Below are 57358 nucleotides of genomic sequence, written 5' to 3' on the forward strand. Positions count from 1 at the left end.
GTCAGTGCAACGAGGCCAGTTTGCCTTGTTCATGGCGGATGCGTCAGCCGTGGGAGACGGCGATCACAGCCGCGCGCACGGGCCGGACGCGGAAGATCACATGTCCTTCACGCCGTCTCCGCACACGTTCGCACAGAGTCGCCGGTTTCCGGGAGCGCTTCCAGAGAGCTGACGGGTCGTCAGATCAGCGCTACCGTGGGCCGTATGGAGACCACCCAGACCCCTTCGACCGCCTCCGACTTTCCCAGGATCATCTCGGTGGACGACCACACCGTGGAGCCCCCGGGCGTCTGGCGGGACCGCCTCCCGTCGAGGTACCGGGACACCGGGCCCCGCATAGTCCGCGCGCCGCTGAAGGAGATGACCTTCCTCGGCGGCCGGTTCGCCCCGGTGATGGGCGCGCCGGGTGACGACGGACCGGTCGGGGACTGGTGGGTGTACGAGGACCTCCACCGGCCGCTCACCCGCCTCGACACCGCCGTCGGATACGACAGGGACGAGATACGCCTGGAGGTCATCACGTACGAGCAGATGCGGCCCGGCTCGTACGACGTCCCGCAACGGCTCGCCGACATGGACGTCAACCACGTCCAGTCCGCGCTGTGCTTCCCCACCTTCCCGCGCTTTTGCGGGCAGACGTTCACCGAGGCCAAGGACCGTGAACTGGGGCTGCTCTCGGTGCGGGCCTACAACGACTGGATGGTGGAGGAGTGGTGCGGTCCGGCGGCCGCCGGGCGTCTCGTCCCGCTCACCCTCATCCCCCTGTGGGACCCGGCGCTCGCGGCGGACGAGGTGCGCCGCAACGCCGACCGCGGTGTGCGCGCGGTGGCCTTCTCCGAGATCCCGCCCCACCTGGGCCTGCCCTCCGTGCACACCGACGACTGGGACCCCTTCCTCGCGGCCTGCGACGAGACCGGCACCGTCATCGCCATGCACATCGGCTCCAGCAGCAGGATGCCGTCGACCTCGGCCGACGCCCCGCCCGCCGTCGGTTCCACCATCACCTTCGCCAACTGCTGCTTCTCGATGGTGGACTGGCTGATGAGCGGCAAGTTCGAGCGCTTCCCGAACCTGCGGGTGATGTACGCCGAGGGCCAGATCGGCTGGATCCCCTACATCCTCGAACGCGCCGACGTGGTCTGGGAGGAGAACCGGGGCTGGGGCGGCGTGGCGGACAAGGTCCACCGCCCGCCGTCCGAGCTCTTCGCCGGCCATGTGTACGGCTGCTTCTTCGACGACGCCTTCGGGCTCAGGAACCTCGACTCCATCGGCGTCGCGAACGTCCTGTACGAGACCGACTACCCGCACTCCGACTCCACCTGGCCGAAGTCCCGCGAGGTCGGCGAGGCCCAGATGGGCCACCTCGACCCGGACGTGGTCGAGCGGATCGTACGGGGCAACGCGATCGAGCTGCTGGGGCTGACGCAGGACGGGCTGTGGGCGGGTCCGGGCGGTGCCCGTTGAACGGGGACGGGCCCCGGGCGCACGGCGCCGCGGACCGGTCCCTGCGCTACGGCATCCAGCTCCCGGTGCAGTCGCAGAGCACCCTCTACGCCGAGGGGTGGGAGGCCGGGGCCGGTCCCGCGGAGCTCGCCGGGATCGCCCGTGCCGCCGACCGCTCAGGCTTCGCGTACGTCGCGTGCTGCGACCACGTCGCCGTCCCGCGCCGGCTCGCGGACGCCATGAGCACGGTCTGGTACGACCCGGTGGCCACGCTCGCCTTCCTGGCGGGTGTGACCGAGCGGGTACGGCTGCTCAGCCATGTCGCGGTCGTCGGGCTGCGGCACCCGCTGGTCACGGCCAAGCAGTACGCCACCCTCGACCACCTCAGCGGCGGACGGCTGATCCTCGGGGTCGGCGCCGGGCACGTGCGGGAGGAGTTCGAGGCGGTGGGGGCCGACTTCCGGCACCGGGGTGCCGTGCTGGACGAGTCGATCGACGCGCTGCGGGCCGCGCTGGGGCAGGATGAGTTCCCCGAGCACCACGGGAAGCTGTACGACTTCTCGGGGCTCGGCCAGCGGCCCCGGCCGGCGCAGTGGAGCGTGCCCCTGTGGGTCGGCGGCTCCTCGCCCGCCGCCGTGCGCAGGGCCGCGCTGAAGGCGGACGGCTGGCTGCCGCAGGGCGACCCGCGCGAACGGCTGCCCGGACAGATCGCCACGCTGCGGCGGCTGCGCGAGGAGGCGGGCGTCCGCGAACCGCTCACCGTCGGTGCCATCACCGAGCCCCTGTACGTGGGTGAGCCCGGCTGGGAGGTCGGGCGGCGCACCCTCAGCGGGCCGCCCGAGGCCCTCGCCGAGTCGCTGCGGGCGTACCGCGCGATGGGGGTGGACCAGATCCAGGTGCGGTTCCGGTCGCGCGGGAGCGGCGAACTCGTCGATCAGATGGCCGCGTTCGGCGCCGAGGTGGCGCCCCTTCTCGGCTGAACCGCCGGGGCCGCCCCTCCGGTCGGGCGGGCGGCGCGGATTGTCGGACACGACCCAGGGAGACGGACATGGGCAAGCTGGACGGACGCGTCGTCCTCATCACCGGTGCGGCGCGCGGGCAGGGCGAGCAGGAGGCGCGGCTCTTCGTGCGGGAGGGCGCCGGGGTCGTCGTCGCGGACGTGCTCGACGACCAGGGGGAGGCGCTGGCCAAGGAGATCGGCGCACGCTATGTCCACCTCGACGTGCGCGAGGAGGACGACTGGCGTGCTGCGGTCGCTCACGCCAAGGAGGCGTACGGGCGGATCGACGGGCTGGTCAACAACGCCGGCATCCTGCGCTTCAACGAGCTGGTCGACACCCCGCTGGAGGAGTTCCAGCAGGTCGTGCAGGTCAACCAGGTGGGGGTCTTCCTCGGGATCAGGACGGTCGCGCCGGAGATCGCGAGCGCGGGCGGGGGCACGATCGTCAACACCGCCTCCTACGCGGGCCTCACCGGGATGGCGTGCGTGGGCGCCTACGCCGCGACCAAGCACGCCATCGTGGGTCTGACGCGGGTGGCCGCCCTGGAGCTGGCGGCCAAGAAGATCCGGGTCAACGCGGTCTGCCCGGGTGCCATCGACACGGCGATGAGCAACCCCGCCCAGCTCGACCCGGACGCCGAGCCCGCCGACAGCGCTGCGACCTCCCGGGCGCTGGACGAGCTGTACCGCAAGCTCGTGCCGCTCGGCCGGATCGGTCGGCCGGAGGAGGTGGCCCGCCTCGCCCTCTTCCTCACCGGCGAGGACTCCTCGTACATCACGGGCCAGCCGTTCGTGATCGACGGCGGCTGGCTGGCGGGCGTCAGCGTCATCTGACGAGCCGTCAGCTATTGACGCCTCGGGGGCCCGGTGCGACAGTCGGCGGACAGTAGATCTGACGGAATGTCAGATACGGATGTGGGGACGGTGAACCTCCTTGGAATTCGGGCTCTTTGTACAGGGATACGTCGGCAAGCGCGCCGAGACCGACCCGCTCGCGGAGCACAAGGCGCTGATGGAGGAGACCGAGTACGTCATCCAGGCGGACAAGTCGGGCTTCAAGTACGCCTGGGCGTCCGAGCACCACTTCCTGGAGGAGTACTCGCACCTCTCGGCCAACGACGTCTACCTCGGGTACCTGGCGCACGCGACCGAGCGGATCCACCTCGGGTCGGGCATCTTCAATCCGCTCGCCCAGGTCAATCACCCGGTGAAGGTCGCCGAGAAGGTCGCCATGCTCGACCACCTCACCGGCAACCGCTTCGAGTTCGGCAGCGGCCGGGGCGCCGGGAGCCACGAGATCCTCGGCTTCATCCCCGGCGTCACCGACATGAACTACACCAAGGAGATCTGGGAGGAGACCATCGCCGAGTTCCCGAAGATGTGGCTCCAGGACGAGTACCCCGGATTCCAGGGCAAGCACTGGCAGCTCCCGCCGCGCAAGATCCTGCCCAAGCCGTACGGGAAGTCGCACCCCGCCATGTGGTACGCCGCCGGCTCGCCGCCCTCGTACGCGATGGCCGCCCGCAAGGGGCTGGGCGTGCTCGGCTTCAGCGTGCAGAAGGTCTCCGACATGGAATGGGTCCTGGAGCAGTACAAGACGGCCGTCGTCGAGGCGGAACCCGTCGGGGACTTCGTCAACGACAACGTGATGGTGACGACCACCGCGATCTGCGCGCCCACGCACGACGAGGCCATCCGGATCGCCGTCAGCGGCGGCCTGCACTACCTGCCCTCCCTCGTCTTCCGCTACCACGACACCTTCCCGCGCCCCGAGGGCTTCCCCGTCTGGCCCGAGACCCTCCCCGAGTACAACGAGGAGTTCATCGAGCTGCTGATCGCCGAGGAACTGCTGATCTGCGGCGACCCGGACGAGGTGCTCACCCAGTGCAAGCGGTGGGAGCAGGCGGGCGCCGACCAGCTCTCCTTCGGCCTGCCGGTCGGGGTCTCGCGCGAGTACACCCTCCAGACCATCGAGCTGATCGGCCGGCACGTGATTCCCGAGATCGACACGGACCCGGTGCACCGGACCACCCGGTTCCGCCAGGCTTCCTGAAGGGGGTCGGCCATGCTCGACCACGTCATCAGGGACGCGACCGTCGTGGACGGCACGGGCGCGCCCGGCCGCAGGGCCGACGTCGGGATCCGGGACGGCCGGATCGCCGTGATCGGCACGGTGACCGAGCCGACCCGGACGAGCGAGGACGCCACGGGTCTCGTCCTCGCCCCCGGCTTCGTCGACCCGCACACGCACTACGACGCCCAGCTCTTCTGGGACCCGTACGCGACCCCGTCCCTGAACCACGGCGTCACCACGGTCGCGGGCGGCAACTGCGGCTTCACCCTCGCCCCGCTCAACCCCGAACGGCCCGAGGACGCCGACTACACACGGCGGATGATGTCCAGGGTCGAGGGCATGTCCCTGGTCGCCCTGGAGGAGGGCGCGCCCTGGAACTGGCACACCTTCGGCGAGTACCTGGACGCCCTGGAGGGGCGGATCGCCGTCAACGCCGGGTTCATGGTGGGCCACTGCGCGCTGCGGCGGTACGTGATGGGCGCCGACGCGGTGGGCGGCCGGCCGACCGGGGACCAACTGGCGGACATGCTCACGCTGTTCCACGAGGCGATGGACGCCGGCGCCTGGGGCCTGTCCACCACCCAGTCCTCCACCCACTCCGACGGCGACGGGCAACCGGTCGCCTCCCGGCACGCGGGACCCGACGAACTGCTGGCGCTCAGCCGGGCGGTGGGGGAGCACGAGGGCACCCAGATCGAGGCGATCACCGCCGGATGCCTCGATCAGTTCAGCGACGCGGAGATCGACCTCTTCGCCGAGATGAGCGCGGTGGCAGGCCGTCCGCTGAACTGGAACGTGCTGACGATCGACGCCGCCGTGCCGGAACGGGTGCCGAGACAGCTGCTGGCGAGCGAACGGGCACGGAAGGCGGGCGGCCGGGTGGTGGCACTCACCATGCCGATCCTCACCCCGATGAACATGTCGCTGGGCACCTTCTGCGCGTTGAACCTGATCCCCGGCTGGGGACCGGTCCTCGCGCTGCCCGTGCCGGAGCGCATCGCGCGGCTGCGCGACGCGGACGTACGGGCCGAGATGCTGCGCCGGGCCGGCTCGAAGGAGGCCGGTGTCTTCCGGCGGCTCGCGCACTTCGGGCGGTACGTCATCGGCGACACCTACAGCGCGGCCAACGAGGGGCTCACCGGCCGGGTGGTCGGGGACATCGCGGCCGAGCGCGGCCAGGAGCCCTTCGAGTGCCTGGTCGAGATCTGCGCCGCCGACGAACTGCGGACCGTGCTGTGGCCCATGCCCTCCGACAACGACCCCGACTCCTGGTCACTGCGCGCCGAGACCTGGCGGCACCCGGACGTGCTGCTCGGCGGCTCGGACGCGGGCGCCCATCTGGACCGCATGTGCGGGGCCCCCTACACGACCCGGTTCCTCGGGGACTGTCTGCGCGGGCGGAAGCTGGTGACGCTGGAGCGGGCCGTGCGGATGCTCACGGACGACCCGGCCCGGCTCTTCGGACTCCGCGAGCGCGGTCGTGTCACCGAGGGCTTCCACGCGGACCTCGTGCTCTTCGACCCCGAGCGGATCGACGCCGGCAAGGCCACCCTGGTGCACGACCTGCCGGGTGACAGCCCGCGGCTGGACTCGAAGGCGATCGGCGTGCGGGCGGTGTGGGTCAACGGGGTCGAGACGATCCGCGACGACACGGTGACCGGCGCCGTCCCCGGGAAGGTGCTCCGCTCCGGGCGGGACACGAGGACGGTGAGCACCCGGTGAGCGGCGCCATCGGGAGCGGCCCGGGGGCCGAGGCGCAGCGGCTGTTCATCGGCGGCTCGTGGGTCGCGCCCGACGACGGGCACTACGCGGTGACCGACCCGGCGACCGAGGGGCTCGTCGGGTGGGCGCCGGAGGCATCCCGGGACCAGGTGCGGGCGGCGGCGGCCGCCGCCCGCGAGGCCTTCGGGCCCTGGTCCCGGACGCCCCCGCAGGAGCGCGCCGCGGTGCTCGGCCGGGCGGCCGACGTCATCCAGCGCCGTTTCCTCCCGTACGCCGAACTCGCCGCGGCCGAGAGCGGTGCCACGACGGCGACCGCGCGCGGGATGCAGGTGGGAGTGGGCGCCGCCCGCTTCCGGCGCTACGCCCGGGTCGAGTCCGCCGAGCAGCCGCTGCCGCCGCAGATCAACGAGGCGGGGCCGTTCGGCCGGGCGGCCGTGATGGGCGCCCTGGCCGTGCGCCAGCCCGTCGGCGTGGTCACCTGCATCACCTCGTACAACAACCCCTGGGCCAATCCGGCGGGCAAGGTGGCCCCCGCGCTCGCCATGGGGAACACGGTGGTCGTGAAGCCCGCCCCGCAGGATCCGCTGTCCGTGTACCGGATGGCGGAGGCGCTGGAGGAGGCGGGCGTGCCACCGGGGGTGCTCAACGTGGTGAGCGGTTCGCGGGCGGAGGCCGGGGAGGCGGCCGTGGACTGCGAGGACGTGGACATGGTCAGCTTCACCGGCTCGACCGCCGTCGGCCGGCGTATCGCCGAGGTGTGCGGACGCGGGATGAAGCGGCAGCTGATGGAACTGGGCGGGAAGGGGGCGGCCCTCGTCTTCGACGACGCCGACCTCGGCTCGGCGGTGTCCGGGATCGGCACCACGTACTCGTTCTACAGCGGACAGATCTGTACGGCGCCGACCCGGGTGCTCGCGCAGCGCGGTGTGTACGACCGGCTGGTCGGTGAACTCGCCGCGTTCGCGGGCCGGTTGACGGTCGGGGATCCGCGGGAGCCGGGGACGGTGGTCGGGCCGGTCATCTCGGCGGCCCACCGGGACCGGGTCGAGGCGTACGTCGAACTCGGCCGGAAGGAGGGCGCCCGGGTGGTCGCGGGGGGCGAACGGCCGCCGTGCGACCGGGGTTTCTACGTCGCGCCCACGCTTCTCGCGGACTGCACCGCGGACATGCGCGTGGTCCGCGAGGAGATCTTCGGGCCCGTCGTCGTGGTCGTGCCCTTCGACGACGAGGAGGAGGGGATCGCGCTCGCCAACGACAGCGACTACGGGCTGATCGACTACGTCTGGTCGGGCGACGTGGCCCGCGCCTTCCGGGTCGCCCGGCGGCTCAGGGCGGGCGGGGTAGGGATCAACACCGTGGGCCGCAACATGGAGGCGCCCTTCGGAGGGTTCAAGAAGAGCGGTGTCGGGCGGGACGTGGGCTCCTACGCCCTGCACGCCTACAGCGAGGTGCAGGCCCTCGTGTGGCCGGGGTGACCCCTGGGCGGTGGAGGTGACGGTTAGGCTCCGTAGCACCGCTACCGCGAAAGGTAGCGTCGCTATCGCATGAGTGTTAGCGTTGCTCTCGTCGGGTTGCGAACACCGCTACCCCCGAAGGTCGAGGAGCAACGTCATGACCGAACGGACCGGCACCTCCCCGCGCGTCGCGGTCGTCACCGGCGGATCGCGCGGGATCGGCCGCGAGACCGCCGAGCGGCTGGCCGCCGACGGATACACCGTGGTGGTCAACTACGCGGGCAACGAGACAGAGGCCGGCAAGGCCGTCGCCGCGATCACCGACGCGGGCGGCGAGGCCCTCGCCCTGCGCGCGGACGTCGCCGACGAGACCGCGATGGCGTCCCTCTTCGACGCGGTGGAGGCACGCTTCGGCGGTGTCGACGTCGTCGTCCACGCCGCCGGGGTCATGACCCTGGCCCCGCTGGCCGACCTCGACCTCGACGCCCTGGACCGGATGCACCGCACCAACGTGCGCGGCACGTTCGTCGTCGGGCAGCAGGCGGTGCGCCGGCTGCGTACGGGCGGCGCCCTCATCAACTTCTCCAGCTCCGTGCTGGCGCTGGCCATCCCCGGTTACAGCGCTTACGCCGCCACCAAGGGCGCCGTCGAGGCCATGACCCTGATCGTCGCCCGCGAGATGCGCGGCCGGGACGTCACCGTCAACGTGGTGGCCCCCGGCCCCACCGCCACCGCGCTGTACCTGGACGGCAAGGACGAGGAGACCATCGCCCGAGCGGCGGCCCAGCCCCCGCTGGAGCGCCTCGGCACCCCCCAGGACATCGCCGGGGTCGTGTCCTTCCTCGCGGGCCCGGACGGCCGCTGGGTCGACGGGCAGGTGCTCCGCGCCAACGGCGGAATCATCTGATCCCCTCGGCCCACCCCGCCGGACCCACCCCCTCGCCTTCCAAGGAGTTCCGCCATGGACACCGATCCGCGCGCCGTCCCCGTCCCGCGCAGGACGATCCTCATCACCGGCGCCGGTTCGGGCTTCGGCGCACTGTCCGCCCGTGCCCTCGCCCGCGCCGGTCACACCGTGTACGCGGCGATGCGCGACACCGCCGGCCGCAACGCCGTGCGGGTCGCCGTCGCCGAGGAGTACGCCGCCACGTACGGGGTGGACCTCCGTACGGTCGAACTCGACGTCCTCTCCCAGGAGTCGGCCGACGCGGCGATCGCCGAGGTGCTGGCGCGGACCGGCACCCTGGACGTGCTGGTGCACAACGCCGGGCACATGGTGACCGGACCCGCGGAGGCCTTCACGGCCGAAGAACTGGCCGCTGTCTACGACACGAACGTGCTCGGCACCCAGCGGGTCAACCGGGCCGCGCTGCCGCACCTGCGCGCCCAGGGGCACGGCCTGCTCGTGTGGGTCGGCTCGACCTCCTCGCGCGGCGGCACCCCGCCGTACCTGGCGCCGTACTTCGCCGCCAAGGCCGCGATGGACGCGCTCGCCGTGTCGTACGCCGCCGAGCTGGCCCGCTTCGGCATCGAGACCAGCATCGTGGTGCCGGGCGCCTTCACCTCCGGCACCGACCACTTCGCGAACGGCGGCCGGCCGGCCGGGATCACGGTGATCCGGGCGTACGAGGAGCGCTACGCGGGCCTGACGGACCAGGTCGCCCAGCGCCTCGCGGCCCTGGCGCCCGCCGACGCGGACGCGTCCCTCGTCGCCGACGCCGTCGTCGAGGTCGTCGGCGCCCCGGACGGGAAGCGGCCCTTCCGGGTGCACGTGGACCCGGCCGACGACGGCTCGGAGGAGGTCAGCCGGGTCGCGGACCGCGTCCGGGCCGAGTTCCTGACCCGGATCGGCCTGGAGGACCTGCTGACGCCGCGCCCGGTCCCGCGCCCGCGTCCGGCCACGGGCCCGGCCCTGCGCGAGGGGGCCGCGTGACCTCCGCTACCGTCGCCCCCGTGAGTACGAAGGCACGGATTCTGGAGGTGGCGGCCGCCCTGGTCGCCCAGTCCCCGGACGGTGACGTCTCGACCCGGGCGGTGTGCGAGGCCGCCGGGGTCGGCGCCCCGGCGCTCTACCGCCACTTCGGGGACAAGGAGGGCCTGCTGACGGCGGTCGTCGACCACGGCTTCGACCAGTACCTGACGGCCAAGCGCCAACGCACCCCCGGCACGGATCCTGTCCGGGACCTGCGCGACGGCTGGGACACCCACACCGACTTCGCCCTGCGCAACCCCAACCTCTACCGGCTGATGAACTCCCCGGCGATGCGCACCCCGCCCGCCGCGGCCCTCGAGTCCCACCGCATCCTCACCGAGGACCTCCGGCGAGCGGCCGAGCAGGGCAAACTGCGCCTGGCCCCCGAACTGGCCGCACAGATGATCATGTCCGCCAACGTGGGTGTCTGCCTGATGCTGGTCTCCCGCCCGGCCACCTTCGACGACAGGACCCTGTCGCGCCGGGTACGGGACGCCGTGCACACCGCGGTCTTCGTACCGGAGGTGATGGCGGACACCGCCCCCGGCACCGGGACGCCCGGCACCGGGACGCCCGGCACCGGGACGCCCGGCACCGGGACGCCCGGCACCGGGACGCCCGGCACCGGGACGGCCGGCGAGTCGACGGCCGGTACCGGCGAGGCACCGGTCCCCGCCACCGCCACCCGCCTCGGCGCGCTCCTCCGGCAGACCCCCAGCGCGGCCTTCACCCCCGCCGAGTCCGCCCTGCTGGGGGAGTGGCTCGACCGGCTCTCCAACACGACGCCGAAACAGCCGTAGCGACGCTACTCGGGTGCCGGGCCCCCGCGGCCTGAGTACGGCGACGGATGCCCGCCGTTCCCCGCCCTCCGTAGCGTCGGCGACATGGCAGACACCCACACCACCCGAGCCCGGCGCACCCCCTGCGAGTGGGCCGTCCTGACCGTCCTCGCGTCGCTGGTACTCGCAACCGGCGCACTCGTCGCGACCTTCGGTCCGCTGCTCGCCGTCGCCTGCGACACCTGCCAGGACGGCGTGCGCACAACGGGCTCCACGGACGCGCTGGTCCTGCTCGCCCTGGCCGGCGTGCCGCTGGTCACTCTGGCGACGGTCGCCGGGATCTTCCTGTCCCGGGGCGGTGCGAAGGCGGCCGGGGTGGGACTGGGCGCGCTGATGGTCCTCATGGTGGTCCTGTCGGCCCTCGGTCACGCGTGAGCCCCGCCGGTCAGGCGCCCAGGAAGATCGGGTTGGTGAACGCGGCCAGTGCTCCGGGGACCGGGCCCGCCGCCGTCTCGTGCCGCAGTTCGGCCCGTACGTAGGCCGCGTACTGCGCCGTCGTCCGCCACTCCACCGTGCCCGAGCCGGAGACCGGCAGGACGTCACCGGTGAACAGGACCCCCTCGTCGGTGACGAAGCGGGCCGTGCAGCGCGGGGCGCCGGTGACCTCCAGGCGGACCGTGACCGGAGCGTCCGCCGCCACCTTCAACCGGCCGCCGATACCCGCGTGTTCACCGGCGGGGCCGGACACGGTGAACGCCAGCGCCACCGACTTGGACTGCGCCACGTAACTGCGGCCCGCGCGGATGCCCTCCTGGACGGCCTCCCGGGTCAGGTCGTCGGCGAGGACCACCGTCTGCGGCGTGCCGACCGCGTCCGGGTCCCGATGGGCGTCGCTGTTGCCCATCGCCGGGAGCCAGGCCCGCGACTCCGAACGGACGGACGAGACCAGCGCGTTGTCCCATTCGGCGAGGGCCACCTCGTCGTCCGGCGTGTACGGGCCGTTCCACACCTCGACCGCGTCCGCCTCCCCGAACCCGAACTTCCAGCCGCAGCCGATGCAGGTGGCGTGCGGATGCGCCGGGACGACCAGGCCGCCCGCGCGGCGGATCCGGCGCGCGAAACGGCCGAACCGGTTGTCGCGCGCGCGGTAGCGCCAGTCGACGAACGTGCCCGGGTCCGTGCCGAGCGCCACCACATGGCCGTTGCGCGTGGTGACCTCCTCACCGAGCATGATCAGCAGGTCGTCGCCCGCCTGGTCCGCCCAGTGCGGATGCGAGGAGTGCGTGTTGTGGTCCGAGCTGTTGATGAAGTCCAGGCCCGCCGCCCGGGCCAGTGCCGCGATCTCCGCCGGCGTGCGGCGGCCGTCCGAGTACCAGGAGTGCAGATGACAGTCGCCCCGGTACCAGGCTCGCCCGCGGCCCTTCGCGCGCGCCGGGGGGTACACCGGGGCCGGGGTCGTGGCCTGCTCCCCGTACGTGAGCGTGAGGGTGACCTCGTACGACAGGCCCCGCGGTGCCACCGTGTACGGGCCGAGCGCGACGTGCCAGGTGCCGGGGCGGATCCGGCCGGGGACGTATCCGGGGGTCGCGTCGTCCGCCCGGACGAAGAACTCCGTACGCGCCCCGCCCGACCAGCCGCGGAAGCCCTCGCCGCCCAGCTCCGTGCCGCGCTCGTCGAAGAGGCCGATGTCGAGCGCGTTGCCCGCCGCGCCCGCCGGGACCGACGGCCTCTCATAGGCGTACGCGACATGGATCTCCCGCACCCCGCGCGGGACCTCGAACGGGAGGTACACGAAGTCCGGCGCACCGACGGGCAGGGTGCCCGACACCGTCCGGGTCTCGGTACGGCCGGCCGCTCCGGCCCCGCTCGCGAAGGTCACGCTTCCCAACGTAAGCGCCGCGGCCGCTCCCGTCACGAACAGCGCGCTCCTGGCCATGCCGTCGTCCCGCTCGGCCGCGCACATGCTGCCGTTCCCAGGGTGTCGTCGCTGACACGGGTGGTGCGGAGGGTGTGCGGGTGTATCCCGTACGGCCCTGGTGGTCGACAGTGAACGATGCCGCAAGGGAAGGGGATCGACAGCTTTCGGCGAAGCGGCCGGTCGGCCCGGACGGGGAATCCGCCCGCCCGCGCCCTCCAGTGCCTGATCACGGCGATCGTATGCTCGAAGGATGACGACTTCCGCGACTCCCGGGACCGGGCCGACGGCGAACTCCATGCGGCGGGCGCTCAGGCGCGCGCGGGACGGCGTCGCGCTCGACGTCACCGAGGCGGCCGTACTGCTCCAGGCGCGCGGCGAGGATCTCGACGACCTCGCCGCGTCCGCCGCGCGGGTGCGTGACGCGGGCCTCGACGCCGCGGGCCGCCCCGGCGTCATCACGTACTCCAAGAGCGTGTTCGTGCCGCTCACCCGGCTGTGCCGGGACAAGTGCCACTACTGCACCTTCGTGACCGTCCCGGGCAAGCTGCGCCGGGCCGGGCACGGGATGTTCATGTCCCCGGACGAGGTCCTCGACATCGCCCGGCGCGGTGCCGAACTCGGCTGCAAGGAAGCCCTCATCACCCTCGGCGACAAGCCCGAGGACCGGTGGCCCGAGGCACGGGAGTGGCTGGACGCGCACGGGTACGACGACACGATCGCCTATGTGCGGGCCATCTCCATCCGCATCCTGGAGGAGACGGGACTGCTCCCGCACCTCAACCCGGGCGTCATGTCCTGGACCGACTTCCAGCGGCTCAAGCCCGTCGCGCCGAGCATGGGCATGATGCTGGAGACGACGGCCACCCGGCTGTGGAGCGAGCCCGGCGGACCTCACCACGGCTCGCCGGACAAGGAACCCGCCGTACGGCTGCGGGTGCTGGAGGACGCGGGCCGCTCCTCGGTCCCCTTCACCAGCGGGCTGCTGATCGGTATCGGCGAGACGTACGAGGAGCGCGCCGACTCCCTCTTCGCGCTCCGCCGCGTCTCCCGCGCCTACCACGGCATCCAGGAACTGATCATCCAGAACTTCCGCGCCAAGCCGGACACCGCGATGCGCGGGATGCCGGACGCGGAACTGGACGAGCTGGTCGCCGCGGTCGCCGTGGCCCGGCACATCATGGGACCGGCGGCCTGCCTCCAGGCGCCGCCCAACCTGGTGGACTCCGAGTACGGGCGGCTGATCGGCGCGGGGATCGACGACTGGGGCGGGGTGTCCCCGCTGACCATCGACCACGTCAACCCCGAGCGGCCGTGGCCGCGGATCGACCAGCTGGCCGAGCAGTCCCGCGCGGCCGGCTTCGAACTGCGCGAACGGCTCTGCGTGTACCCGGAGTTCGTGCGGCGCGGCGAACCCTGGCTGGACCCGCGGCTGCTGCCGCACGTACGGGCACTGGCCGACCCGGAGACGGGCCTGGCACTGCCGGACGCCGTCGTCGAGGGGCACCCCTGGCAGGAACCCGAGGAGGCGTTCACGGCGTCGGGGCGTACGGACCTGCACACGTCGATCGACACCGAGGGACGCACCGGCGACCGCCGCGAGGACTTCGACCTCGTCTACGGCGACTGGGAGGCGCTGCGGGAGGCGGCGGCCCCGGGCATGGTGCCGTCCCGCATCGACACCGACGTCCGGGCCGCGCTGGCGACGGCCGCCGACGACCCGACGCGGCTGACGGACGACGAGGCGCTCGCGCTGCTGCACGCGGACGGACCGGCCCTGGACGCCCTGTGCCGCATCGCGGACGACGTCCGCAGGTCCGCCGTCGGCGACGACGTCACGTACATCGTCACCCGGAACATCAACTTCACCAACGTCTGCTACACCGGCTGCCGCTTCTGCGCCTTCGCCCAGCGCCGTACGGACGCCGACGCCTACACCCTGTCCCTGGACCAGGTGGCCGACCGGGCCGCCCAGGCCTGGGACGTGGGGGCGGTCGAGGTCTGCATGCAGGGCGGCATCCATCCCGACCTGCCCGGCACCGCCTACTTCGACATCGCGAAGGCGGTCAAGGAGCGGGTCCCCGGCATGCATGTGCACGCCTTCTCGCCCATGGAGGTGGTGAACGGCGCGACCCGCACCGGGATGCCGGTGCGCGAATGGCTGACCGCGGCCAAGGAGGCGGGCCTCGACACCATCCCCGGCACCGCCGCGGAGATCCTGGACGACGAGGTCCGCTGGATCCTGACCAAGGGGAAGCTGCCCGCGGCTACCTGGATCGAGGTCGTCACGACCGCGCACGAGCTGGGCATCCGCTCGTCCTCGACGATGATGTACGGCCATGTGGACCAGCCCCGGCACTGGCTCGGCCACTTCCGCACCCTGTCCCGCATCCAGCAGCGGACCGGCGGTTTCACGGAGTTCGTGACGCTCCCCTTCATCCACACCAACGCACCGGTGTACCTGGCGGGCATCTCCCGGCCGGGCCCGACGGTCCGGGACAACCGCGCGGTGACCGCCATGGCCCGCCTCCTGCTCCACCCGCACATCCCCAACATCCAGACCAGCTGGGTGAAGCTGGGTGCCGAGGGCGCGGCGGAGATGCTCCGCTCCGGCGCCAACGACCTCGGCGGCACGCTGATGGAGGAGACCATCTCGCGGATGGCGGGGTCCTCGTACGGCTCGTACAAGTCCGTCAAGGACCTCGTCGCGGTCGCGGAGGCGGCGGGGCGCCCGGCGAAGCCGCGGACGACCCTGTACGGCGAGGTGCCCGAGGAGCGGCAGCGTGCGGCGGCGGCGTCGGACGGCCACCTGCCGGAACTGCTTCCCGTGCTGGAGTGAGGGACCCGGCGGTGGCGGCGGTGAGCGGCCCCCGGACCGGCGTACCGGGGGTCGGGCCTCCAGGGGCCGGGGCGTCCGGGGCCGGCGTCCGGGGTCGGCGTTGGGGGGCCATGGCTCGCAGTACGATGATCCGACCCTCGGTCGAGGGTCGGAAGCTTCGTCAGCCGGAAGCTTCATGAGCTGAGGAGTTGCGTGTCCGTGCCTGCCCGACGGCTTCCCTCCTGGGTCTGGGTCACCGGTCTGACCGCGGCGGCGCTCGTCGGCGTCACGGCCCTGGCCGCGCAGGCCGACCAGGGGGCACACCCGCTCGCCGCCGCCCCGAAGGCGAAGCCCTCGGCGTCGGCGAGCCCGCACCCCTCCGCCCCGCCCAGGAAGAGCGCACCGGTCGCGGTCCCCGACGGCTCGGGCACGGGCCGCCGCATCGTCTACTCCCTCGCTCAGCGCCGGGTGTGGCTCGTCGACGCGGCCGGCGCCGCCCGCCGCAGCTTCACGGTGTGGCCGGGCACGGTGAGCCCCGCGCCGGGCCGGTACGCGGTGTCGTCCACCGTCGCCTCGAAGACGGGGACCGACGGGACGAAGGTCGAGAACATCGTCTACTTCACCGTCAGTTCCGGCGTCTCGATCGCGTTCTCCAACGCCCAGGACGGCTCCTCGCCCAAGCCCTCGGCCGGGACCCGGACCGGGGCGATCCGGATGCACAGCGCCGACGGGGACGCGGTCTGGCAGTTCGGCACCAAGGGGACCGCCGTCTCGGTGGTCGAGTGACGGCTCCGCCCGTCGAGGCCGGACCCACGTCGATCCCGGCGGCTTGCGCCAGACTGGAGCCCGGTCCGGGCGGACGGTGACGGGGGGAACGGGCGGATGGTGCGGGGGCGGCCGTCGATGCAGGAGCTGATCCGGCAGCGCAGACGGCAGGGGTTCGTGGGGCGCGGCGCCGAACGGGCCGCGTTCCGGGAGAACCTCGAGCTGTCGCCGGAGGACGAGCGGCACCGGTTCCTGTTCCATGTGCACGGGAACGCCGGGGTCGGGAAGACCTTCCTTGTCCGGGAGCTGGAACAGCTCGCCCGGGAACGCGGGGCGCTGACCGCGTACGTCGACGAGGGCGCGGGCAGCGTGCCCGAGGCGATGGCGGCGGTCAGCGAGCGCTTCGCCCGGCAGGGGTACCGGTTCAAGGACCTCGACCGGCTCCTTGCCACCCATCGGGAACGCCGTCTCGAAGCCGAGGCGGCAGCGCTGGAGACGCCGGAACCCCCGGCGTCCCCGCCGTCGCCCGCGAGTCTGGCCGCCGCCCGCGCGAGCCTCGTCGGGCTCGGCCTGCTGCCCGGCGTCGGCGCCTTCGCGGGAGCCCTCGACCCGAACCAACTCGCCCACGGAGCGGACTGGTTGAGGACCGGGATCGGCGCCCGGCTGCGCAGCCAGGAGGACGTAAGGCTGGTCCAGTCACCGGAGCGGGTCCTCACCCCGGTCCTGCTCGACGAGCTGGCGTCCGTCGCCGCCGATGCCCCCTGGCTCGTCCTGCTCTTCGACACCTACGAGCGGACCGCGCCCTTCCTCGACGGCTGGCTGCACGAGGTGATGACGACCGACCGGCACGGCGCCCTCCCGGCGAACGTCGTGGTCGTCACCGCCGGACAGCGCCCCTTCGACACCGCCCGCTGGGGCGGCTTCGCCGACTTCGTCGCCGACGTACCGCTGGGGCCCTTCACGGAGGCCGAGGCGCGGTCCCTGCTCGCGGACAGGGGAGTGGTGGCCGAACCGGTCGTCGAGGAGGTGCTGAGGCTCACCGGCGGACTGCCGGTGCTGGTGTCCACCCTGGCCGCCGGACGTCCCACCGGGCCCGACGACGTGGGCGACCCCAGCGCGACGGCCGTGGAGCGCTTCCTGAAGTGGGAACAGGACCCCGTCCGCCGCGCCGCGGCCCTGGCCTGCGCCCTGCCGAGGAGGCTGGACGCCGATGTCTTCCGGGCCGCCGCGCACTGCCCCGAGGACGAGGCCGACGCGCTGTTCGGCTGGCTGCGCGGCCTCCCCTTCGTCAGCGACCGAGGGGACCGCGTCCAGTACCACGACGTCGTACGGGCCCCGATGCTGCGCCTGCAGCGGCTGCGCTCGCCCCGAGGGTGGGCGCGGCGGCACGCCCGGCTCGCGGAGACCTTCGGCCGGTGGCGGGCCGAGACCGAGACCGAGGACGGCCGGGAAGCCGGGGAGCTGTGGGCGGACGAGGGTTGGCGCGAGCTGCGGCTCGCGGAGACCTACCACCTGCTGTGCGCGAACGCCCGGACCGCGCTGCCCGCCGCGCTGCGGGACTTCGTGGACGCCTGCGACGGTGGTGACGTCTCCGCCCGGCGCTGGGCGCGCGTCCTCGCGGAGGCGGGCGAGGACGCGGACGCGGAGCCCGTACGGACGTGGGGGCGGGCCCTGTCGGAGGCGTTCGCCGACGGCGGGGTGGCCGCGGCGCTCGGGGCGCTGCTGGACCGCGGCGGGCTGGACGAACACCGGCAGGCGCTCGCCCGGGTGGTGCGGGGCAGCGCGCTGCGGCACGGCGGCGCGTACGAGGAGGCGCTGGCGGAGTACGACCGGGCCATCGCCCTCGATCCCGGCCTCGCGCGCGCCTACCGCGGCAGGGCCCTCGGCCGCAACGGCCTGGGCGACCACGAGAACGGCATCACCGACCTGGACCGGGCCGCCGCGCTCGCCCCGGACGACGCCGAGACGATCTCCGTACGCGGCGAGTACCACCGCATTCTCGGCCACGACGCCGACGCGATCGGCGATCTGGACCGGGCGATCGCACTCGACCCCTCGTACCACTTCGCCTGGGCGTCGAGGGGAGCGACCCGGCAGCGCCTCGGACAGCTCGCCGAAGCCCTCGCGGATCTGAACCGCGCGCTGGAACTCAAGCCCGACTACCCCTGGGCGCTGGGGCGCAGGGCCAGGGTGTGGCGGGGGCTGGGCGAGCCGGCCCGGCAGCTGGCCGACCTCGACCGGGGCCTGCGCCTGCTGCCCGACTGGGGGTGGGGGCTGTGCGAGCGCGGTGACGCGCTGCGCTCGGCCGGCCGGCACGAGGAGGCGATGGCCGACTACGACCGGGCCATCGGCATCGACGGCGAGCACGCGTCGGCGTACGCGAGCCGGGGCGTCTGTCACGTCGGTCTCGGCCGGCCCGCCGAGGCCCTCGCGGACCTGGACCGGGCCATCGCCCTGGTGCCGGAGTACGCCTGGGCACTGCGCCACCGGGCCGAGCTCCGCCTGGGGCTGGGCGATCCCGCCGCGGCCCTGTCCGACGCCGACCGGGCGAAGGCGCTGCGGCCCGACGAGGTACCGGTGCTGCTGTGCCGCGCCCGCGCCCTGATCGCCCTGCGACGCCACGACGAGGCCCGCCTCGACCTGGACCACGCCCTGGGACCCCGTGCCGGGGGCCTGCCGGACGGACCGGCCCTCGACGACCTGTCCCGCGTGCTCGACGACCTGCTGCACGTGCCCGGCGCCGACCGGGACCGCCTCGCGCCGCTCGTCGAAGGCGTCGCCGCGGCGCGGGCGGCCGGGTCCGCCCCGCGTCCCGAAGGACCGCGCCCCGAATGATCCGGGAGAAGCCGACCGAACGGCGTTCATAAGCGATCACTTGGTTTTCTCGGGTCACACTTCGCATACCGTTCCGCGCCCTGAACGGACCGTTCACCGTCGATTACAGTGCTGAGCTGTCGGACGTGCGGACGGTGCCTGGGGAGGTCTGGGTGGGTGCGACAGCCGGTGCCGTCTGGGGCCGTGCCGAACAGCAGGACTTCCGCAGCCGGGTCCGTGGAACCCTGCTGGGCACGGCTGTCGGCGACGCCCTGGGCACACCGCTCGACGGGCTCACCCTGGAGGAGATCCGTCAGGAGCACGGCGCCGAGGGGCTGAACGACCTCGCCGTCGGCCACGACCGCCGCGGCACCGTCACCCATCTCACCCAGCTCACGCTCTTCACCCTCGACGGCCTCGTCCGCGCGCAGGTGCGCCGCGACACCGGCGCCTGGCATCCGCCGACCGACCTGCACCGCGCGTACCGCCGCTGGGCGGCGACCCAGAGCGACTGGGGTCCGGACGAGCGCCGCACGGACGACGGCTGGCTGGCCCGCGAGGAGTGGCTGTACGCCCGGCGCGACCCCGCCAGGGCCTGTCTGACCGGCTTCGGCGACGAGACCATGGGCACGCTGGACGCGCCCAAGAACCCTGGTGAGCTGGGCCCCGAGGCCGCCGCGCGCTCCGCGCCCTTCGGACTGCTCGTCGGCTGGGAGCCGCAGTTGGTGGTGCAGCTCGCCGTCGAGTGCGCCGCGCAGACGCACGGGCACCCCACGGCGTATCTCGCGGCCGGCGCGTACGCGGTCATCGTCCACGCGCTGGCACGCGGCGAGAGCCTCGACGGCGCCGTGCAGCGGGCGCTCGCCATCCTGGCCGCGCGGCCGGGGCAGGAGGCCGTCAGTGACGCCCTGCAGCACGCGCTGGGGGCCGTCCGGCAGGGGATGCCGTCGCCGGCCCGGGTGGAGGAACTGGCGGGGGAGGGCTCGGCGGAGCGGCTGCTCGCGGTCGCCGTGTACTGCGCGCTGGTCGGGGAGGACATCCGGCACGGGCTGTGTCTGGCGGTGAACCACGGCGGGCGCTCCGCGGTGGCGGGGGCCCTGACCGGGGGTCTGCTGGGCGCGCTGCACGGTGAGACGGCCCTTCCGCCGGCCTGGCTGGCCGAGCTGGAGGGCCGTCCCACGATGCTGGTCCTCGCGGACGACTTCGCGATGGAGATGACGCAGGGGCCCGCGCTGCACGGGCCCGGAGCGTCGTCCCCCGGGTGGCTCGCCCGCTATCCGCGGGCCTGAGGGCCGTCCCCGGGCGTACGGAACGCCGTCCCCGGGGACGTACGGGAACGCCGTCCCCGGGGTCGGTCATCGAGCAGCGCGCGCGGGCGCCGGGAGGGGTGTCCTCAGACGCCCGACGGGCTGGCCGACGCCCCGTCCGTCTGGGCCGGGATCGCCACCGCGGCGGTCCCGTCCCCGTCGTCGTCCGTGTTGATCTTCTCGATGATCGCGTCCCGCTCCGGTGTGTCCTCGGGCTTGATCAGGCCGATGAGGATGTACAGGACGAGGGAGACGACCATCGGGAGGGAGACCTGGTACTCCAGCTTCACGTCCGTGCGCTGGGAGAAGTCCAGGTGGTAGTTGACGAAGAAGAACGCGAGCAGACCGCAGGCCCAGCTGGTGAGGGCCGCCGTCGGCCCGGACTTCCGGAACGGCCGCAGCAGTCCCAGGATGAACGGGATCGCGATCGGACCCATCAGACCGGCCACCCACTTGATGACCACCGTGATGATGTCCTTGAAGGTGGGCGAGTTGACCTGCGTGGCCACCGCCATCGACAGGCCGAGGAACGCGACGGTCGTGACGCGTCCGGCGATCAGTCCGGCCCGGGTGTCCCAGGCCCGCGCGGCCTTGGAGAGGACGGGCGCGACGTCCCGGGTGAACACGGCGGCGATGGCGTTGGCGTCCGAGGAGCACATGGCCATCGTGTGTGAGAAGAAGCCGACGACCACCAGGCCCAACAGCCCGTGCGGGAGCAGCTGTTCGGTCATCAGACCGTACGCGTCGGAGCCGTCCGGCTTCTTCGCCGTGACGAGCAGCGGCGACAGCCACATGGGGATGAAGAGGATCACCGGCCAGACGAACCACAGTCCCGCGGAGAGGAAGGCCGACTTCGTGGCCTGCTTCGCGCTGCCCGTCGCCATGTAGCGCTGGGCCTGGTTCCACATGCCGCCGTTGTACTCGAAGAGCTTGATGAAGAGGTACGCGATGAAGAAGACGGTCAGGTAGGGACCCGCGAAGCCGTTCGCGTGGCCGTGCAGCTTGGGCGAGTCCAGCGCCTTGGACAGACCCCCCTGGTCGGAGATCTTGTTCAGCGCGATGACCAGCATCGAGATCCCGGCCAGCAACTGGATGATGAACTGGCCGAGTTCGGTGAGCGCGTCGGCCCACAGCCCGCCGATCGTGCAGTACACGGCCGTGATGCCGCCGGTGATCAGGATGCCCTGGGTGAGCGTGACCCCGGTGAAGACGCTCAGCAGGGTGGCGATGGCCGCCCACTTCGCGCCGACGTCCACGATCTTCAGCAGGATGCCGGACCAGGCGAGTGCCTGCTGGGTCGAGATGTTGTAGCGGTCCTTGAGATATTCGAGCGGTGAGGCCACGTGCAGCCGGGACCGCAGGCGGTTCAGCCGGGGCGCGAAGAGTTTGGCGCCGAGCAGCACGCCGATGGCGATGGGCAGGGCCCAGGTGACGTAGGACGTGATGCCGTACGTGTACGCGATGCCGGCGTACCCGGTGAACATCACCGCGCTGTAGCCCGACATGTGGTGCGAGATGCCGGACAGCCACCACGGCATCTTGCCGCCCGCGGTGAAGAAGTCGCTGACGTCGTCCACGCGTTTGTGGGACCAGAAGCCGATCGCGGTCATGACGCCGAAGTACGCGACCAGGACGGCCCAGTCGAGACCGTTCATGTGCCCCCTCCAGGGGTCCGCCTTGTGAACCTGCAGATACCGGACGGCACTTCGCCAGTACGCATGGGTCCCCCCTGCTCGGGCGGAGCCGAGAGCCTGGGGAAGGGCGGCGCCCCCGTGCGGGTGCGGGGACTTCGGGGATTGAACCGCCGTTCGGAGGGGGCGGTCAAGACCCTTCGCGGTCACGCATATGAACGCAGATCAGAAAGCAGAACGATTTTGCCTCTACTTTACCCCCCGGGCTGTTGTCGTGTCCGTGACGGGGACCACACCATGAGCGGGCACTTCGCCAGCACATCGACAGGACGACCTAGGTGACGACGGGCGTACGGGATGCGGGTCCCGTACGGCTGGGAAGGGACGGCGGGACTGGTACGGCTAACGCATGATCTCGCCGGCGTTCACGAGCAGGGACTGCCCGGTGATCGCCCGCGCCCGGTCGGAGGCCAGGAACACCGCGGCGTCCGCGACGTCCCCGTCCGTGGCCAGCTCGGGCAGGGCCATCCGTTCGGTGAGCCGCTCGAGGACGTCCGCCTCCGGTACGCCCTCGGTGTACGCGGTGAACTGGACGTACGCCTCCACCGGCGGCCCCCACATCCATCCCGGCAGCACGGTGTTGACCCGGATCCGGTGCGGGCCGAGTTCCCGCGCCATGGAGTACATCGCGCTCGTCAGCGCACCCTTCGAGGCCGCGTACGCCGCCTGCCGCACCTGTGACGGGGCGGCCACCGACGACTGCGTCCCGATGATGACGACCGAGCCGCCGCACACCTTCAGCGCGGGCAGGCAGGCGCGGGTCATCCGCAGGGTGCCCAGCAGGTTCACGTCGATGACCGACTGCCAGGTGGCGAAATCCGCGTCCTGCAGACCGCCGAAGTAGCTGTCCCAGGCGGCGACATGGACGATCGCGTCGATCCGCCCGAACCGCCCCGTCGCCAGCGCGGCCAGCGCCTCGCACTGCGCCTCGTCCGTGATGTCCGTCGCCCGGTACGCGGTGTGCGCGCCGTCCGGGTCGAGGTCGGCCGCGGACTTGGCCAGATTGGCCTCTGTGCGCGCCCCCAGCACGGCGTTCCCCCCGTCGCGCACGACAGCGGCCGCGACCTGATGGCCGAGCCCGGCGCCGACCCCCGAAACGACCACCGTCTTCCCCGCGAGCTGTGACATCGCGGTCCTCCCCTCCCTCTTGCGGCTCGGTCCGCCCCGGGCCGGCGCGCCCCTTCGGTTCGTTCACCGCGGGCGCCGCGGCTCTGGCGCTTTGTCTGACGGGGCGTCAGAGTATGGGCGACCGGCGGAGGAAGGAAGGGGAACGACGTGAGTGAGGACACCCGCAGCGAGGTGTACGCGGAACTGGCCGCCCTCGGCCCGTACGGAGTGCGTCCGGGCCACGCGCTGATCACCATGGTCGAGCCGCACCCGGGTCACGAGTACGCGTACAACCGCTGGTACGAGGACGACCACTACTACGCCGGCGCGATGGCCATGCCCTGGATGTACGCGGGCCGCCGCTGGGTCGCCACCCGCGACCTCCAACTCCTGCGCGCGCCGGAGAAGTCGGCGGTCGCCCAGCCCGTCACCGCCGGCTGCTACCTGTCGACGTACTGGGTCACCGAGGGCCGCTACGACGACCACATGAAGTGGACCGTCGGGATCAACAAGCGTCTGAACCGCGACGGCCGGGTGTACCAGGACCGGACCCACGTCTTCACGGCCTTCCAGGACCACGAGGCGACGGTGTACCGGGACGGCGCCGCGGGCCCCCGCGACCTCCACGCCCTCGACCACCCCTACGCCGGGCTGGTCCTGGAGGTCATCGACTCCGAAGGGCCGGGGCAGCGGGCCGAGTTGCTGGAGTGGCTGCGCTCCCGCCACCTTCCCCGGCGGCTCGCGCACTCCCCGGCCGCCATGGTCACGGTCTTCCGCCCCACCCCGCTCCCCGGCGACCGCATGACGTACGTGAAACAGGTCGAGGGCGTCGACACCCGGCTGACCCTGCTGTGGTTCCTGGAGGCGGATCCACGGGAGTGCTGGGAGGGGCACTTCGCCGGTCACGAGACCGCGGTCGCCGAAGCCGGCCTGGGAAAGGTGGAGTTGGTGGCGCCCTTCATTCCCACGGTGCCGGGGACGGACCGGTACGTGGACCTCCTGCGCTGAACGGGGCGCACCCGCGGGTAAGTCCCCGGAAAAGGGCCGAGCCCCCTCGGCCGGGACGGCGGGCCAGTCGAGAGGGCTCTGTCTGTGGTGCGTATGCGGTTGGTCCGTGCAGTTGTGGGTGTCGGCGAAGATGTCGATGCATCAGGCGAGGTCGAAAGCCCCCCGGCTCACCTCTGCCACGAAGGTGTTCCACGAGTTCGCGGGGAACGCCAGCGTGGGACCCCCGGGGACCTTGGAGTCCCGGACGGCCATCGCCGCGAGAACCGGGGACTTGACCTCGACACATGCGCCGTTGCCGGTCGAGTACGAGGATTTGGTCCACGTGTCCGTGGCGCCTTGCTGGATTGCCATGATCGCTCCGATAGCCAGTCGTCGAGTTGCTGTCACCGCGCCGCGGATCCGCTACGGGACTCGCGGTGCGGTTTACGCCAACGTTGTTGCTTGATGGCGTGATCGACGCTACTCGCCAACATCCGCGAGCGAAGCGACTATTCACTCGACCGGGTGGCATGTTCCAGTGAGGTCTTCCGTCCTGGCGTAGGGGAGTGTATGATGCCCCACTTCTCCATCAGGGCTGTGCCCGGAGCGCAGGAACACGCCTCAGCGCGCGTACTCCTTGGCGATGTCGGCGATCAGCTGACGCGACTGCTCCACGTTCAGTGCCTGCGCCCGCAGGTGCTCGTACATCACGCTGTACTTCTGGACGTCGTTCGCCTTCTCCAGGTAGAGGTCGCTGGTGACACCCTCGATGTAGACGACGCTGGAGTCGGCCGCGTCGGGGAACTCCAGGATCGCGTACTGGCCGTTGAGGCCCGGGTGCGCGCCCATCTCGAACGGGATCACCTGCACCGTGACGTGCGGGAACTGGGACTGCTCCACCAGGTGCTCCAGCTGGTCGCGCATGAGGGAGCGGTTCCCCACCACCCGGCGCAGCGCGGACTCGTCGAGGACGGTCCACAGGCGCAGCGGGTTGTCCGGGGCGGAGATCCGTTCCTGCCGGCGCAGACGCACCTGGACGCGCTTGTCGATGTCGGCGGGCGCGGTCTCGGGCAGCGCGCCCGCGATCAGTGCCTCGGCGTACGGCCGGGTCTGGAGCAGGCCCGGGACGACCTGGGGGTCGTACACGCGCAGGCTCGCCGCGTCGGTCTCCAGACCGATGTAGACGCTGTACGGGATGTCGCCGAAGGAGTGCCACCAGCCTTGCTGGCGTGAGTCCTTGGCCATCTGCATCAGCGAGTCGACGATCCGGTGGTCCTCGACCTCGTAGACCCCGCACAGGTCGCGGACGTCACGCTGGCTGATGCTGCGCCGCCCGTTCTCCAGCCGGCTGATCTTCGACTGGGAGACCAGGAGACGCTCGGCGACCTCTTCGGCCGTCATGCCCTTGAGCTCGCGGAGCCGGCGCAGCTCCTGGCCCAGCCGGCGCCGCCGGACGGTGGGATTGACACTTGACGCCACGGGACGTGCACCTCCGGCTGCGGGCCTCTACTTTGCGTATCTGCTGTTGAGCAGATTGCCACCAAGGTGCTTTCTACCGCTGGGAAACAGCGGATATGCGCTGGGTACGGGCCAGTTCGGGGGTCCGGAGCGTACCGGGACGCCTCTCACGCACCCGCGCGTCCCGTCGGCGCATACCGCACGCATATGCCCTCCACCCGTGAAATGCGGCCGCGCGGGGCGGTGGAGCCGTGTCGTCGTCCGGACGTACGGCTCACCGCCCCGCGCGAGCCAGCGGCTCCCGAACCGGATCCTGGGGACTGCGGTGCGGCGCTGGGTGATGCCGGGATGGTGCTGGCGGTGCTGGGTACTGCGTGTGGTGCGTGACGACGGTGCCCGCCGGTGCGTGCCGTGGGACTGCGGCTCAGTGGACCACGGCGCGCGCCATGGAACCGTGGCGCGGTTGCATCGGAACACCGCGGGCGGGTTCCGGTGCGGACCTGACTCCGGCGGTGGCCGGACGGCCGGCCGGTGCCGGGCTGCGGCGCGGTTGTGCGACCGCACCGTTCTGAACGTCCATGACCGCGTGGGCCACGAGGCCGCCCATGGGGTCGTGTCTGATCAGGTCCCGCAGCCGGGAGCGGGACGAGCGTCCCTCATTACCCGGATACAGGTGCTTGCCGAGACCGACCGCATGGGCCAGCGCGGCGAGCGCCGCGGTCCGCGGGTCCGGCGGTACGCCGGTGCGGATCGCGCTGTCCAGCCGGGATCTGATCTCCCGGCTGATCTCCGTGTCCGTCGCTTGGTAGCGAGTCGTCGGAAGCACCCCGCACATCTGGCCGGCCACGGCATGGACCATGCCGCACCTCTCCAGATGCGAGAGGTAGGTCTGGCGAAGTCCCAGTCGGGGCCCGCCAATCCAGTTGACCGCGCGTACGGGTGCTCCGCGCCGGCGAAGCAGTTCCAACGCACAGTCCAGTGTTGGATCTCCAGTCGGCCGTGGTGCCACCACGGCGATACGATCCCCGTCTGGGGCTATCCGTCCGGCCAGCGCCAGCTCCACTAGCTGTGCTCCGGCCAGACCGAGGTCGAGCGACTGCGGCTGTGCGGTGGTACCCGTGGTCGGGTCCAACGCCAGCAGCAGAAGCTCCTCCGGAAGTGTTCTGCGGCTCCTGCCCATCCATGCCTCCCCGCGTGGATGAATGACAGGGTGACCCCTCTCACAATGGTCTGTCGAGAGTGCGTGACCGGTTCGTAGTGGAACCGGCAGGTATGTCGTTCTCGTCTACCGCAGGGGTTAAGCCCGCACACAGGACACTGGTACATGGTTCGGACAGCGATGTCCGGGCAGCGGGTCAAGGGTTTCACGGTTCGTTGGGCGCCCGGTGGGTGGCGCACGGAGGAGGCATCGGTGGCGGGCGAGTCCCCCGACAGGTCGAAGCAGCACGAGTCGTCGGCGTCGTCGGCAGAAGCGACGTCGGGGACCCCCGCGGCGGTTCCGGGGCCGGTGCGGTCCGCCGCGGCCGCGGCGGCGGACCCCCGTCTGGCGGTGGCCCGTGAGCGGGCCGCCACGGTGCGGGTGGACCAGGCCACGGCGGTGTTCTCGACGCGGGCCCTGGCGGAAGGTTCCGCCGGATCCGCGGAGAAGGTTCCCGCGGGCGGCGGGGAGAAGGTCTCCGGCGGGTCCGGAGAGAAGCCTTCCGGTGGGTCCGGAGAGAAGACCCCCGGTGCGTCCGGCGAGAAGGGTTCCGGCGGAGACGCCCGGCTGCGGGCCGCGGTGGCCGCGTGGGTGTCGAGCGCGGACGAGGAGGAGCCCAAGGTTCCGCAGGAGGCCGGGAGCGGGGCTGCGGGCGCCGAGGAGACGGAGGAGTCCACCTCGACGGCGAAGGGCGCGGAGGCGGCCGCGGAGGACTCGGGGACGGCCGACGAGGACGCGCGGGCGGAGGCCGGAGCCGGGGACAGGGCCGCCGGGGGTGCCCAGGACGCCGGGGACGCCGAGAATGCCGGGGACGCGACTGACGGAGCGTCGGCTGAGGAATCCGCGGACGACAACGATGCCGAGGCCGACGGCGACGCCGATGCCGCTGCCGAGGCTGGTGACGACGGCGAGGCCGCTGCCGAGGCTGATCACGCGGTCGCGGACGACGCCGGGGCGGACACGGATGTGGACGCCGACGCCGAGCCGAAGAAGGACGCCGAACCCTCGGACGCAGACCCCTCGGACGCCGAGCCCGTGGCCGCCGGCGAGGTGAAGGCCGCGGCCGGGACGAAGGCCGCCGACCTCGAGCCCGGGTCCGAGTCCGGGTCCGGGTCCGAGTCCGGTGAGGACTCCGGGACGGGCGAGGACTCCCGGTCCGGTGACGACCCGGTCGAGGACGAGAAGCCCGGCTCGAAGTCCGACGCCGGGGGATCGGCGGCCGCGGCCTCGAAGCCCCCCGTCGACCAGCCCACCGCCGTCTTCAAGACGCCGCGGCGCCCGGCCGTGGACCAGCCCACCACCATGCTCAAGCTGGGCGACGCGAAGCGGGACACGAAGCGGGACGCGAAGCCGTCCACGGACAAGCCCGCCTCCGAGCCCGCCGCCAGATCCACCGCAACGCCGACGGACAAGCCCGGACCGAAGCCGGGACCGAAGACCGGCGCGAAGCCCGAGGACGAGCCGAAGCCGAAGGCCGCGGCGGAGCCGAAGGCCGAGGCCGCGGCCGAACGCACCAGCAAATTCGTCGCCCTCAGGTCGCTGGACGGACAGGCACCGGCGAAGCCGCGGGTGACCCCCGCCGACGCCACCACCGCGATGCCCCAGGTCGGCCCCGAGCGCACCACCCAGCAGCCGCTTCCGCCGAAGCCGCCGCTGGACCTGCTCGCCGAGCTGACGAACACGCCGCCGCCCCCGCAGACCCCGGTACGGACACTCGCGCGCCGCGTGAAGATCTGGACGCCGCTGGTCCTGCTGCTCGTGGTGATCTTCGCGATCGCGCAGGCCGTACGTCCGCTGCCGAGCGTGGCTCTCGGACTCAGCGCCGACGCCACGTACACCTTCGAGGGCGGCACCCTCGACCTGCCCTGGCCGGGCCATGGACAGTCGGCCATAGAGGTCGAGGGCGTCGGAAGCCTCGGCACGGACGGCAAGCAGGCACCCGCCCCCATCGCGAGCGTCGCCAAGATCATGACGGCGTACGTGATCCTCCAGGAGCACCCTCTGAAGGGGAGCGAGGGAGGCGAGAAGATCACCGTCGACCAGCAGGCCGAGGACGAGTCGAAACTGCCGGACGAGTCGACGGCCGCCATGTCGAAGGGGCAGCAGTTCACGGAGCGCGAGATGCTCCAGATGCTGATGATCCCGTCCGGCAACAACGCGGCGCGGCTGCTCGCCCGTTGGGACTCCGACAGCAAGTCCTTCGTCGCCAAGATGAACGCCGCCGCCAAGAAGCTCGGCATGACGAACTCGACGTACACGGACCCGAGCGGTCTGCAGAAGACGACGGTGAGCACCGCGACCGACCAGCTCAAGCTCGCCAAGCGGGTCATGCAGAACGACGTGTTCCGCGGCATCGTCGGGATGGCCAGCGCCCAGATCCCCGGCCTCGACAGCAAGATCTACAACAACAACGACCTGCTGGTGAAGCAGGTCGGTGTGATCGGACTGAAGACCGGCTCGTCGACCCCCGCCGGTGGAAACCTGGTGTGGGCCGCCACCAAGACGGTGAACGGCAAGCAGCAGACGATCTACGGCGCGGTCCTCGGCCAGAACGCCGGGACCGGCAAGGTCTGGGACAGCCTCCAGCTCGCCCTCACCGACAGCCAGAAGCTGATCGACAAGGTGCAGAAGGGCCTGGTCTCCGCCACGGTGGTGAAGAAGGGCGACGTCGTCGGGTACGTGGACGACCAGCTCGGCGGCCGGACCCCGGTCGTCGCCACCAAGAACATGACGGCGGTCGGCTGGCCCGGTCTGAAGACGAAGCTGTCGATCGGCGAGGGCGACCAGGCGGTCCCGCACACGGGCAAGGCGGGCGAGACCGTCGGTGTGCTGACGGTCGGCGACGGTTCCAGCCACGCCGTCAAGATCCCCGTCGCGCTTCAGAGGGACCTCGCCGAGCCGGGCTTCGGCGCCCGGCTGACCCGTGTGAGCTGAACGGACGTACAGGTGAGCGATCGAGCGGACGCGCTGGTGGCGGCGTACGCCGCGAGCGCCCCGAAACACCACGCGAACGCGCGATGAGCACCGCGCGAACGTGCCGCACCCCGTCGGGGGCGTCCCACCCGGGCGCTCCCCGGCGGGGTGCGTGCTAGCGTCGCGAGATCGGGGCAGGTCGCGGGCCGCGGGCCCCGGGGCGAGCGCGAGGAAACGGGACACAGGAGTGCCTTGTAGTGGCGACAGCGGAGCCGACACACGCCGACGACGCCGATCCGGGCCCCAGGGCGGGCTCGCGAATACGGCTACCCGCACGTTCCGCCGAGGCCGACGGACCGGACGGCGCCGCCGGATCTGACGGACCTCACGGCGCTCACGGTCCTCACGGTCCTCACGGACCTGACGGTGCCGAGGAGGAGCCCGGCACCCGTACCGCCCGGCTGAAGGGCTTCGTGCACCGGCACCCCGTCGCGGTCGTCACGGCGCTGGCCGGACTGCTCCACCTCGCATGGTTCTTCTCGTTCGCGAACAGTGGCGGGGATCTCGCGGCGCAGGACGCGTGGGCCGAGTTCGTCGGACGGCACCCGGACTCCGCGTACAACCTCGCCTGGTACGGCGGTATGCACCCGGTGTCGTACAGCGTGGTGTCGCCGTATCTGATGTCCGTGCTCGGCGTCCGGACCACGATGATGATCGCGGGGACGCTCTCCGCCGGGCTGCTGACGATGATCCTGATCCGCAGCCGTGCGGTGCGCGAGCCGCTGTGGCCCGCGCTCGCGGGAGTCTTCGCGCTGCTGTGCAACGCGGCGTCGGGCCGCGTCACGTACGGCCTGGGCATGGTGTTCGCGCTCGCCGCGGCCGCCGTCGTCTTCTGCTGGCCCTACCGCTGGCGCCACAAACGCTGGGCGAAGGCCCTGTGCGCGGCGCCGCTCGCCGCCCTCGCCACCGCCGCGTCGCCGGTGGCCGGGCTGTTCGTCGGCCTGGTCGCGGCGGCCCTCTTCCTCCAGAAGCGGCGCCCGGGGGCGTACGCGCTCGGGATCGCGCCGACGCTCGTCGTGGCCGCCTCGGCGTGGCTGTTCCCCTTCTCCGGGACCCAGCCGATGTCCATCGGGTCGGCCTCGCTGCCGTTCATCTACTCCGTGCTGGTCTTCGCGCTCGTGCCCAAGGAGTGGAAGACGGTACGGATCACGGCGGCGGTGTACGGCCTCGGTGTCCTCCTCGTCTGGCTGATCAGCTCGCAGATCGGCTCCAACATCACGCGGCTGGCGATGCTGTTCGCCGGGGTGGCGCTGCTGGCGGCCCTGCCCTTCACCGTGCCGAAGACGCGCAAGTGGTACGTGACCGTCGTCGCCTTCGCCGGATTCACCGGGTGGATCGGGTTCAAGTCCGTCGACGACATCGTGCACACGACACCGGCGGCCTCCTGGGCGCGGGAGCTCGCCCCGCTCGTGAACCAGCTCCAGGTCGTCGGTGCCGAGAAGGGCCGTGTCGAGGTCGTCCCGGCCCGCTCCCACCGCGAGGCGTCCGCGCTCGCGCCGTACGTGAACCTCGCCCGCGGCTGGAACCGGCAGGCCGACATGGAGCGCAACCCGCTCTTCTACGACGACACGCTCAACTCCGCGAACTACCACGAGTGGCTCCAGCGCTGGGCCGTCCACTACGTGGTGCTGCCCAAGGGGGAGCCGGACGGCAACGGCGGTGAACGCGAACGTCAGCTGGTCCAGCGCGGCATGCCGTATCTCCGGCAGATGTGGGGCGACGCGAACTGGCAGCTCTTCGCGGTGACCGATCCGACGCAGCTCGCCGACCCGCCGGCCGTGGTCGACCGTGCCGAGCAGGGCGAGCTGACCATCGAGGTGAAGAAGGCCGGCCGCGTTCTCATCCGCGTTCCGTACTCGCCGTGGCTGGGCCTCGTCGACGCCGCGGGCAAGAGCGTGAAGCCGCCGCAGGAGACGGAGAAGTCCAAGCACCGGGCCGAGGGCGCCCCGAAGACGTACGACAACCTCAACGGCTGCCTGATGGAGACCCAGGAGAACGCCTCCGGCGACAAATGGACCGAACTCCTCGCGCCGGCTCCCGGCACGTATCGCCTGGCGGCGCCCTACCAGCTTCCTCGGGGTACCCCGTGCCCAGAGGAGCTCCGCTGACCCCTGGGGGCTCCGCCCCCAGACCCCCGTTCGGCCTGGACGGCCTCGTCCTCAAACGCCGGACGGGCTGATGGTGCCGGCCGGGGCATGTGTTTCAGCCCGTCCGGCGTTTGAGGACGAGCCCTTCGGGCGAAGCGAGGGTCCAGGGGGCGGCAGCCCCTTGGCGGGGTTAGGGGCGGAGCCCCAAGGGATGGGACGGGTAGGGGCGGCGGGGCGAGGGTCCCGACCGCCCCGGAGGGTCACGTCACCGGGAACGCCACGTCACACACCGCGTCCTCAGGCCCCGCCGCATCCCAGTCCCCGAAGTACACCTCCCGACAGGGCCCGTCGACCGAGAGCCCCCGCTCCCGAACCCACGCCTCCACAGCCTCGAACGCGGCGACGATCTGCGGATGAGCCACCTGCGCCTTGGTGATCCGCGCATACGCCAACCGCCGCGCCGGCTCGACCCGCACCCCCACTCCCGACCCCGGCCCCCACCGCTCCGCCCAGCCCCGCGCGGCCTCCCCGTCGGCGACGGGCACACACGACTCGGCAGGCCCGTCGCTCTCCATGCTGACCTCGGCGTAGTAGACGACGAAGGGCGCCCCGGTCGTGCCCCCGCACTCCCGCGCCCCCTCCTCCAGCCGGCCGAGCGAGGCCGGGATCCACACCGGCAGCTCATCCGCGAGCGTGTGCCGCGTCTCCGTCAGCACCACCCGCTCCGGCACGTCCACGGTCTCGACCACGAACTTCCCGTACATCTCGGAACTCCTTCCCGACAGCCGTCCACGGAGGTACTCGGCCAGCGTCCGCTGCGAGGCGAACCGCGTCTCGGCGTCCGCCCAGTAGGCGGCGAGCCGAGCGGCACCGGTGGTCCCGTCGGCCTCCACCACGTCCGCGATCCGCGCGAGCGGCATGTCGAGCCGGCGCAGGAGCGCGACCATGCGGGCGCGTTCCACCTGGTCGGCGCGGTAGTAGCGGTAGCCGCTGACCTCGTCGACGTGTGCCGGAGCGAGCAGTCCGAGCCGGTCGTACAGCCGAAGCGCCTTCGGCGAGAGCCGCGCGCGGGCGGCGAACGCGCCGATCGTGAGCAGTTCCTGATGCACGAGTCCATCCTCCGTCACCGGGCGCGGTCCGCCCGGTGACGGGGAACACTGGTCCCTGCCCCAGGGGCAAGGTCAAACCCCGCAGAACCGGAACCGGAACCGGACCCAGAAACGGACCCTGAGCCCGAACCCAACCCGCGACCTGAGCCCGAACCCAACCCGCGACCTGAGCCCGAACCCAACCCGCGACCTGAGCCCGAACCGGATTCGGGACCCGACCTTGACCGCGAACTACGCGAGCGACTTCTCCACCGCCGCCACGACCTCCGCCGAGTCCGGCTCGACCTGCGGCGAGAACCGTGCCACGACATCCCCGCCCGGCCCGATCAGGAACTTCTCGAAGTTCCAGCGGATGTCACCGGTGTGACCCTCACCGTCGGCGGTGTCCACCAGCCGCTGGTACAGCTCGTGCCGCGCGTCCCCGTTCACCTCGACCTTCTCGGTCATCGGGAAGGTCACCCCGTACGTCGCGGAGCAGAACTCGGCGATCTCCTCGGAGGTGCCGGGCTCCTGTCCCATGAACTGGTTGCAGGGCACACCGAGCACGGTGAAGCCCTGGGCGGCGTACCGCTCGTGCAGCCGTTCAAGACCCGCGTACTGCGGGGTCAGCCCGCACTTGGAGGCCACGTTCACGACGAGCACGGTCTTGCCGCGGTACTGCCCGAGATCCGCGGAGCCGCCCTGCAGAGAATCGATCCGGACGTCGAACACAGAGTTGTCAGTAGTCATGAACGGATGCTAACTCCGCCCGGTCCGGCCACCCGCGTCAGCCGCCCTGAGCCTTCACGAGCACCTCGCCGGCGGCCGTACGCGAGTAGAGCACCGACCGGCCCGCCCGCCGCCGCTGGATCAGCCGGGCGTCCAGCAGCACCTTCAGATGCCGGCCGACGGACCCCAGCCCCTGCCCGGTCAGCGCCACCAGCTGGGTCGTGCTCAGCGGAGAGCCGAGGTGGACGAGGACACCGGCGCGGGCGGGACCGAGCAGCGCGCCCAGGCTCTCCGGTACGGCCTCGGGCCCGGCGTGGGCGAGCGCCCCGACGCACGGGTAGACCACCGCGTACCGGTGCGGCTCCTCCCATGAGACCCAGCCGTGGCTCTGCGGTGTGACCGGTACGAAGTACAGCTCGGCACCCGAGATCTCGCGCGGCGGATACTCGTGCGGGTTGACCTGCAGCCGGTTGTCGCCGAGCCAGCGGATCCCGGGCCGAAGCGCGTCCAGGGCGGTCGCCCAGCCACCCTGGCTGAGCTGTGCGCTGCGGGCGACGACGTCGGCCTCCAGGACGCGCCGACGCCGGGCCCAGTAGGGGCGTACGGTCTCGGTCCAGATGTCGGTGAGGAGACCGGCGGCACGCTCCGGCAGGTCGTCGCGGTGCAGGGCGGCGGGGAGGGGCCCGCGCAGAGCGACGGCGAGGTGGGCGCGGGCCTCCGCGGCCGGCACCTCCCTGACCCGTGCGACCTCCTCCTCGAAGCCGGCCTCGCCGCGTGGCGTGGGAGTCAGGAAGTCCGCGATCCACTCCCGGCCGAGACCGGACCGGATGAGCAGCGCGGTGACCGGATCGTCGGCCAGCCGACTGCGGTACGCGGGCAGATGGGCGTCGAGCCAGGCCCGTTCGCCGGGGTGCGCGGCCGAGCCCGACTGCAGCACCTTGAGGCTGGCGAAGGTCTCGGCGAGCGGTGACAGCACGAAGCGGCTGCGGGCGAGGGTGTCGGCATTGATCTGCCACCACCCCATGTCCGCTCCCCGTCCCTTCCGTCACACCCGTCCCGGCGTCCGCTCCGGCCGCCGGGCCCTGCCTGTCCCCGGGCGTCTTCCCGCCCCGGACCTGTCCCTCCGGGCCTGCTCCTGCCCACGTGGCCGCCCCCGCACCCCTCCGGTCCGGCATTCCCGCCGGTACCCGGACGTCTCAGCGGCCCGTCGGCCATCCCCCTGCCAGGGCCGTCCCGCACCCCCGTTGCTTTCGCCGCCCCGCGAAACATTGTCGACCGCCTCGTACGCAGCCGGAGACTGCGCCCATGCGCAGCTACTCCGACCTCTTCCGCACCCCGGAGTTCACTCCGCTCTTCCTGACGTCCGCGCTCCAGGGAGCGGCCTCGACGGTGGGCGGCCTGGCCCTGGGCACCCTGGTCTACCGGGCGACCGACTCGCCCCTGCTCTCCGCCCTGAGCATGTTCGGCCCGTCCCTCGCCCAGGTGCTGGGCGCGACCACGCTCCTGTCCGCGGCGGACCGGCTGCCGCCGCGCGCGACGACGACGGGCATCGCCCTCGCCTTCGCGTTCGGTACGGCGGCGGTGGCGCTGCCCGGCCTCCCGGTGGCCGCGATCTTCGGCGTCCTTTTCGCGCTCGGCCTGGTGGCCTCCCTGAGCGGCGGGGTCCGCTGGGGCCTGCTGAACGAGATCCTCCCCAGGGACGGCTATCTGCTGGGCCGTTCCGTCTTCAACATGATGAGCGGGATCACCCAGGTCACCGGGTACGCGGCAGGCGGCTTCCTGGTGGCCGCGGTGTCCCCCCGCGTCGGACTCCTGACGGCGGCGGCGCTGTACCTGGCGGCGGCGGCCGGCACCCGCCTCGGCCTCACGCGCCGCGCGCCCCGCGCCTCCGGCCGCCCGTCGGTCGCCCGGACGTGGCGCACGAACGCCCTCCTGTGGTCGTACGGTCCCCGCCGCACCGTCCTTCTGCTCCTGTGGATCCCCAACGGTCTGATCGTCGGCTGCGAATCCCTCTTCGTCTCGTACGCCCCCGAGCACGCGGGTGTCCTCTTCGCCTCCGCGGCCTTCGGCATGCTGGTGGGCGACGTGACCACCGGCCGTCTCCTCGCACCGCGCGTCCGGGCACGGCTGGGCGCTCCGTTCCTCCTGCTCCTGGCCACGCCGTACCTGGTCTTCGCCCTCCACCCGGGCATCGCGGTGTCCGCGGCCTGCGCGGCCGTCGCCTCCGTCGGCTTCGGGTCGAGCCTGATCCAGCAGGAACGGCTGATGGCGCTGACGCCCGAGGAACTCGGCGGCCACGTCCTCGGGCTGCACTCCTCCGGGATGCTGACCCTGCAGGGCGCGAGCGCGGCCCTGGCGGGCTCGGTCGCCCAACTGACCTCGCCCGGCGCGGCGATGACGGTGATGGCGACGGCGTCGATCGGCGTCACGGCGGCGCTCACGCTCTCGGGGAGGGGGCGTGGGAAGGGAAGGGGGATGGAGACGAGGCCGGGGTCGGGGGCGGGGTCGGGTGGCCGGAGGAGCGCCGCCGGAACCGCGCCGGAGCCGACGTCGGTCCGGGCGAAGCCCCTTCCGTAGGAGTGTCGGTCCGGTACACCGCCGGTGCCGTACTCCGCATTCCAGGTCACGGCCCGCGAGTGCCGTGCGCCTCCCTCTGGGCGGTCCGGCCCGGACTTCATAGAGTTCTCGGTGACGCGGATGCGGATCCGCCGGGGAGGGGATCGTGCCATGGGCGGAGGACCGGATCAGGAGCGGGCGGGCAGGGGGCCGGTCGACCCCGAGCGGATGATCGCGGAGGCGCGCAAGGCGTTCTTCGTGATGTTCGGGTTCCTGGTGATCGTCTGGCTGGTGCAGCTGGCCAACGCGGCCGACCACTACGCCCTTTCGCGGGACTACGGGGTGGTCCCCGGAGACCTCGGGACGTTGCCGGACGTCATCAGCGCGCCCTTCCTGCACTGGAGTTGGGCACACATCGAGAGCAACTCCGGGCCGCTGTTCGTGTTCGGATTCCTCGCGGCGTACCGAGGTGTCGTCCGTTTCCTCGGGCTGAGTCTGCTCGTGGCGGTGACCAGCGGACTCATGGTGTGGTTCTTCGAACGGGGCGGTGTCGACACGGTGGGCGCCAGCGGTCTGGTCTTCGGGTACTTCGGCTACGTCGTGGTCCGCGGGATCTTCGACCGGCACCTGATCGACACCCTGATCGGCATCGTCATGGCGGCCTCCTTCGCCTACCTGCTCACCGTTGCCGTGCCCGGGACGCCGGGGGTGAGCTGGCTCGGCCATCTCGGGGGCCTGATCGGCGGTCTGCTCGGGGCCTGGCTCTTCAGGGACCGGGGCCCGCGGTCCCTGCCGACCGCCCACTCCAGCGGCGACACCGGGGCGCCCGCCCGCCGCACCCCGCGGACGGGCGCCGACAACCCCCGCGCGGACCTGCACAAGGAACTCGACGACCTCGGCCTCCTCTAGAGCGTGTTGACCCGCGGGGTTCCCACCCGGCCGCACCGACCGGACCGACCGCACCGACCGGACCGACCGCACCGGTCGTACGGACGAGCCGCGGCGTCGCCCCGTCCGCGACGGCCGGCGGATCGGGAACGCCGACGGCGTCACCGCACCGCGTGTCGTCCGGATGGCGCAACGGAAACCGACTCACCCGTCCGGCCGACCTGGCGTGCCGTCGGCTGTCGCGCAGGGAAGCCTAGGATCCGCCACTAGAGAGAGACGTCGCCTACCCCTGTCTGGCATCGGCGAGCCCACGTCATGACCGGAGGAGACGGGATGCTGCACCGCGCCGGCAGGACCTCCTGGAAGCGCTTCGCCCGCGTTCTCGTCCCGAGTGTCATGGCCGCCGCGGCCCTCGGCGTCGGCATGGCCCAAGGAGTACTGGCCGCGTCGTTCCTCATCTCCGGCCAGAAGTTCCAGGTGGCCCTGGACACGCTGGACGCCCATGGTCTGAGCATCTACGGCACGGTGGACGTGACCAGGCAGGGCACCCTCGTGCCGGTCGTGGTCACCGGGGCCCGCCGCGCGGAGATCAGCGGGCTGTGCCAGTCCGTCGTGGTCGCGATCCCGGTCCTGGGCCCGTACACGCTGAGGATCACCGGCGGCCGACGCAGTCCGATCGAGGCGAGGAACCTGTTCCTCGACGCGACATCCGTGTCGAGCGGACAGGCGAATTTCGACGACCTCGACATCGGTGTGGCGGCGGGTGCGGTCAGCAAGGGCCCGATCAGCCCGCAGGACAGGAACTCCCGGTTCTTCGACCCCAACGGCTTTGCCCAGCAGGCGGATTCGGCCCTCCTGAAGGACGTGCGCTTCACCACGGTCGCGGTCTCGGCCACCACGTTCAACGTCCCCGGCCTCGATGTGCGACTCAGGCAAGGCCACCACGAGTGCTTCTGATCCGCCGGCACGAAACACCCACTGTCCGCGCCCGCTCGCCACGTACTCCCGCACAAAGTCCGCACAAAGTCCCGCACGTACTCCCGCCCGCCGAACACCACGGAGAGCTCACGTGTTCCTCCAACGAACCGGCAGGCGCGAGAACCTGCGTGTCGCCGCCGCCCGACGGGGATTCAGGACCTGGCGGGGCGAACGCCCCTTCTGGGCAGGTCTGTTCACTCTCGCCGCAGGCTTCCCCATCATCTACTTCCCGTACGCGCACCTGAACCTCGGAGCCATCCCCGTGGCGCTGTCGACCTCGGCGGGCGCGGGGTCGCTGATCATCGGGGTCCTGCTCGTGGTCCTCGCCATCTCCCTCTGGTTCCAGCGGCAGACGCGCGTATTCGCGGGGATCACGGTCATTCTGCTCGCGCTCGTCTCGTTTCCCGTCGCCAACTTCGGGGGCCTCCTCATCGGGCTGGTCTCCGGTCTGATCGGCGGATCCCTGGCCTGTGCCTGGGTGCCCCCGACAGGCGACCCCGAGGAGGGGCTCGCGGTGAACCGTGCGTCGACCCCCGTCCCCGTGGACGAGGACCACGGTGAGAGGTGACGCCCTGACCGGCGGTGCGACAGGCGGGCCGGAGTCCGGCCCCTGCCCTCCGGGCGGTGCGGCGAAGAACCGCTCGGGCGGCCGACCGCTGCGTCCCCTCACCTGGGCGCTGGCACTGCCCGCACTCTCCCTGGTCCTCCAACTCGCCACACCGGCGGTCTCGAAGGCGTGGCTCGCCCCCGGGGGTATCCGTGCGTCCGGGCCACCAGCGGGTGCCGGCACGCCGGCCGCGCGACCGTCGGCCGCCCGGTCCCCGGCCCCCGAGGCGAACGTCCCCTGGGTGCTGCGTGCCGACAGACTCGTGCTCCACGACAGCGCCTTCCGCGGCGTGGTCGTCGTCAGGACCGCGGCCGGCTCCGAGCGGGTGCTGAAGTTCACCGCACGGTCGCTGGACTTCGGCGACCTCGATCTGACGGCGGGCCGCGGGCGCGCCGCGATGCGTCTGCGGACCAGACCCGCGACCACATCCACGCTCAGGGGCAAGGACGTGGTGACCCTGTACGCCCAGAAGCTGTACGGCACGCTCGTCGGACTGGGCGGCGCTCCGCTCCCCGCGGACCGCAGCGTCACCGTCACGCCCGATGCGCTGCCCCCGTGGCTCTCCCACCCCACCGCGCCCAGCCGCACCATCACCTTCGAGAACGTGACCGTTTCACGGATCGCGCGGCTCAGCGGCGACATGGCCATCGCCGGGCCGGCCCTCAGCGTCGCGACCCGGTGACGAGGGCACGGCGGTGGTCACGGTGAGCCGGCCGGGCTCTCCCCGAGCGCGCTGACCGGTGGCGGGACGCGATCTTCCCCGTGCTATTTTGCGCTCCTTGATCGTGAAGGTTATGTGGGGGCCTTTCATGAAGCCGGTGCGATGCACACCGCCAACCGTCGCGGCGCTGCTCCTGGGACTGACGACCGTCATCGGTCCCGGCGCGGTCGACTCGTACGCGGCGTCGGGCGTACCGCTGCCGATCGCGCACTTCGCGCACCTCGTCGTGGACGCTCCGCACGGACACCTGTTCATCAGCGGCGGCGCCGGCACCGACGGCATTCTCGTCACCGACCTCGACGGCGGGAACCCGACGACGATCGGTGGTGAGCCGGGTGCCACCGGTCTCGCCCTCTCCGACGACGGATCGGTGCTGTACGCGGCTCTCCCCGGCCAGGACGCGATCGCGGCGATCAGCACGGACGACCTGACCGAGTCGGCTCGTCACGGCACGGGCACGGGAACCCGTCCGGACTCGCTGGCCGTCGCCGGGGGCACCCTCTGGTTCGGGTACGGCACGGCGGGCGCCGGCGGCATCGGATCCGTCGACGCGGCCGGCACGGTCACCTTGCGGCAGGATGCGGGCAGTTGGCCCGCACCGCCGATGCTGGCGACGACCCCGACCCCCTCCGGCGTACTCGCCGCCGCCGCGCAGACGGGCGACACCTCCGCCGTCGTCACGTACCGGGCCGAGGGCGACGCGCTGAGCCGCCTGGCCGCGAAGGCACTGCCCGTCCCCGACCTGAGCGACTTCGCGGTCACTGCGGACGGCCGGCACCTGGCGGTCCCGTCCTCGGCGCACCCGAGCGTCGACCGGTACAGCACCTCGGATCTGGCGGTGGACGGCCGATTCAGCGAGGTCGTGGACTCAAGAGCCGTCGCCGTGGCCCCGGACGGCACCATGGCCGGCTGCGGCTGCACGTACGGGGTCCGGGTGTTCCCGGAAACGGACGAGGGCTCCTACAACGAGTACGAGTACGAGTCTCCGCTGAGACTGCCGGCCCACGGCCTCGCCTGGTCACCGGACGGGAGCCGCCTCTACATCGTGGGCGTGGACGCCTCCGGGGGGACACCGACGCTCCGCACAGCCCGTGACCCGGAAACCGCATGGGTCCGGCTCAGCGGAGGTTCGACCACCACGCCGCTCGCCCCCGGCGAGGACTATTCGTTCCGGACGGGCTTCCTGTCGCCTCTCGACCTCGGTGCCGGGGAATCCCTGATACCGGGCACCGTACGGATCACGCGTTACGACGCCGCGGATCCGGACGGCGTGCTCATCCCGGACCCGACCACCACTCGGGCCGGCGTGGCCGACTTCTTCGGCGCCTACCACGTCGCCGGCACCGCTCCCCTCAGCGGCCCGCTGAGCTTCCACGTCGACTACTCCGGAAGCGGCCACTACGGTCCGGCCGGCCAGACCTTCGACATCCCCGTCGCGAAGTACGCGCCCACCATGGCGCTGGCGGCTCCCTCCACCGCCGGCCGAGCAGCGCCGACGACCGTCACCGGGCGCCTGACGTGGCCCCACGCGCATGTGACGACCGGCGCGGTGCACGTCGTCAAGACCGACCCGGCGCACACCTCCGGCTCCTCGCCGGTCACCGTGCCCGTCGCCGCCGACGGCAGCTTCGCCTTCCACGACACCCCGCAGGTCGGCGGCGTGAACACCTACGCGTTCAGCTACGACGGCGGCACCTCCTACCTCCCGGTCACGGCGTCGGCGAAGGTGCAGGTGTCCCGCGCCACTCCGAGCCTGAGCGTGACGACCGACGCGAGGTCGTACCGCTCAGGCGCGACCGTCAAGGTCACCGCGCATCTGGGAACCACGTACAACTCCCGTTCCGTGACGCTGTACGACCAGCCCGCGGGCAAGTCCCGGACCCAGCTCAAGAGCGGCAAGGTCGACGCGCACGGGAACCTCGTCGCCTCCTACAAGGTCACCCGCAACACCGTGTTCAGCGCGGCCTTCACGGGTGACTACCGCTACGCGCCGCGTACGGTGACCACCGGCACGACCTTCACGCCGGCGGTCCGGACGGTGATGCAGTGGCCGCTCACGACCACCCGCGTCGGATCCACCACATACCAGGTCTTCTACAAGTCCGAAGTCAACATGAGTTTCAACCTCCAGGTCACCCCCCGTCAGACCGGCGGCTGCACCACGGTGTACCTCGAGCACTACTACTCGGGGGCCTGGCATCAGGGCACCTCGCAGACCTGCGTGCCCCTGTACTCCGGCGACTGGTACGGCTACGCCCGGAGTCTGAAGCTCTACACGAGCAACGACCACTACCGCATCCGCGGCCACTACACACCCCCGGCCAAGGACGCACAGACCACCGGCGTGTGGAGCCCGTGGACCTACCTCACGGTCCGCCCCGGCAGCCCCTCCTGACACCGGAGCCCCGCCCTGTCGTCCGTGCGGCGGCTCCGCGACGCGGACCGGTGTCGCTCCGCGACGCGGACCGGTGTGAGGGCGTCGAACCCGAAGCCCTGGAGTCCATGGAGTCCCTGGACCCGAAGGGCTCGGGGGTGCCGGTCGCCGCCGGAGAGATCCGCCCCGTCCGGCCGGTCCACGCACCGCTCTGGACGAAGCGGCTCCCAAAGGCCGTGCGACAGTGGGCACATGACGGCACCAGAAGCCACGGTCGTGGTGGTCGACGAGGTCGAGGGACTCGCGGTGGACGGCCTGCGGTGGCTGACCGGGGCGGCGCGGGAAACCTCCGGGGGAGGCCTCGCGTGGGCGACCAGGCCCTCGGCCGACGAGCTCGACCCGATGCTCTACAGCGGTACGGCGGGCAACGTCCCCGTACTCCTGGAGGCGTGGCGGCACTTCGGTGACGACTCCTACGCCGACGACGCCCTGCGCGCGGCCCGCGGCATCGCGGACTCCGTCGACGGCATGGACGACGACTCCCTCTACTTCGGCCGCACCGGAATGGCAGTCGTCCTGCGGGCCCTTCACGAAGAACTCGGCGACACGGCCGCCGGCGCCGCCGCCGACCGCGCGCTGACACTCGTGCGGTCACGCTTCGACGGGACCCGCTGGGGCGAGCTGTTCGAGCTGATGGGCGGCAACGCGGGGATCGGCCTCGGAGCGCTCCTGGCCGGCGACGCCGAACTGGCCGTCCTCGCCATGGAGCCGTATCTGCGGACGGCGGAGCCGACCGCGGCGGGGGTCCACTGGGCCCACCGCACCGGTGTCGACTCCCGTCTGCATCACCTCTCGCACGGCACGCTCGGCATCGTCCTGTCGCTCGCCCGGGTCGGCGTGGCCACCGGCCGTGCGGACATGGTCGAGCTGGCGCTGGCCGGTGCCGCGGACGTCGTGGCCCGCGACGAAGCGGGGCCCGAGGGGTTCCTGGTCCCGCACTCCACCCCGCAGTACCGACCTGATGTGATCGAGCCCGTCAGCTACGGCTGGTGCCACGGCCCGGCCGGCGACGCCCAGGTCTTCCGGCTGCTGCGGGACACCACGGCCGACCCCGGCTGGGCCGCCCTCGCCGACCGCTGCTGGCACACGGTCACCCGCTCCGGCCTGCCCCAGCGGCTGCGCCCCGGCTTCTGGGACAACAACGGCCGCTGCTGCGGAACCGCGGGCGTCCTCGCCCTGGCCTGCGACCGGATCGCCGAACAGCATGACCCGTACGACTTCGCCCACGTCCTCGTCGCGGACCTCGTCGACCGGGCGATCCGGGACAGCGACGGCGCCCGCTGGTCGAACGCCGAGCATCGGGCCACCCCGAGCGACCTGGAACCGCGCACCGGCTGGGCGATGGGCAACGCGGGCATCGTCCGCGAACTCCTGCGCTTCGTACGGCTGGGCCGAGGGGGCGACCCTCGCTACGCGTTCGCCTGGCCGGACCAGCCCCCGGTGCCCGCCGGGCCCACGATCTGCCGCCGGGGCACCGATGTCGTGCGGTGACGGGGCGGTGCGAGGCAGTGGGTTCCCGGTCCCACCGGGACGGCGGACCCACCACCCACCGCGGCACCCGCGGTTCAGCGCGGGCTTTCACCTGGGTGGTCGACCACGCCGGAGACTTTGCGGGCGAAGACGAAGGTGAAGTCCTTGGCTCCGTGCCACTGCTCCCTGTAGCCCAGGAAGGCGTAGGTCTTCGGGTCCAGGACCAGGGTTCGACGTACGGGGAATCTGGTGCCGCTGGTGATCTGGACACCCAGTCCGTGCCGGTGGAGCGCGTCTTCCGTCCCGGCGATGAACCGCACGCCCGGAATGAGCTTCAGGGCCCGGAACAAGGAGGCGTTCACCTGGGGAGGAAGGACCGGAGCCGCTTGCATGAGACTGAAGATCGCACCTGCCTCGTCGTCGGGGGTGGGCGTGGCGTCGGGCCGTACTCCCTCGAAGTGCAGGGCCCACCGGAGACTCGGGTCGGTTCCGAGCCGTTCGAGGAGAGCGTGTGGCTCGGCGGGCAGTTTGGAGAGGGACTTGTAGATCATGATGGGTGTGTAGTTCTGGCCGATCACCGGCCCTGTGATCAGCGGGTTGGTGTGGCCCTGCACGTTCGTCCCACGTGTGGCGATGCTCTTGCCGTTGCCTTGCCACCATCTCTCGCTGGTGAAGCACTGCGGCATGCAGTTCACCGATGCCAGGTAGGCCCACTGGTGTGGTCCGGGCAGCCGGGCCGAACTCCTCTCGGCGTTCTTCGCCGCCGCCTCCAGCACGAAGGCGACCGTGTTCGTCCGCGTGCTCCGGGGGCTGTCACCCCCGGCGGAGGCGACCAGCACGCCCGCGGTCACCGCGGCCGCGGTGACCGCGGCGATCGCCGCCCGGCGCGCGACACGGGCGGGGCCGCGGCCGGGGCCCGTGCGGGCGGGACCACCGCGGCCCTCTTCCACGGCCGCGGCGATCAGCTTCCACCGACCGCCGGCCAGCCGCGCCACGGTCGGTGCGGGGACCTCCGCCCGCAGTTCACGCAGCGCGGTCAGATCGTCGAGGTCACGCATGGCCGTCTTCCTCCGACTGGGACGTGGGGGTGGGATCGATGTCGACGAGGGCGACGCGCATCTTCTTGCGGGCCCGGTTGAGCCGGGAGCGGACGGTGCCCAGCGGGATACCGAGTGCGGCGGCGACCTCCTGGTAGGAGAAGTCGGCCCAGGCGATGAGCAGCAGAACGTGCCGGTCGCCCTCGTTGAGCCGGTGCAGACCGGCGGCCAGCGGGCTGCGCAGGCTCTGGGCGGTGACCTGGCCGTCGACCGCGTCGGCGTGCGACTCGGTGACGGGGTCGACACCGGTTCTGGCCAGTGCGCGGTAGGCCCGTAGCTCGGTTCTGCGGTGTTTGCCGACGAGGTTCGCGGCGATGCCGTAGAGCCAGGGACGGGCCTCGCGCTGGTCGGAGCTGTAGCGGCCGCGTTGCCGGAACGCGATCAGAAAGGTCTCGCCGACGATGTCGTCGGCCAGGCTGTTGTCGCCGAGGCGCCGCGCCACGTACCTGTGGAGCCCGGCGGCGTGCCGGTCGTAGAGTCCAGCGAACATCTCGGGGTCGGCCATCGACTGCGCGATCAGTTCCGCGTCGTCGACGGCCTCTGCTCTCGGAATGTGCCCGATGGAGGCGATCACAGGGTTCCGTTCCTGGGGAGTCTCACCGAGCGTCCCGGTAGGCGCTCACCCGTTATTACCCGGAGCCCTCTTCCGGGTTCACGGCCGGCAGGGCCGACCCGTCCGAACCCGCTCCCCCTGAAGAGTATTCAGTCCGGAGGACCGCGTGAGCGGATCAGGTCCGCGCACCGGCCGGGACCCTCACCCTCCCTGTCCCCACCTCGACACCGACTCCGGGCAGGGCCAACGGAATTCGCCCGGTGGCCACCGGGGACCTGCTACCGGCTCCACGCGCGGGCGCGCGGGCGCGCGGTCGGTCGGTCGGTCGGTCGGTCGGTCGGTTCCGGTCCGCGTGAAATGGTCCCCGTCGAACGGCAGTTGAGCGGGGTGGACGGGGGCCCCCGGTTGACGGTGCGGCCGTGTCGTACTCTCCGCTGTCATGAACATGGATCATGCGGGGCCTGCCGAAGTCGCCGCCCCCGTTGCCGCTCGGTTCGAGTACACCCCGGCGGCTGCGGACTATGACCGGGCCCTGCGGCGTTTCAGCCTCCGTACCCGGCCCGGACTCACCGGTTCTCTGCTGCTTCCCGGCGCGTTCGCGGCCGCAGCGATCTTCGTGCGCGCCGTGGCGTGGCATCTCGATGAGACCGTCGTCGTCATATCCAGCGTGCTCGGTGTCATCGTCCTGTTCGCAGTACGCCAGGCATACCGCCGGTTCCGGGTGCGGGGCCAGTACGAGACGCACGCGGCTCGCGGGGTCTGCCGCACCGCACTCGCCGAGGACGGGCTGACCACCACCGGTACGGACGGCAGGAGCGACCGCATCGAGTGGAGCTCCTACCCCTGGTGGTTCGAGACGCCCGAGCTGTTCGTCCTCACCGGAAGTCTGGGCTACTTCCTCGTGCTGCCCAAGCGCGGTGCCGCTTCCCCCGAAGACCTGGACAGGGCACGCGCATTGTTCGTGCGGCACCTTCGGCGCATCTGAGGGGGCGAGGGGCGCGGGGCGTTGGCCGTCGCCGGGGGAACACCAGTGACCACCGGCGACGGTCGGGCCGAGGACCCCGGACCGTGATCGGCCCGGGGCATACAGGCCACACCTCGGGTCTACAGGGACGCCGCGGGATGGGACCGGTTGCCGTGGTTGCGGTACTTCGCTGCTGTACCGCCGTCTCAGGGCCTCATCCCTACCAGGTCGATCGCGAGGGCATCGGCGTCGCGTACCCGGTGCCGTGGCTCGGTCAGGCAGCGTCGAATCCGCTGCCCGCGAGGGCCTTCAGACAGGGGTTCCGTCGTGTCACGGGTTGCCTCGAGAAAATCAGAGCGAGAGCGTCCTTCAGTTCGTCCGCCCAACGGTCCTGGGGCTCCGTGGTCTTCAGAGAGCGGACTCAGGCCCTCCGCTTTCAATGAGCACGCGGGCGGCGACACGGACTTCTTCCCTGAGCTGCTCCAGCGGAGCGCTCCAATCGGCGTTCCAGTCGTCCAGATGAACGGCACATTCGACGATCGGTTGCAGGCGTTCGGGATAGCCGAGTTCTGACGCCGCTTCGACCCATATGCGGTCGGCACCGGTCGCCGGGTCCAAGGAGCCGTCGACGATCTGAGCGGCCAACCAGTAAGCCAGGGCCCACCTGGCAGCGATCGGGTCGGCCGGCACCTCGAATCCCAGCCCCAGCTCGTCCACGACGTGATCGAAGAGCTCCGGTGCCTCATGCTCCTCACGACGGGCCAGGCCGGCGAGGAGGGCGAGCGACGGGGCATCGACGTCGGCCAGAAGCGCGTCGAGGCCGGCCTGGACGAGGCGGTCCGAGCCGACGTGATGTCCGAATGCCTGAGCTCGTGCCAGTTGCCTCAATCGGTCGAGAGCCTCATCTCTTGTCACGCCGGGTGCGCTCCGTCCCGTCCCCGTTGATGTCAGAACTGGATGCCAAAGACCCCGGACCATGATCGGTCCGGGGCCTTTTCCCTGGTGCCCCCGGCAGGATTCGAACCTGCGACACCCGCTTTAGGAGCGAGGTGGGGAGGGTGCGCCGTAAGCTGCGGCTTCCGGGCCACGGGCGATCGCTTCGAGTTGCCTGCCGCTCGCCGCTGTTCCCCGTGGTTCCCCGCTCGATCTGGCACGGTTCTGGCACGGTGCGTAACTCTGTGGCCGTGGTGCGGCGTCCCGCCTGATGATTGGTCCCATGGATGTTGTCGTTCAGCGGATACGCACGTCGTGGACGAAGAAGTCGCGCGGCGGCCCTGGAGCTGCTCGCAGAAACGCCGCACCAACGGCCTTCTCGCTGCCCCCGCGCTTGAATGCCGCCCTTCACGAAGTCGCCATGCGGGAGTCCGACTCCTTCGAACCTCACGTGCAAGTACGGGATCTGTCGGCACCCGGGACGATCCTTCGCGAGGTTGACGGGCTGCTGCGCGTGGACCCGCCAGAGGTGAGCATGTTCGCCGTGCCACGACGCGATCGGCGCCCGCCTGCCGTTCGTCTGGCTCCCGGCCAGTGGCTGCAATGGCAGATCAACCACCGGTTCGTCGGCCGTTGTGACGGGGCCTGGTCCTATCGACTGGAAACGTTCAACATCGTTTATGGCCCTGCGGCACCCGACGTGTTTCTGGGTGTGCCGACACGCCGTGTAGACGAGCGTCGGGCTCTGCGCTGAACTTCGCGGCGCCGAATCCCTCGCTGCCCGCAGACGGCCCGGGACGGGAACCCGAGCCGTCTCATGGTGGCGGAGCCTTCTGATCCGTAGCTCTATGTGGATCGGTTGCGGACGGTCGTACCGGGCGCTTCGAGGTTCTGGAGGGACGCTACCGAACGGAGTCGGTTGCTGGGGTTGCTGTACTTCGCTGCTGTACGGGGAGGCCCTACGCGATGATCCGGAGCGGGCGGACCGCGTCGCCTATTCTCATACCCATGAACGACTCGGAGGCCTTCCGTGCCGCGGTGAGGGCGTGTGCAGAGGTCATCTTGAGGGACGACGCATCGCCGTACGAACCGGCTCTAGAGATCATGGGCCTGGCCAGTGGCGGGCACCCAGTCAACGACGGCGACGACGCGGACACCGGGCTCGTGTCCATCTTCGGCGAACTGACCGATTGGGCCGAGCTACGGCCTGAGGAGACAGGTCAGGCCGAGGCACAGATGGTCACCGCCGCCCGTGAGTGGCGGGCGGTCGAGGGCGATCAAGAAGCTGAGACGCGCTACTTCGACCGCTGGCTATACGACATCCTCGGCTTCGAGCGACGCTCGACGCACAGTGAGCAATCTTGAAAACCGTCGTGGCGTCAGTCAGCGTGGGTTCAAATCCCACACCCACCGCGCAGGTGAAACGGCCTCTGACCAGGTGACACGGTCGGGGGCTGTTCCTGCGTTTGCCCCCGCGACTGACTGGTGTTCCCCGTAATTACCCGCTCGACAGGGCACGTGGGGGGCACGAATCCTCGCGCCGTACGCTGCGCCCATGCGCTATCTGGTTGAGACGATCGCTGTCGGTGCTCTGCGGCGTGGTCAAGGGATCGAGCAGTTCCTCGGGGCGGTACAGGGGGCACAGACCCCGGCGATTCGCTGGGTCGGCATCGAGTCCACCAAGCGCGGGTACGAGGTGACGCTGCACGTCGTTGAGGACGTGGGCAGCGAGACCTTCTGCGATCTCCTGGAATTTCCGCCCCTGGACCCCGATGACGAGTTCGGCCAGACGCTTGCTGTCACCGATGATGCGGCGATCGCGATGGCTGAGGCTGAGCGTCGAACCGGGGCGGTCCGTCACCGCTGGGTGAACGCAGGCATGGGCGGAGACGAGTACCTCGACTACCTCCGCGCGGGGCGTCCTGCAAAGTGAGGTCGTTGGAGTCTCATTGACCGTGCCAAAGCGACGGGCGCCGGCCGATGGTCCGGCTGGCGCCCGTACAGTCCAAGGCTTTGAGGTCTGGCCTCATCCTTATCAGGTCGATCAACAGGGCTGCGGGACCTCCGCGAGCCTCCCCCATGCCGCGATCTGCCTACCGCTGAGGTTCAGCGTCGATCGGCACCGTTCGCGCCTGTTGGTGTCAGCTGTTGGTGTCAGGAATCCGGGCGGTCTTGACTGGGCGGCTCGTCAGACTCCCGCGCCCACGCGAAGGGCATGGGTTCGGTGGTGTCCACAACCCAGGGTTCAGGGTACCGAGCGTGACAACCTGCGCATCGAGCGACGAATGTCCCGACCTCGGGGTTCGACAGGACGCTGTAGTGCGACGAAGGCAGCGCGCGCATCACGTAGCCGTTGGCGGTCGTTTCAAGTGCTGGCCACGCGGGCGAGCACTCACACGGCCCGGCCCTCGCGAAGTCCTCGTCGCTAGGTGTGTGATGCGTCTTCGTGAACTTCTTGTAGAGCTCCCTCAACGGGTGCACGTTGTCCCCTCCCCAGAGGCCGCTTGGCGTGATCACGTAGGCCCCATGAGCCGCACAGACTATCCCGAGGCCGGCGGAGCGGCTTTGAGCCTCAACCCACCACTCACCCCGGCTCCCATCCCGTCTGCCGTCGACCCACACACCGTGGAGCGGGCGTGGTTCAGGGCGTCAAGGTGGAGCGCGCCACTGTACGAACGACCTTGACGCCCTGGGCCGCGTCTGCTCGGCTCTGCCTGGGTCGATGGCAGACGGGATGGGAGCTCCCCGCGCACGCCACACTCGGCCGGCACTCGCGAACGGCGCCCCCGCCATCTCGGAGCCTGAGCGCCCCCCGCCGGAGGCATGTCTTTGACCGGTGCACTCCGTGTCCAGGTCTCTACTCATGGGCCGTTGCTTGCTGCGGCCCCAGGGGCCGACCCCGGCGCCGAAGGCGCAGAGGGGTCGGGCCCCAGGGGCCAGCCCGCGCTCGCGCGGGCACTTGATGAGGTAGAGAAACCTGTAACCGGGCCCCTGCTGGGCGGGGACACGTCTCAGTCACTCAAGATCGTAGTCTGCGGCAAGCTCGCGGTCCGGGCCCATGAAGTCACGCGCAAACTCAGTGACTTGCCCGTACTGGTCCCAATAGGTGTTCGCCATGGTCAGGGCCAAAGTTCCGGCTTCGAGAGCAAGGAGCGGTGCCAGATCTTCAGGCACGGCACGAATGGACACAACGTCGCGTCGCTTGACCGCTCGGCGCCCCGTTCGATCTTCGATGAGGCCGAAGGTCATCTTCGGCAGCGGTCCCGTAGAAGTGAGTTCTGGGGCAGCCTCCCCAAGCTCCCCCGGCAACCATGACGTCGAGAGTGCGATCACTCCGTCTTCGTCCAGGTACCGCCGGCGTCGCTGGACTACAGGGATTCCCTCCTCGATGCCGAGAGCGTCGGCCACCTCGGCGCTCGCCGGCACCACGTCAGCGCTGACGATCTCAACTCGCTCGCCAGGTCGGAAGCCAGTGCCCGTGGTCCGCTGAAGCTGAAGTCGATCCGGTCCAGTCGTGATCTTGCTGGGCATACGCGCCACCGTTCCAATCCCTTGGATGGTCTCTGCGTACCCTTCTGCCCGCAAAACTCCTGCTACGCGCGTCGCCGTGGCAACGGACACGCCCTCTTCTCGAACGATGTCGCGGACAGACGGGATGCGGTCACCCGGACGGATCTCGCCCCGCTCGATCTGCCCTTTGATCTGCGCGGCGATGCGCCGGTAGGGCGGCAAAGCGGACGTCGGTCCAGGCATGTCTTCAGCTCCTGTTCTAAAGCACTTCAGAACACCCCTTGACCGTGCAGGTGCTCTAGAACACTATAGAGCTGTACCCGCCGCTCTAACAGGGTGGGAATCAGCACATGTCTTACGCCGGGGGCGGCGCACCTACCGCCAAGCAGTTTCGCCGCCCCCTCGTCCCACGAAGGGAAGCTCCATCATGCCCGCTTCTCCCCTGACGGTGCAGATCCCGCTTCAGCGTGGCTGCCCGGCCTGCATGGGTGCTCGGTGCGCTGATCCGGCTGAGTGCCTGTTCTTCCTGACCTCGCGGCCGTGGGCCGACTGCGTGAGGTGCGAGGGCTCCGGCTGGGCCGGTGACGACTGCGACCCGTTGGAGATCTTCTGCGGCTACTGCGACGGCTCCGGCCTCAACGAGTACGCGCCCGGTCAGATCACGGACGACGAGATCAGCGACGGCGCCAAGCAGCGGCTCGCCGCGCACGTCGCCCGTCTCACCGCGCTCGTGCCCCCGCCGGTCCTGGAGGTGGCGGCATGAGCGTGCTCGCCTCCTGCGCCGACCTGCTGGACGCATTACCCGCCCGGTCCTCGCGCTGCCCCGGTTGCGGCGCCAACGCCCCGGCCTGGGTCCGCGTCGACATCGACGGCCTGTCCATCGTCACCCACGACGGTGACCTGATCTGCCCGCGCGACCGCTCCTTCGGCTACACCCCGGCCCCGCTGGCGGTGGCCGCGTGACGGACTTCCCCGTCCCTCCGGAGGCCGTGGCCGGTGCTGCGGCCTCCATGGGCACCGACCCCCTGACCCTCGCCGACCTGCTACGGGTGGCGAACTCGCCGGGCTTCGACCGCTGGCAGGAACAGGTCCGCCGTACCGGCGGCTGCGCCAACCCGATCCGCCTCCAGGGGCAGACCGTGACGCGCGACCGCGCGACCGGGGATGTCCTGTACTCCTACAGCACCGAGCACGAGCCGGGCGGCATGCTCCGGGTCGCGTGCGGCAACCGGCGGGCTTCCCGCTGCCCCTCCTGTGCTTGGACGTATGCAGGGGACGTCTACCACCTGATCCGTGCCGGGATCACCGGTGACAGCCGGATGGGCATCTCCGGCCAGATCCGCCAGCACCCCGGCGTGTTCGCGACCCTCACCGCGCCCTCGTTCGGGCCCGTCCACAACCGGCCCGCCTCCGGCTGCTGCCGCTGTGGGAGCTCCCATGCGGAGGACGATCCGGCGCTCGGCACGGCACTGGACCCGGCGCGCTACGACTACGCCGGTGCGGTCCTGTGGAACAACCACGCCGGGGACCTGTGGCGCCGCTTCACCATCTACCTACGCCGGGAGGTCGCCGCGCACGCGGGCCTGACTCAGACGGCTATGCGGGAGGTGTGCCGGGTCTCCTTCGGCAAGGTCGCCGAATTCCAGAAGCGCGGCGCCGTGCACTTCCATGCCGTGGTGCGCATGGACGGACCGGACGGGCCCGACAGCCCCCCGCCGGCGTGGGCCACCGTCGCTCTCCTGGACAGTGCCATCAAGGCGGCTGCCGCTCGCGTCTCGGTGCCCGTCCCCGCGGGCGGTGACTTCCCGGCCCGCACCCTGCGCTGGGGAACGCAGGTCGACGTGCAGCCGATCGGCAGTCTCGCCGGAGTCGAGCTGACCGATGGGGCGGTGGCCTCCTACGTCGCCAAGTACGCCACGAAGGCGGCTGAGGCGACCGAGACGGTGGACCGCCGGATCGGGGAGATCTCGGAACTCGACAAGCTGCCCCTGCCCGCGCACACGCGACGGCTGATCGAAGCCTGCTCGAACCTGGACGACGCCTACCCCGACCGGATGCTGTGGCGGTGGGCTCACATGCTCGGCTTCCGGGGCCACTTCATGACCAAGTCGCGCGCCTACTCCACCACCCTCAGCGAGCGTCGACAGGTCCGCGCCGACTACCGGGCCCGCCAGGAACGCCGCGAACGCGGGCTCTCCGAAGACCTCGAGGACTCGGAGGGCTCCACTCTGGTGCTCGCCCACTGGACCTACGCCGGACAGGGCCACACCCCCGGTGAGTCGTGGCTCGCCGCAACGATCGCAAAGGAGATCCGACTGAACCGAGAGATCGCACGTGAAGCGCTGGCCGACATGCCGGACACGGAGACTGAGGGGGAGTGGTGACCATGGATCGACTTCTGACCGTGGAACAGGTCGCCGAAGTCCTCGGGACCGGCGTCCGCTTCCCTCGGCGCCTGATCGAAGAACGACGGATCACCTTCGTCAAGGTCGGTCGGCATGTCCGCATCCCTGAAAGTGCGCTGACAGCCTTCGTCGCTGAGCACACAGTCCAGCCGGTAGCGGTTCGGCCTGGCGTGCTGCGGAGGGTGGCCTAATGCCGAACAATCAGGGAAGGCGCCGTCGGTTCGGCTCCGTCCGACAGCTCAAGTCCGCTCGGTGGCAGGTCCGTTACCGTGATCCGAACACGGGCCAGCTCCGGAGTGCAGAGCAGACGTACGCCACCAGAACCGATGCGGAAGTCGCGCTGACCCTCATTGAAGCGGACGTCACCCGCGGACAGTGGGCCGATCCGGACGTGGGCAAGGTTCGCTTCGGGGATTACGCCACCGCCTGGCTCGGGGATCGGAAGCTCGCTGCGCGTTCCCGTGAGCGGCATGAGTCGGTGATCCGGCTGCACCTGCTGCCCACCTTCGGTGAGCGTCCGTTGTCCTCGATCACGACGGGACAGGTCCGGGCCTGGCGTACGGCATGCCTGACACGGACCGGTGAGCCGACCGTGGTCAAGGCCTACCAGATCATGCGGGCGGTCCTGAACACGGCTGTTGACGACGAGCTGATCCGCCGCAACCCCTGCCGGATCAAGGGCGCTGACAAGTACGACGTGCCGGAACGGCCTGTGCTCACCGTGGCAGAGGTATACGCCGTGGCCGACGCGATGGCCCCGCGGTACCGGCTTCTTGTCCTCCTGGCCGCGTTCACCGGACTGCGCTTCGGCGAGTTGGCCTCACTCCGCCGGCGGGACGTCGACATGGCGAACGGGGCGCTCATGGTTCGCCGCTCGCAAGCGGAGATGCAGACGGGGGCGCTCTTCGACAAGGCGCCCAAGTCAGATGCGGGTGTCCGGCCGGTGGCCTTCCCGACCGAACTCCTGCCCGATGTGAAACGCCACCTTGACGGCTTCGCTGGGGCCGGCCGTGACGGTCACGTCTTCCTCGGCCCCCAGGGCGGTCGGCTGCGGCGGAGCAACTTCCGGGATGACTGGATCAAGGCGCGGACCACGGCGAAGGTTGCGGCAGACGTGCACTTCCACGACCTTCGGCATACGGGCAACACCCTTGCCGCGTCCGGTGCGAGCCTGCGGGAGCTGATGACCAGGATGGGGCACAGCACGCCCAGGGCGGCACTGATCTATCAGCACGTGGTCAGCGGCCGCGACCGGGAGATCGCCGACCGGCTCGGCTCGATGATCCGGAAAGAGCGTGGTGATGTGGCACCGTAGTGGCATTTCTGGCACGTGTGTGGCACGGCCGTGATCATGACGAAGGGCCAGTTCGAGAGGATCAAGCCTCTGAACTGGCCCTTAGTGCTGTGCCCCCGGCAGGATTCGAACCTGCGACACCCGCTTTAGGAGAGCGGTGCTCTATCCCCTGAGCTACGAAGGCGTACGGATCTCTGTGAGGTCCGGCGACTAGCCTAGCGGATGCGGGCGGGCGGGCGTCGGGGCGTCCGGTCAGTGGGTGATTCGGGTTTCCAGGCCGTCCAGGACGCGGTCCAGGCCGTACTGGAAGTTCGTGTCGCGGGACGCGGCGGGGGTCCTTGCCGCGTTGTTCGGCGTAGCCGTCGCGGAGGTGGGGGTAGGACGCGGCGGCCTGTTCGGCGGCGGGCCGGACGTGGTCGACCCACGGACGGCGGCGAGAAGGCGAAGGCGAGCGCCTCGGTCCCGAGCCCGGTCCCGGACGCGGCCCGGCTCGCGGACGCGAACAGCTGACGCGGGGGCGTGAACCGCTGACGCGACCCGCCGGCGAGCCCGCGTGACCCCCGCTCACCCCCTCCCGTGCCCGGCCGCTCCCCGCGGCCTGACACGCCCGCTCCCCGTGGCCGGACACGCCCGATTCACGTGGCCGGACACGGCCGATTCACGTGGTCACACGCACGGGAGGCCACCGCGCCCCACGGGAGACCGCCCCGCCCCACAGGCGCCGCCCCGACCCCACTCTCAGCCCCGCTCCCTCACGTTCTCGGAACGCGCCGGAACCGTCCCGCGACCCGCAGGTCCGCCTCGACGCTTCCCGCCGTGGCCAGCAGCTCCGGCAGCACCTCGTCGACACACTGGGCGGACGTACGACGGCTGCTGTGCATCGCGACATTGACGGCGGCGACCACCCGCCCGCCGCGCTCCCGCACCGGGACGGCGATCGAGCGCAGCCCCTGCTCCAACTCCTCGTCGACGAAGGCGTACCCCTCGTCCCGTACGCGGTCCAGGACCGCCTTCAGCCGGCCGGGGTCCGTGATCGTGCGCGGGGTCAGGGGGCGCAGCCCGGCGAGCGGGGGGTCGGGCAGGTCCGCCAGCATCACCCGTCCCAGCGAGGTCGCGTACGCGGGCAGGCGGGTGCCGACGGCGATGTGGACGCTCAGGATGCGGCTAGTGGTGATGCGGGCCGTGTACTGGATCTCGTCGCCGGTCAGCACCGCCAGGGACACCGACTCGCGCAGGCGCTCGGAGAGCCCGGTGAGGTGCGGGGCCGCGATCTCGGCGAGCGAGGTGCGGGAGAGCGGCGGGAAGCCGAGGCCCAGCACGCGGGGGGTGAGCCGGAAGGCGCGGGCGTGCGCGGTGACGTATCCGAGGTGTTCCAGGGTGATCAGCGCGCGGCGGGCGGTCGCGCGGGCCAGACCGGTGGCGTGGGCGACCTCGGTGAGGGTCAGTTCGGAGCGGCCCTCACCGAAGGCGGTGATCACGGTCAGTCCGCGGGCCAGCGACTCGACGAACTCCCGGCCCAGCTCCTGCTTGGACGCACCGGTCCAGACGGCGAGGCCGGAAGGGGTGGCGGCCGCGGCGGCCGTGGCGGGCGCGGCCCCGCTCAGCTCCCGTTCCATCGCGGCGACGGCCGCCCGCAGCCGTGGCAGCAGGGTGTCCCGCAGATCGGCGGCGGTGTGCCGGCTGGTGTGGCTCACCACGCTCACCACACAGGCGATCCGGCCCGCCTCCCGTACGGGCATGGCGAGGGCGACGAGTCCCGGTTCGATCAGCTGGTCGTCCAGGGCCCAGCCGTCCTCCCGCGCCTCGGCCGTACGCCGCTCGAAGTCGTCGCCGAGCGTGGGGAGCGGGCCTGTTTCCGGGGAGGGGGTCCGGCCGGGAGCCGGTCCGCGATCCCGGTCGGCGTCCGTGGGGACGATCCGGCCGTCGTCCGTGGGGGCGGAGGCCGGGCCGTCGTCCGTGGGGGTGGAGGACAAGCCGTCGTCCGGAGCGGGGTACCGGTCCCCGTGGGTCGGGCCGGAGGGGTTCCGTCGCTCGGAGTCGGTCTCGGTCCCGATCGGCCGGCTGCGCGCCGGGACGGCCGGGAAGCCGCGGTCCTCGGGATCCGCGGCGCGCCGCTCCCGCCATCGGGCCCACTCCCGCTCGCCCCACTCGGTGGCGAACAACGGTCCTGGCGCGGTGCGTTCGGCGGGCAGCAGGTCGCCGATGCGGAAGCTCAGCGACATGGCTCGGCGCCGGGTCGCCTGGTGGATGAAGCGGATGCCGTCCTGGTCGCCGACCGCGAGGGACACCGACTCGTCGAGCTCGTCGGCGAGGGCGTCGGCGTGCGCGTCGAGGAGGCGGGGCAGGCGCAGGGCGGCGAGGTAGGCGTTGCCGAGCTCCATGAGGCGGGGCGCCAGTACGGCGTCCCGGCCGTCGAGACGTACGTACCCCCTGCGCGCCAGGGTCGCCGTGATGCGGTCGACGGTGGACCGCGCGAGCCCCGTGGACCGCTCCAGGCCGCTGAGGCTGGACACCCCGTCGGCCTCGGTCAGCCGGCGCAGCACCGCGATACCGCGGATCAGCGGGGTGACGGCCTCGACGGGCACGCCGGGCGCGTCGGGCACGCCGGTCTGACCCCCGGCCCCGCCCTCGTCCCCCGCCTGTCCGGCCCGTCCGGCCCGCTCGCTCCCGGTCGCGCTGCCCTCGGCCGCCCCGACGTTCGCTGCCATGTGCTCTCCGTTGCGGCTCTCGATGGAGGCTCTGCGCGACTCCCGTCCGGGACTCGGCGCGGCCCGCGGGGAAGATTCGCTCATTGCGGCCCACGGTAGTGCTTACCCGGTCGACCCAGCAGGTCGGCGGCGTCGCGCCCACGGCCTGCGGCAGGTCGGCGGCGTCCGTGCCCACGGCCGGCGGCAGGCCGGCGCCGGGGGATGCGGGGAGGTCAGCGGCGTGTCACGGACACCTCGTAGTCGCCCGCGGGATTCGTCCCCGTGACCGCGATCGTGACACCGGTCTTGCGGTCCTTGAAGGACTCGCCGGGGGCGAAGGGCGCGTCGGACAGTTCCGCGTGGACGTTGGGGCTGCGTGTGCAGCCCCCGCTGTTCTCGTGGGAGTCGTAGACGGTGATGGGGCCGCTCCCGGTGTCGACGTCCGCGTCGACCTTGTAGACGAGGATGCCGGGGCGGCAGATCGTGGTGTCGTTGCCGCCTTGGGTGCGCAGTTCGAGGGCGAAGCCCGTATGGGTGCTGGTGGGGACGAAGACGAGCTTGGCGCCGCCGGGCCGGGACAGCGGGGTGAGGGTGTACCGCGTGGTCCCGGGTCGCGCGGCACAGCTGACCTGCGAGTCGTCGAGCCAGCCCAGCTTCCACTTGTGCCAGCCGAGCAGATCGTTGTCGGCGCCCCAGTCCTCGCTCATGATGTCCCAGTGGCCGACCGAGCCGCCGCCGTCCTGGGTGTAGAGGTCGGGCAGGCCGAAGGTGTGGCCGTTCTCGTGGGGGAGCACCCGGAAACCGGTGTCGGCGTAGGAGCCGGAGCCGTCGTCCTGGCGGCTGTAGACGAAGGACGCGTTGGAGACCGGGACACCGTCGG

48 protein-coding genes and 1 tRNA gene (1 of these 49 only partly in view) are annotated in these 57358 nt (G+C 71.5%); 33 read left to right on the forward strand and 16 right to left on the reverse strand.

The annotated features are described in order from the left end of the window. The first annotated feature begins 204 nt into the window (after positions 1-204). The 10 genes from ACFVTC_RS21960 to ACFVTC_RS22005 all read left to right on the forward strand — a co-directional run bounded on the left by ACFVTC_RS21960 (position 205) and on the right by ACFVTC_RS22005 (position 10879). The gene (locus tag ACFVTC_RS21960) at positions 205-1464 is read left to right on the forward strand and encodes an amidohydrolase family protein (RefSeq protein WP_390129462.1); all 1260 of its coding nucleotides are present in this window, start codon (positions 205-207) and stop codon (positions 1462-1464) included. Beyond that, complete coding sequence (locus tag ACFVTC_RS21965; protein ID WP_390129465.1) at positions 1461-2423, forward strand: LLM class F420-dependent oxidoreductase; 963 nt, start codon at positions 1461-1463, stop codon at positions 2421-2423. The genes ACFVTC_RS21960 and ACFVTC_RS21965 overlap by 4 nt, the downstream gene beginning before the upstream one ends. Before the next feature lie 68 nt (positions 2424-2491). Next, positions 2492-3277: an SDR family NAD(P)-dependent oxidoreductase gene (locus ACFVTC_RS21970; protein ID WP_390129467.1), complete on the forward strand. Its 786-nt coding sequence runs from the start codon at positions 2492-2494 to the stop codon at positions 3275-3277. 100 nt (positions 3278-3377) lie between these two features. Beyond that, positions 3378-4496 (forward strand): LLM class flavin-dependent oxidoreductase, encoded by a 1119-nt coding sequence (locus tag ACFVTC_RS21975; protein ID WP_381240401.1) that lies wholly within the window; start codon positions 3378-3380, stop codon positions 4494-4496. A gap of 12 nt (positions 4497-4508) precedes the next feature. Further along, on the forward strand, positions 4509-6239 hold the full coding sequence (locus tag ACFVTC_RS21980) for an amidohydrolase family protein (RefSeq protein ID WP_390129469.1): 1731 nt from the start codon (positions 4509-4511) through the stop codon (positions 6237-6239). Then, a complete protein-coding gene (locus ACFVTC_RS21985; protein WP_390129471.1) occupies positions 6236-7714 on the forward strand; it encodes an aldehyde dehydrogenase family protein in 1479 nt (492 codons plus the stop codon). Before ACFVTC_RS21980 ends, ACFVTC_RS21985 begins: the two co-directional genes overlap by 4 nt. Positions 7715-7850: 136 nt before the next feature. Next, on the forward strand, positions 7851-8600 hold the full coding sequence (locus ACFVTC_RS21990) for an SDR family oxidoreductase (protein WP_390129473.1): 750 nt from the start codon (positions 7851-7853) through the stop codon (positions 8598-8600). Positions 8601-8654: 54 nt separating this feature from the next. After that, a complete protein-coding gene (locus ACFVTC_RS21995) occupies positions 8655-9626 on the forward strand; it encodes an SDR family NAD(P)-dependent oxidoreductase (protein ID WP_390129475.1) in 972 nt (323 codons plus the stop codon). 20 nt (positions 9627-9646) lie between these two features. Then, positions 9647-10465 carry a TetR/AcrR family transcriptional regulator gene (locus tag ACFVTC_RS22000; protein ID WP_390129477.1) on the forward strand — a complete coding sequence of 273 codons (819 nt, stop codon included), beginning with the start codon at positions 9647-9649 and terminating at the stop codon, positions 10463-10465. An 84-nt stretch (positions 10466-10549) separates the two neighbouring features. Continuing rightward, positions 10550-10879 (forward strand): hypothetical protein, encoded by a 330-nt coding sequence (locus ACFVTC_RS22005; protein WP_390129478.1) that lies wholly within the window; start codon positions 10550-10552, stop codon positions 10877-10879. 10 nt (positions 10880-10889) lie between these two features. Here ACFVTC_RS22005 and ACFVTC_RS22010 read toward each other — a convergent pair whose 3' ends face one another. Then, positions 10890-12407, reverse strand: coding sequence for a CehA/McbA family metallohydrolase (locus ACFVTC_RS22010; RefSeq protein WP_390129480.1), 1518 nt, complete (start codon positions 12405-12407; stop codon positions 10890-10892). A 205-nt stretch (positions 12408-12612) separates the two neighbouring features. Here ACFVTC_RS22010 and ACFVTC_RS22015 point away from each other — a divergent pair, with 205 nt between their 5' ends. The 4 genes from ACFVTC_RS22015 (at position 12613) to ACFVTC_RS22030 (ending at position 20045) form a co-directional block, all read left to right on the forward strand. Continuing rightward, on the forward strand, positions 12613-15198 hold the full coding sequence (locus ACFVTC_RS22015) for a bifunctional FO biosynthesis protein CofGH (protein ID WP_390129482.1): 2586 nt from the start codon (positions 12613-12615) through the stop codon (positions 15196-15198). Between the two features lie 192 nt (positions 15199-15390). Beyond that, the gene (locus tag ACFVTC_RS22020) at positions 15391-15963 is read left to right on the forward strand and encodes a hypothetical protein (RefSeq protein ID WP_390129484.1); all 573 of its coding nucleotides are present in this window, start codon (positions 15391-15393) and stop codon (positions 15961-15963) included. A 117-nt stretch (positions 15964-16080) separates the two neighbouring features. Next, complete coding sequence (locus ACFVTC_RS22025; protein ID WP_390129485.1) at positions 16081-18777, forward strand: tetratricopeptide repeat protein; 2697 nt, start codon at positions 16081-16083, stop codon at positions 18775-18777. A 152-nt stretch (positions 18778-18929) separates the two neighbouring features. Further along, positions 18930-20045 (forward strand): ADP-ribosylglycohydrolase family protein, encoded by a 1116-nt coding sequence (locus ACFVTC_RS22030; RefSeq protein WP_390129487.1) that lies wholly within the window; start codon positions 18930-18932, stop codon positions 20043-20045. Between the two features lie 104 nt (positions 20046-20149). Here the strand turns inward: ACFVTC_RS22030 and ACFVTC_RS22035 are convergent, their stop codons facing one another. Both ACFVTC_RS22035 and ACFVTC_RS22040 read right to left on the reverse strand, forming a co-directional pair. Then, positions 20150-21718 carry a sodium:solute symporter family protein gene (locus ACFVTC_RS22035; RefSeq protein WP_390129488.1) on the reverse strand — a complete coding sequence of 523 codons (1569 nt, stop codon included), beginning with the start codon at positions 21716-21718 and terminating at the stop codon, positions 20150-20152. Positions 21719-22096: 378 nt separating this feature from the next. Next, entirely contained in the window at positions 22097-22882 is a 786-nt protein-coding gene (locus ACFVTC_RS22040) for an SDR family oxidoreductase (RefSeq protein WP_390129490.1), read from the reverse strand. A 147-nt stretch (positions 22883-23029) separates the two neighbouring features. Between ACFVTC_RS22040 and ACFVTC_RS22045 the strand changes: the two genes are divergently transcribed. Continuing rightward, on the forward strand, positions 23030-23869 hold the full coding sequence (locus ACFVTC_RS22045; RefSeq protein WP_390129491.1) for a hypothetical protein: 840 nt from the start codon (positions 23030-23032) through the stop codon (positions 23867-23869). Positions 23870-24010: 141 nt separating this feature from the next. Here ACFVTC_RS22045 and ACFVTC_RS22050 read toward each other — a convergent pair whose 3' ends face one another. The 3 genes from ACFVTC_RS22050 to ACFVTC_RS22060 all read right to left on the reverse strand — a co-directional run bounded on the left by ACFVTC_RS22050 (position 24011) and on the right by ACFVTC_RS22060 (position 26486). Continuing rightward, on the reverse strand, positions 24011-24220 hold the full coding sequence (locus ACFVTC_RS22050) for a DUF397 domain-containing protein (RefSeq protein WP_390129493.1): 210 nt from the start codon (positions 24218-24220) through the stop codon (positions 24011-24013). Between the two features lie 249 nt (positions 24221-24469). Continuing rightward, the gene (locus ACFVTC_RS22055; protein ID WP_390129494.1) at positions 24470-25327 is read right to left on the reverse strand and encodes a helix-turn-helix domain-containing protein; all 858 of its coding nucleotides are present in this window, start codon (positions 25325-25327) and stop codon (positions 24470-24472) included. Positions 25328-25730: 403 nt separating this feature from the next. After that, positions 25731-26486: a GPP34 family phosphoprotein gene (locus ACFVTC_RS22060; protein ID WP_168528628.1), complete on the reverse strand. Its 756-nt coding sequence runs from the start codon at positions 26484-26486 to the stop codon at positions 25731-25733. Between the two features lie 144 nt (positions 26487-26630). On the opposite strand from ACFVTC_RS22060, the gene ACFVTC_RS22065 reads away from it, so the two are divergent. After that, a complete protein-coding gene (locus tag ACFVTC_RS22065) occupies positions 26631-29438 on the forward strand; it encodes a D-alanyl-D-alanine carboxypeptidase family protein (protein WP_390129496.1) in 2808 nt (935 codons plus the stop codon). A 236-nt stretch (positions 29439-29674) separates the two neighbouring features. Continuing rightward, positions 29675-31585, forward strand: a complete 1911-nt coding sequence (locus ACFVTC_RS22070; RefSeq protein ID WP_390129498.1) for an MFS transporter — start codon at positions 29675-29677, stop codon at positions 31583-31585. 239 nt (positions 31586-31824) lie between these two features. Here the strand turns inward: ACFVTC_RS22070 and ACFVTC_RS22075 are convergent, their stop codons facing one another. The 3 genes from ACFVTC_RS22075 to ACFVTC_RS22085 all read right to left on the reverse strand — a co-directional run bounded on the left by ACFVTC_RS22075 (position 31825) and on the right by ACFVTC_RS22085 (position 34405). Then, positions 31825-32673, reverse strand: coding sequence for a MerR family transcriptional regulator (locus tag ACFVTC_RS22075; protein WP_390129500.1), 849 nt, complete (start codon positions 32671-32673; stop codon positions 31825-31827). A 231-nt stretch (positions 32674-32904) separates the two neighbouring features. Next, positions 32905-33402: a glutathione peroxidase gene (locus ACFVTC_RS22080; RefSeq protein WP_390129501.1), complete on the reverse strand. Its 498-nt coding sequence runs from the start codon at positions 33400-33402 to the stop codon at positions 32905-32907. A 37-nt stretch (positions 33403-33439) separates the two neighbouring features. Further along, entirely contained in the window at positions 33440-34405 is a 966-nt protein-coding gene (locus ACFVTC_RS22085) for a transcriptional regulator (protein ID WP_390129503.1), read from the reverse strand. Positions 34406-34686: 281 nt separating this feature from the next. Between ACFVTC_RS22085 and ACFVTC_RS22090 the strand changes: the two genes are divergently transcribed. From ACFVTC_RS22090 to ACFVTC_RS22120, 7 genes are all read left to right on the forward strand, one after another. Then, positions 34687-35958: an MFS transporter gene (locus tag ACFVTC_RS22090; RefSeq protein WP_390129505.1), complete on the forward strand. Its 1272-nt coding sequence runs from the start codon at positions 34687-34689 to the stop codon at positions 35956-35958. Positions 35959-36108: 150 nt separating this feature from the next. Then, positions 36109-36846: a rhomboid family intramembrane serine protease gene (locus tag ACFVTC_RS22095; RefSeq protein ID WP_390129506.1), complete on the forward strand. Its 738-nt coding sequence runs from the start codon at positions 36109-36111 to the stop codon at positions 36844-36846. Positions 36847-37158: 312 nt separating this feature from the next. Then, entirely contained in the window at positions 37159-37782 is a 624-nt protein-coding gene (locus ACFVTC_RS22100) for a DUF6230 family protein (protein ID WP_390129508.1), read from the forward strand. 112 nt (positions 37783-37894) lie between these two features. Next, the gene (locus tag ACFVTC_RS22105) at positions 37895-38371 is read left to right on the forward strand and encodes a DUF6114 domain-containing protein (protein WP_390129510.1); all 477 of its coding nucleotides are present in this window, start codon (positions 37895-37897) and stop codon (positions 38369-38371) included. Then, positions 38361-39092, forward strand: a complete 732-nt coding sequence (locus ACFVTC_RS22110) for a hypothetical protein (RefSeq protein WP_390129511.1) — start codon at positions 38361-38363, stop codon at positions 39090-39092. The genes ACFVTC_RS22105 and ACFVTC_RS22110 overlap by 11 nt, the downstream gene beginning before the upstream one ends. Positions 39093-39219: 127 nt before the next feature. Next, positions 39220-41526, forward strand: a complete 2307-nt coding sequence (locus ACFVTC_RS22115; RefSeq protein ID WP_390129513.1) for a hypothetical protein — start codon at positions 39220-39222, stop codon at positions 41524-41526. Between the two features lie 231 nt (positions 41527-41757). Further along, a complete protein-coding gene (locus ACFVTC_RS22120; protein ID WP_390129515.1) occupies positions 41758-43056 on the forward strand; it encodes a lanthionine synthetase LanC family protein in 1299 nt (432 codons plus the stop codon). A 74-nt stretch (positions 43057-43130) separates the two neighbouring features. Here ACFVTC_RS22120 and ACFVTC_RS22125 read toward each other — a convergent pair whose 3' ends face one another. Together ACFVTC_RS22125 and ACFVTC_RS22130 are read right to left on the reverse strand one after the other, a co-directional pair. Beyond that, positions 43131-44093: a CU044_5270 family protein gene (locus tag ACFVTC_RS22125; RefSeq protein WP_390129517.1), complete on the reverse strand. Its 963-nt coding sequence runs from the start codon at positions 44091-44093 to the stop codon at positions 43131-43133. Next, on the reverse strand, positions 44086-44637 hold the full coding sequence (locus ACFVTC_RS22130) for an RNA polymerase sigma factor (protein WP_390129799.1): 552 nt from the start codon (positions 44635-44637) through the stop codon (positions 44086-44088). Before ACFVTC_RS22130 ends, ACFVTC_RS22125 begins: the two co-directional genes overlap by 8 nt. 487 nt (positions 44638-45124) lie before the next feature. Between ACFVTC_RS22130 and ACFVTC_RS22135 the strand changes: the two genes are divergently transcribed. After that, positions 45125-45670, forward strand: a complete 546-nt coding sequence (locus ACFVTC_RS22135) for a YcxB family protein (protein ID WP_390129519.1) — start codon at positions 45125-45127, stop codon at positions 45668-45670. A 387-nt stretch (positions 45671-46057) separates the two neighbouring features. On the opposite strand, the gene ACFVTC_RS22140 is transcribed toward ACFVTC_RS22135, so the two are convergent. After that, a complete protein-coding gene (locus ACFVTC_RS22140; RefSeq protein WP_390129521.1) occupies positions 46058-46564 on the reverse strand; it encodes a hypothetical protein in 507 nt (168 codons plus the stop codon). Positions 46565-46865: 301 nt separating this feature from the next. Between ACFVTC_RS22140 and ACFVTC_RS22145 the strand changes: the two genes are divergently transcribed. The 3 genes from ACFVTC_RS22145 (at position 46866) to ACFVTC_RS22155 (ending at position 48515) form a co-directional block, all read left to right on the forward strand. Next, the gene (locus ACFVTC_RS22145; protein ID WP_390129523.1) at positions 46866-47336 is read left to right on the forward strand and encodes a hypothetical protein; all 471 of its coding nucleotides are present in this window, start codon (positions 46866-46868) and stop codon (positions 47334-47336) included. Positions 47337-47590: 254 nt separating this feature from the next. Further along, positions 47591-47947 carry a hypothetical protein gene (locus ACFVTC_RS22150; RefSeq protein ID WP_390129525.1) on the forward strand — a complete coding sequence of 119 codons (357 nt, stop codon included), beginning with the start codon at positions 47591-47593 and terminating at the stop codon, positions 47945-47947. A 190-nt stretch (positions 47948-48137) separates the two neighbouring features. Beyond that, positions 48138-48515, forward strand: a complete 378-nt coding sequence (locus tag ACFVTC_RS22155) for a hypothetical protein (protein WP_390129527.1) — start codon at positions 48138-48140, stop codon at positions 48513-48515. A gap of 1082 nt (positions 48516-49597) precedes the next feature. On the opposite strand, the gene ACFVTC_RS22160 is transcribed toward ACFVTC_RS22155, so the two are convergent. Then, complete coding sequence (locus ACFVTC_RS22160) at positions 49598-50335, reverse strand: GntR family transcriptional regulator (protein WP_390129530.1); 738 nt, start codon at positions 50333-50335, stop codon at positions 49598-49600. Positions 50336-50519: 184 nt separating this feature from the next. Here ACFVTC_RS22160 and ACFVTC_RS22165 point away from each other — a divergent pair, with 184 nt between their 5' ends. From ACFVTC_RS22165 to ACFVTC_RS22185, 5 genes are read left to right on the forward strand one after another with little or no spacing between them, the layout of a single operon-like run. Next, positions 50520-50855, forward strand: coding sequence for a hypothetical protein (locus tag ACFVTC_RS22165; protein ID WP_390129532.1), 336 nt, complete (start codon positions 50520-50522; stop codon positions 50853-50855). Beyond that, positions 50852-51055, forward strand: a complete 204-nt coding sequence (locus ACFVTC_RS22170) for a hypothetical protein (protein ID WP_390129534.1) — start codon at positions 50852-50854, stop codon at positions 51053-51055. Before ACFVTC_RS22165 ends, ACFVTC_RS22170 begins: the two co-directional genes overlap by 4 nt. Before the next feature lie 26 nt (positions 51056-51081). After that, the gene (repSA, locus tag ACFVTC_RS22175) at positions 51082-52476 is read left to right on the forward strand and encodes a replication initiator protein RepSA (protein WP_390129800.1); all 1395 of its coding nucleotides are present in this window, start codon (positions 51082-51084) and stop codon (positions 52474-52476) included. 2 nt (positions 52477-52478) lie between these two features. Further along, positions 52479-52688, forward strand: a complete 210-nt coding sequence (locus ACFVTC_RS22180; protein WP_390129537.1) for an excisionase family DNA-binding protein — start codon at positions 52479-52481, stop codon at positions 52686-52688. After that, on the forward strand, positions 52688-53812 hold the full coding sequence (locus tag ACFVTC_RS22185; RefSeq protein WP_390129540.1) for a tyrosine-type recombinase/integrase: 1125 nt from the start codon (positions 52688-52690) through the stop codon (positions 53810-53812). Before ACFVTC_RS22180 ends, ACFVTC_RS22185 begins: the two co-directional genes overlap by 1 nt. 90 nt (positions 53813-53902) lie before the next feature. Here ACFVTC_RS22185 and ACFVTC_RS22190 read toward each other — a convergent pair. From ACFVTC_RS22190 to ACFVTC_RS22200, 3 genes are all read right to left on the reverse strand, one after another. Beyond that, positions 53903-53975 (reverse strand) — tRNA-Arg (locus ACFVTC_RS22190). A gap of 568 nt (positions 53976-54543) precedes the next feature. Further along, positions 54544-56499, reverse strand: coding sequence for an IclR family transcriptional regulator C-terminal domain-containing protein (locus tag ACFVTC_RS22195; protein WP_390129542.1), 1956 nt, complete (start codon positions 56497-56499; stop codon positions 54544-54546). A 212-nt stretch (positions 56500-56711) separates the two neighbouring features. Next, a protein-coding gene (locus ACFVTC_RS22200; protein WP_390129544.1) for a M6 family metalloprotease domain-containing protein crosses the window boundary here: on the reverse strand, positions 56712-57358 show its 3' portion. Its footprint extends 628 nt past the window's final position; the window shows 647 of its 1275 coding nt (coding positions 629-1275); its start codon lies off the right edge, out of view; it ends in the stop codon at positions 56712-56714.

The sequence above is a fragment of the Streptomyces sp. NPDC057950 genome, from assembly GCF_042887295.1.
GTDB lineage: Bacteria > Actinomycetota > Actinomycetes > Streptomycetales > Streptomycetaceae > Streptomyces > Streptomyces kaempferi.

What these genes read in the sequence shown, in the direction of transcription:
- ACFVTC_RS21960 (WP_390129462.1), top strand. Translation starts at nt 205, where the DNA reads ATGGAGACCACCCAGACCCCTTCGACCGCCTCCGACTTTCCCAGGATC.
- ACFVTC_RS21970 (WP_390129467.1), top strand. Translation starts at nt 2,492, where the DNA reads ATGGGCAAGCTGGACGGACGCGTCGTCCTCATCACCGGTGCGGCGCGC.
- ACFVTC_RS21980 (WP_390129469.1), top strand. Translation starts at nt 4,509, where the DNA reads ATGCTCGACCACGTCATCAGGGACGCGACCGTCGTGGACGGCACGGGC.
- ACFVTC_RS21990 (WP_390129473.1), top strand. Translation starts at nt 7,851, where the DNA reads ATGACCGAACGGACCGGCACCTCCCCGCGCGTCGCGGTCGTCACCGGC.
- ACFVTC_RS21995 (WP_390129475.1), top strand. Translation starts at nt 8,655, where the DNA reads ATGGACACCGATCCGCGCGCCGTCCCCGTCCCGCGCAGGACGATCCTC.
- ACFVTC_RS22005 (WP_390129478.1), top strand. Translation starts at nt 10,550, where the DNA reads ATGGCAGACACCCACACCACCCGAGCCCGGCGCACCCCCTGCGAGTGG.
- ACFVTC_RS22010 (WP_390129480.1), bottom strand. Translation starts at nt 12,407, where the DNA reads ATGTGCGCGGCCGAGCGGGACGACGGCATGGCCAGGAGCGCGCTGTTC.
- ACFVTC_RS22015 (WP_390129482.1), top strand. Translation starts at nt 12,613, where the DNA reads ATGACGACTTCCGCGACTCCCGGGACCGGGCCGACGGCGAACTCCATG.
- ACFVTC_RS22025 (WP_390129485.1), top strand. Translation starts at nt 16,081, where the DNA reads ATGCAGGAGCTGATCCGGCAGCGCAGACGGCAGGGGTTCGTGGGGCGC.
- ACFVTC_RS22035 (WP_390129488.1), bottom strand. Translation starts at nt 21,718, where the DNA reads ATGAACGGTCTCGACTGGGCCGTCCTGGTCGCGTACTTCGGCGTCATG.
- ACFVTC_RS22040 (WP_390129490.1), bottom strand. Translation starts at nt 22,882, where the DNA reads ATGTCACAGCTCGCGGGGAAGACGGTGGTCGTTTCGGGGGTCGGCGCC.
- ACFVTC_RS22050 (WP_390129493.1), bottom strand. Translation starts at nt 24,220, where the DNA reads ATGGCAATCCAGCAAGGCGCCACGGACACGTGGACCAAATCCTCGTAC.
- ACFVTC_RS22060 (WP_168528628.1), bottom strand. Translation starts at nt 26,486, where the DNA reads ATGGGCAGGAGCCGCAGAACACTTCCGGAGGAGCTTCTGCTGCTGGCG.
- ACFVTC_RS22065 (WP_390129496.1), top strand. Translation starts at nt 26,631, where the DNA reads ATGGTTCGGACAGCGATGTCCGGGCAGCGGGTCAAGGGTTTCACGGTT.
- ACFVTC_RS22080 (WP_390129501.1), bottom strand. Translation starts at nt 33,402, where the DNA reads ATGACTACTGACAACTCTGTGTTCGACGTCCGGATCGATTCTCTGCAG.
- ACFVTC_RS22085 (WP_390129503.1), bottom strand. Translation starts at nt 34,405, where the DNA reads ATGGGGTGGTGGCAGATCAATGCCGACACCCTCGCCCGCAGCCGCTTC.
- ACFVTC_RS22090 (WP_390129505.1), top strand. Translation starts at nt 34,687, where the DNA reads ATGCGCAGCTACTCCGACCTCTTCCGCACCCCGGAGTTCACTCCGCTC.
- ACFVTC_RS22095 (WP_390129506.1), top strand. Translation starts at nt 36,109, where the DNA reads ATGGGCGGAGGACCGGATCAGGAGCGGGCGGGCAGGGGGCCGGTCGAC.
- ACFVTC_RS22100 (WP_390129508.1), top strand. Translation starts at nt 37,159, where the DNA reads ATGCTGCACCGCGCCGGCAGGACCTCCTGGAAGCGCTTCGCCCGCGTT.
- ACFVTC_RS22115 (WP_390129513.1), top strand. Translation starts at nt 39,220, where the DNA reads ATGAAGCCGGTGCGATGCACACCGCCAACCGTCGCGGCGCTGCTCCTG.
- ACFVTC_RS22120 (WP_390129515.1), top strand. Translation starts at nt 41,758, where the DNA reads ATGACGGCACCAGAAGCCACGGTCGTGGTGGTCGACGAGGTCGAGGGA.
- ACFVTC_RS22125 (WP_390129517.1), bottom strand. Translation starts at nt 44,093, where the DNA reads ATGCGTGACCTCGACGATCTGACCGCGCTGCGTGAACTGCGGGCGGAG.
- ACFVTC_RS22130 (WP_390129799.1), bottom strand. Translation starts at nt 44,637, where the DNA reads ATGGCCGACCCCGAGATGTTCGCTGGACTCTACGACCGGCACGCCGCC.
- ACFVTC_RS22135 (WP_390129519.1), top strand. Translation starts at nt 45,125, where the DNA reads ATGAACATGGATCATGCGGGGCCTGCCGAAGTCGCCGCCCCCGTTGCC.
- ACFVTC_RS22145 (WP_390129523.1), top strand. Translation starts at nt 46,866, where the DNA reads ATGGATGTTGTCGTTCAGCGGATACGCACGTCGTGGACGAAGAAGTCG.
- ACFVTC_RS22150 (WP_390129525.1), top strand. Translation starts at nt 47,591, where the DNA reads ATGAACGACTCGGAGGCCTTCCGTGCCGCGGTGAGGGCGTGTGCAGAG.
- ACFVTC_RS22155 (WP_390129527.1), top strand. Translation starts at nt 48,138, where the DNA reads ATGCGCTATCTGGTTGAGACGATCGCTGTCGGTGCTCTGCGGCGTGGT.
- ACFVTC_RS22160 (WP_390129530.1), bottom strand. Translation starts at nt 50,335, where the DNA reads ATGCCTGGACCGACGTCCGCTTTGCCGCCCTACCGGCGCATCGCCGCG.
- ACFVTC_RS22165 (WP_390129532.1), top strand. Translation starts at nt 50,520, where the DNA reads ATGCCCGCTTCTCCCCTGACGGTGCAGATCCCGCTTCAGCGTGGCTGC.
- ACFVTC_RS22170 (WP_390129534.1), top strand. Translation starts at nt 50,852, where the DNA reads ATGAGCGTGCTCGCCTCCTGCGCCGACCTGCTGGACGCATTACCCGCC.
- ACFVTC_RS22180 (WP_390129537.1), top strand. Translation starts at nt 52,479, where the DNA reads ATGGATCGACTTCTGACCGTGGAACAGGTCGCCGAAGTCCTCGGGACC.
- ACFVTC_RS22185 (WP_390129540.1), top strand. Translation starts at nt 52,688, where the DNA reads ATGCCGAACAATCAGGGAAGGCGCCGTCGGTTCGGCTCCGTCCGACAG.
- ACFVTC_RS22195 (WP_390129542.1), bottom strand. Translation starts at nt 56,499, where the DNA reads ATGGCAGCGAACGTCGGGGCGGCCGAGGGCAGCGCGACCGGGAGCGAG.